The sequence below is a fragment of the Nonomuraea sp. NPDC004186 genome, from assembly GCF_053603495.1.
In genome coordinates this window covers 1-57,301 of record NZ_JBSGFQ010000056.1, presented here as the reverse complement: position 1 = coordinate 57,301, position 57,301 = coordinate 1, and the positions used below count along the sequence as shown (strand labels likewise).

51 protein-coding genes (1 of these 51 cut by a window edge) are annotated in these 57,301 nt (G+C 70.3%); 40 read left to right on the top strand and 11 right to left on the bottom strand.

Annotation, left to right across the window (positions count from 1 at the left end):
* A protein-coding gene (locus ACWEPL_RS36905; protein WP_363962773.1) for an ABC transporter permease crosses the window boundary here: on the top strand, positions 1-1,325 show its 3' portion. The gene continues 943 nt to the left of window position 1, outside the view; the window shows 1,325 of its 2,268 coding nt (coding positions 944-2,268); its start codon lies beyond the left edge, outside the window; it ends in the stop codon at positions 1,323-1,325.
* On the opposite strand, the gene treS is transcribed toward ACWEPL_RS36905, so the two are convergent.
* Both treS and ACWEPL_RS36895 read right to left on the bottom strand, forming a co-directional pair.
* Complete coding sequence (gene treS, locus ACWEPL_RS36900; RefSeq protein ID WP_355191382.1) at positions 1,312-3,027, bottom strand: maltose alpha-D-glucosyltransferase; 1,716 nt, start codon at positions 3,025-3,027, stop codon at positions 1,312-1,314. The genes ACWEPL_RS36905 and treS overlap by 14 nt on opposite strands.
* Before the next feature lie 264 nt (positions 3,028-3,291).
* Complete coding sequence (locus ACWEPL_RS36895) at positions 3,292-4,926, bottom strand: asparagine synthetase B family protein (RefSeq protein WP_363962774.1); 1,635 nt, start codon at positions 4,924-4,926, stop codon at positions 3,292-3,294.
* A gap of 139 nt (positions 4,927-5,065) precedes the next feature.
* On the opposite strand from ACWEPL_RS36895, the gene ACWEPL_RS36890 reads away from it, so the two are divergent.
* The 4 genes from ACWEPL_RS36890 (at position 5,066) to ACWEPL_RS36875 (ending at position 10,349) form a co-directional block, all read left to right on the top strand.
* Positions 5,066-6,910 carry a hypothetical protein gene (locus ACWEPL_RS36890; RefSeq protein ID WP_452438913.1) on the top strand — a complete coding sequence of 615 codons (1,845 nt, stop codon included), beginning with the start codon at positions 5,066-5,068 and terminating at the stop codon, positions 6,908-6,910.
* Positions 6,911-6,932: 22 nt separating this feature from the next.
* Entirely contained in the window at positions 6,933-7,556 is a 624-nt protein-coding gene (locus tag ACWEPL_RS36885; protein ID WP_452438912.1) for an anticodon-binding protein, read from the top strand.
* A 124-nt stretch (positions 7,557-7,680) separates the two neighbouring features.
* The gene (gene lysA, locus ACWEPL_RS36880) at positions 7,681-9,063 is read left to right on the top strand and encodes a diaminopimelate decarboxylase (protein ID WP_350729989.1); all 1,383 of its coding nucleotides are present in this window, start codon (positions 7,681-7,683) and stop codon (positions 9,061-9,063) included.
* The gene (locus ACWEPL_RS36875; protein WP_363962777.1) at positions 9,060-10,349 is read left to right on the top strand and encodes a homoserine dehydrogenase; all 1,290 of its coding nucleotides are present in this window, start codon (positions 9,060-9,062) and stop codon (positions 10,347-10,349) included. Before lysA ends, ACWEPL_RS36875 begins: the two co-directional genes overlap by 4 nt.
* Here the strand turns inward: ACWEPL_RS36875 and ACWEPL_RS36870 are convergent.
* The 4 genes from ACWEPL_RS36870 to ACWEPL_RS36855 are packed head-to-tail and all read right to left on the bottom strand — an operon-like array spanning position 10,346 to position 15,979.
* Positions 10,346-12,037, bottom strand: coding sequence for a glycosyltransferase (locus ACWEPL_RS36870; RefSeq protein ID WP_452438911.1), 1,692 nt, complete (start codon positions 12,035-12,037; stop codon positions 10,346-10,348). The two genes, ACWEPL_RS36875 and ACWEPL_RS36870, sit on opposite strands and share 4 nt — an antisense overlap.
* Positions 12,034-14,049 carry a glycosyltransferase gene (locus ACWEPL_RS36865; RefSeq protein WP_452438910.1) on the bottom strand — a complete coding sequence of 672 codons (2,016 nt, stop codon included), beginning with the start codon at positions 14,047-14,049 and terminating at the stop codon, positions 12,034-12,036. The genes ACWEPL_RS36870 and ACWEPL_RS36865 overlap by 4 nt, the downstream gene beginning before the upstream one ends.
* Positions 14,046-15,545 carry a glycosyltransferase gene (locus ACWEPL_RS36860; protein ID WP_452438909.1) on the bottom strand — a complete coding sequence of 500 codons (1,500 nt, stop codon included), beginning with the start codon at positions 15,543-15,545 and terminating at the stop codon, positions 14,046-14,048. Before ACWEPL_RS36860 ends, ACWEPL_RS36865 begins: the two co-directional genes overlap by 4 nt.
* Positions 15,542-15,979 (bottom strand): hypothetical protein, encoded by a 438-nt coding sequence (locus ACWEPL_RS36855; RefSeq protein ID WP_363962781.1) that lies wholly within the window; start codon positions 15,977-15,979, stop codon positions 15,542-15,544. Before ACWEPL_RS36855 ends, ACWEPL_RS36860 begins: the two co-directional genes overlap by 4 nt.
* Before the next feature lie 223 nt (positions 15,980-16,202).
* Here ACWEPL_RS36855 and ACWEPL_RS36850 point away from each other — a divergent pair, with 223 nt between their 5' ends.
* Both ACWEPL_RS36850 and ACWEPL_RS36845 read left to right on the top strand, forming a co-directional pair.
* Positions 16,203-17,300: a glycosyltransferase family 2 protein gene (locus tag ACWEPL_RS36850; RefSeq protein WP_452438908.1), complete on the top strand. Its 1,098-nt coding sequence runs from the start codon at positions 16,203-16,205 to the stop codon at positions 17,298-17,300.
* On the top strand, positions 17,297-18,943 hold the full coding sequence (locus ACWEPL_RS36845) for a glycosyltransferase (RefSeq protein WP_452438907.1): 1,647 nt from the start codon (positions 17,297-17,299) through the stop codon (positions 18,941-18,943). Before ACWEPL_RS36850 ends, ACWEPL_RS36845 begins: the two co-directional genes overlap by 4 nt.
* A gap of 29 nt (positions 18,944-18,972) precedes the next feature.
* On the opposite strand, the gene ACWEPL_RS36840 is transcribed toward ACWEPL_RS36845, so the two are convergent.
* The gene (locus tag ACWEPL_RS36840) at positions 18,973-20,481 is read right to left on the bottom strand and encodes a glycosyltransferase (RefSeq protein ID WP_452438906.1); all 1,509 of its coding nucleotides are present in this window, start codon (positions 20,479-20,481) and stop codon (positions 18,973-18,975) included.
* Positions 20,482-20,639: 158 nt separating this feature from the next.
* On the opposite strand from ACWEPL_RS36840, the gene thrC reads away from it, so the two are divergent.
* From thrC to ACWEPL_RS36715, 25 genes are all read left to right on the top strand, one after another.
* Positions 20,640-21,698 carry a threonine synthase gene (gene thrC / locus ACWEPL_RS36835; RefSeq protein ID WP_452438905.1) on the top strand — a complete coding sequence of 353 codons (1,059 nt, stop codon included), beginning with the start codon at positions 20,640-20,642 and terminating at the stop codon, positions 21,696-21,698.
* Positions 21,699-21,710: 12 nt separating this feature from the next.
* Complete coding sequence (gene thrB / locus ACWEPL_RS36830; RefSeq protein WP_452438904.1) at positions 21,711-22,637, top strand: homoserine kinase; 927 nt, start codon at positions 21,711-21,713, stop codon at positions 22,635-22,637.
* 456 nt (positions 22,638-23,093) lie between these two features.
* Entirely contained in the window at positions 23,094-25,178 is a 2,085-nt protein-coding gene (gene rho, locus ACWEPL_RS36825; protein WP_452438903.1) for a transcription termination factor Rho, read from the top strand.
* 141 nt (positions 25,179-25,319) lie between these two features.
* Complete coding sequence (locus ACWEPL_RS36820) at positions 25,320-26,585, top strand: sensor histidine kinase (RefSeq protein WP_452438902.1); 1,266 nt, start codon at positions 25,320-25,322, stop codon at positions 26,583-26,585.
* Between the two features lie 57 nt (positions 26,586-26,642).
* Complete coding sequence (locus tag ACWEPL_RS36815; protein ID WP_185071359.1) at positions 26,643-27,278, top strand: response regulator; 636 nt, start codon at positions 26,643-26,645, stop codon at positions 27,276-27,278.
* Between the two features lie 122 nt (positions 27,279-27,400).
* The gene (gene rpmE / locus ACWEPL_RS36810; RefSeq protein ID WP_106248153.1) at positions 27,401-27,619 is read left to right on the top strand and encodes a 50S ribosomal protein L31; all 219 of its coding nucleotides are present in this window, start codon (positions 27,401-27,403) and stop codon (positions 27,617-27,619) included.
* Between the two features lie 80 nt (positions 27,620-27,699).
* Entirely contained in the window at positions 27,700-28,752 is a 1,053-nt protein-coding gene (gene prfA, locus ACWEPL_RS36805) for a peptide chain release factor 1 (RefSeq protein WP_363962789.1), read from the top strand.
* The gene (gene prmC, locus ACWEPL_RS36800; protein WP_185071361.1) at positions 28,749-29,603 is read left to right on the top strand and encodes a peptide chain release factor N(5)-glutamine methyltransferase; all 855 of its coding nucleotides are present in this window, start codon (positions 28,749-28,751) and stop codon (positions 29,601-29,603) included. Before prfA ends, prmC begins: the two co-directional genes overlap by 4 nt.
* Before the next feature lie 28 nt (positions 29,604-29,631).
* A complete protein-coding gene (locus ACWEPL_RS36795) occupies positions 29,632-30,279 on the top strand; it encodes an L-threonylcarbamoyladenylate synthase (protein ID WP_355191410.1) in 648 nt (215 codons plus the stop codon).
* Positions 30,280-30,369: 90 nt separating this feature from the next.
* A complete protein-coding gene (locus ACWEPL_RS36790) occupies positions 30,370-30,627 on the top strand; it encodes a hypothetical protein (RefSeq protein WP_452438901.1) in 258 nt (85 codons plus the stop codon).
* A 19-nt stretch (positions 30,628-30,646) separates the two neighbouring features.
* Positions 30,647-32,083 (top strand): hypothetical protein, encoded by a 1,437-nt coding sequence (locus ACWEPL_RS36785; RefSeq protein WP_452438900.1) that lies wholly within the window; start codon positions 30,647-30,649, stop codon positions 32,081-32,083.
* Complete coding sequence (locus ACWEPL_RS36780) at positions 32,083-32,457, top strand: hypothetical protein (RefSeq protein ID WP_350730010.1); 375 nt, start codon at positions 32,083-32,085, stop codon at positions 32,455-32,457. The genes ACWEPL_RS36785 and ACWEPL_RS36780 overlap by 1 nt, the downstream gene beginning before the upstream one ends.
* A gap of 551 nt (positions 32,458-33,008) precedes the next feature.
* On the top strand, positions 33,009-34,274 hold the full coding sequence (locus ACWEPL_RS36775) for a serine hydroxymethyltransferase (protein WP_363962791.1): 1,266 nt from the start codon (positions 33,009-33,011) through the stop codon (positions 34,272-34,274).
* Positions 34,275-34,331: 57 nt separating this feature from the next.
* Positions 34,332-35,612 (top strand): glycosyltransferase family 4 protein, encoded by a 1,281-nt coding sequence (locus ACWEPL_RS36770; RefSeq protein ID WP_350730014.1) that lies wholly within the window; start codon positions 34,332-34,334, stop codon positions 35,610-35,612.
* A 130-nt stretch (positions 35,613-35,742) separates the two neighbouring features.
* Positions 35,743-36,165, top strand: coding sequence for a hypothetical protein (locus ACWEPL_RS36765; protein ID WP_355191415.1), 423 nt, complete (start codon positions 35,743-35,745; stop codon positions 36,163-36,165).
* A gap of 121 nt (positions 36,166-36,286) precedes the next feature.
* On the top strand, positions 36,287-36,448 hold the full coding sequence (locus tag ACWEPL_RS36760; RefSeq protein WP_364244820.1) for an AtpZ/AtpI family protein: 162 nt from the start codon (positions 36,287-36,289) through the stop codon (positions 36,446-36,448).
* Positions 36,449-36,521: 73 nt separating this feature from the next.
* Positions 36,522-37,322, top strand: a complete 801-nt coding sequence (gene atpB, locus ACWEPL_RS36755; protein ID WP_350730018.1) for a F0F1 ATP synthase subunit A — start codon at positions 36,522-36,524, stop codon at positions 37,320-37,322.
* Between the two features lie 71 nt (positions 37,323-37,393).
* On the top strand, positions 37,394-37,624 hold the full coding sequence (gene atpE / locus ACWEPL_RS36750) for an ATP synthase F0 subunit C (RefSeq protein ID WP_344876161.1): 231 nt from the start codon (positions 37,394-37,396) through the stop codon (positions 37,622-37,624).
* Positions 37,625-37,658: 34 nt separating this feature from the next.
* Positions 37,659-38,207 carry a F0F1 ATP synthase subunit B gene (locus ACWEPL_RS36745; RefSeq protein WP_355191416.1) on the top strand — a complete coding sequence of 183 codons (549 nt, stop codon included), beginning with the start codon at positions 37,659-37,661 and terminating at the stop codon, positions 38,205-38,207.
* On the top strand, positions 38,207-39,016 hold the full coding sequence (locus tag ACWEPL_RS36740) for a F0F1 ATP synthase subunit delta (protein ID WP_452438899.1): 810 nt from the start codon (positions 38,207-38,209) through the stop codon (positions 39,014-39,016). The genes ACWEPL_RS36745 and ACWEPL_RS36740 overlap by 1 nt, the downstream gene beginning before the upstream one ends.
* A gap of 23 nt (positions 39,017-39,039) precedes the next feature.
* Positions 39,040-40,689, top strand: a complete 1,650-nt coding sequence (gene atpA, locus ACWEPL_RS36735) for a F0F1 ATP synthase subunit alpha (RefSeq protein ID WP_355191420.1) — start codon at positions 39,040-39,042, stop codon at positions 40,687-40,689.
* Positions 40,690-40,692: 3 nt separating this feature from the next.
* Positions 40,693-41,595: a F0F1 ATP synthase subunit gamma gene (locus ACWEPL_RS36730; RefSeq protein ID WP_350730025.1), complete on the top strand. Its 903-nt coding sequence runs from the start codon at positions 40,693-40,695 to the stop codon at positions 41,593-41,595.
* Between the two features lies 1 nt (position 41,596).
* Positions 41,597-43,045, top strand: coding sequence for a F0F1 ATP synthase subunit beta (gene atpD, locus ACWEPL_RS36725; RefSeq protein WP_319717043.1), 1,449 nt, complete (start codon positions 41,597-41,599; stop codon positions 43,043-43,045).
* Positions 43,046-43,146: 101 nt separating this feature from the next.
* Positions 43,147-43,548, top strand: a complete 402-nt coding sequence (locus tag ACWEPL_RS36720) for a F0F1 ATP synthase subunit epsilon (protein WP_350730028.1) — start codon at positions 43,147-43,149, stop codon at positions 43,546-43,548.
* Between the two features lie 51 nt (positions 43,549-43,599).
* On the top strand, positions 43,600-43,950 hold the full coding sequence (locus ACWEPL_RS36715) for a DUF2550 domain-containing protein (protein ID WP_452438898.1): 351 nt from the start codon (positions 43,600-43,602) through the stop codon (positions 43,948-43,950).
* A 25-nt stretch (positions 43,951-43,975) separates the two neighbouring features.
* Here the strand turns inward: ACWEPL_RS36715 and ACWEPL_RS36710 are convergent, their stop codons facing one another.
* Positions 43,976-44,566, bottom strand: coding sequence for a cob(I)yrinic acid a,c-diamide adenosyltransferase (locus ACWEPL_RS36710; protein ID WP_357727568.1), 591 nt, complete (start codon positions 44,564-44,566; stop codon positions 43,976-43,978).
* Positions 44,567-44,693: 127 nt separating this feature from the next.
* Between ACWEPL_RS36710 and ACWEPL_RS36705 the strand changes: the two genes are divergently transcribed.
* The 4 genes from ACWEPL_RS36705 (at position 44,694) to ACWEPL_RS36690 (ending at position 48,258) form a co-directional block, all read left to right on the top strand.
* Positions 44,694-45,590 (top strand): ABC transporter ATP-binding protein, encoded by an 897-nt coding sequence (locus ACWEPL_RS36705; protein ID WP_452438897.1) that lies wholly within the window; start codon positions 44,694-44,696, stop codon positions 45,588-45,590.
* Entirely contained in the window at positions 45,587-46,696 is a 1,110-nt protein-coding gene (locus ACWEPL_RS36700) for an ABC transporter permease (RefSeq protein ID WP_363962796.1), read from the top strand. The genes ACWEPL_RS36705 and ACWEPL_RS36700 overlap by 4 nt, the downstream gene beginning before the upstream one ends.
* Positions 46,697-47,863, top strand: coding sequence for a sensor histidine kinase (locus ACWEPL_RS36695; protein ID WP_452438896.1), 1,167 nt, complete (start codon positions 46,697-46,699; stop codon positions 47,861-47,863).
* Between the two features lie 77 nt (positions 47,864-47,940).
* Positions 47,941-48,258 (top strand): STAS domain-containing protein, encoded by a 318-nt coding sequence (locus tag ACWEPL_RS36690; RefSeq protein WP_350730039.1) that lies wholly within the window; start codon positions 47,941-47,943, stop codon positions 48,256-48,258.
* Between the two features lie 104 nt (positions 48,259-48,362).
* On the opposite strand, the gene ACWEPL_RS36685 is transcribed toward ACWEPL_RS36690, so the two are convergent.
* The 3 genes from ACWEPL_RS36685 to nucS all read right to left on the bottom strand — a co-directional run bounded on the left by ACWEPL_RS36685 (position 48,363) and on the right by nucS (position 51,530).
* The gene (locus ACWEPL_RS36685) at positions 48,363-48,905 is read right to left on the bottom strand and encodes a TetR/AcrR family transcriptional regulator (RefSeq protein ID WP_363962798.1); all 543 of its coding nucleotides are present in this window, start codon (positions 48,903-48,905) and stop codon (positions 48,363-48,365) included.
* 144 nt (positions 48,906-49,049) lie between these two features.
* Positions 49,050-50,522, bottom strand: coding sequence for an aldehyde dehydrogenase family protein (locus tag ACWEPL_RS36680; RefSeq protein WP_452438895.1), 1,473 nt, complete (start codon positions 50,520-50,522; stop codon positions 49,050-49,052).
* 345 nt (positions 50,523-50,867) lie between these two features.
* Positions 50,868-51,530, bottom strand: coding sequence for an endonuclease NucS (gene nucS, locus ACWEPL_RS36675; protein ID WP_350730045.1), 663 nt, complete (start codon positions 51,528-51,530; stop codon positions 50,868-50,870).
* A 36-nt stretch (positions 51,531-51,566) separates the two neighbouring features.
* On the opposite strand from nucS, the gene ACWEPL_RS36670 reads away from it, so the two are divergent.
* The 4 genes from ACWEPL_RS36670 to ACWEPL_RS36655 all read left to right on the top strand — a co-directional run.
* The gene (locus ACWEPL_RS36670) at positions 51,567-53,012 is read left to right on the top strand and encodes a 3-hydroxyacyl-CoA dehydrogenase (protein ID WP_363962800.1); all 1,446 of its coding nucleotides are present in this window, start codon (positions 51,567-51,569) and stop codon (positions 53,010-53,012) included.
* Positions 53,009-53,299 (top strand): ATP/GTP-binding protein, encoded by a 291-nt coding sequence (locus tag ACWEPL_RS36665; RefSeq protein WP_319720101.1) that lies wholly within the window; start codon positions 53,009-53,011, stop codon positions 53,297-53,299. Before ACWEPL_RS36670 ends, ACWEPL_RS36665 begins: the two co-directional genes overlap by 4 nt.
* A gap of 14 nt (positions 53,300-53,313) precedes the next feature.
* Positions 53,314-54,018: an alpha/beta hydrolase gene (locus tag ACWEPL_RS36660; RefSeq protein WP_350730048.1), complete on the top strand. Its 705-nt coding sequence runs from the start codon at positions 53,314-53,316 to the stop codon at positions 54,016-54,018.
* Between the two features lie 235 nt (positions 54,019-54,253).
* A partial coding sequence (locus ACWEPL_RS36655; protein WP_452438894.1) for a LamG-like jellyroll fold domain-containing protein occupies positions 54,254-57,301 on the top strand: 3,048 nt, incomplete at its 3' end.

Genomic DNA, 57,301 nt, shown 5'->3' with positions numbered 1-57,301 from the left:
TCGCGATCGGCGCCGTGGTGGGCTGGGGCGTGATGGCGGCGATGCTCGGCGCGACGTCCGTGGCGCCGATCCCCGTGCTGGCCATCGTCGCGGGGACGGCCCTGGTGGTGCTGGCCGCCGTGGGGCTGCCCGCGTGGCGCGGGGGCCGCACGCCGCCGATCCCCGACGCGCCCGCCCTGCCGCCGCGCGGCCGCCTGTCCAGGCTGGCCCGGCTGGCCCTCCTCGTACGCCTCCCGCCCGCCCTCGTCCTCGGCACCAGGGACGCCTTCACCAGGCGCGTGCCGGCGTTCCTGACGGCGTTCGGGCTGGCCGTGCCGATGATGATGGTCACCATCGGGCTGGGCGTCTGGGCGACGCTCGACAACTTCGCCGACCACCCCGAGCAGGTCGGCCAGCACGCGAGCCTGTACGTCAGGCCGGGCAAGGCGGAGCCGGCCGAGGCCGAGCGCGTCGCCAAGCTGGACGAGGGCGTGGAGACGGTCTATCCGGGCACCGACGTGGACGCCCTGGCGCCCGGAATGGCCCGTTCGGTCCGCGTGCGGGCCATCGGCAGCTCGACGGAGCCGTACCCGTTCCCGGTGGTCGAGGGGCGCATGTACGGCCGTCAGGGGGAGGCGGTGGCCGGGCAGGGCCTGCTCGACCTGCTGGGCATCAAGATCGGCGACCGGGTGCGGCTGACCGTGGGCGGCACGCCGCTGATCGTCAGGATCGTCGGCAGGACTGTCGAGCCCGACCTCGACGGCGAGGTGATCTCCGTGGGGCTCGACAGCCTGGCGGCCAAGGACTCGGTGCCGCCGGAGTACTACGCGCTCGCCCTCAAGAGGGGCGCGGACCCCGCCGAGGTGCGCGGGCGGCTGCTGTCGGAGTCGGCCGAGAGCCTCGACGTGCAGGCCGCGGTCAACCCGGCGGACCGGCTGTCGATCATCCGGGTGGTGATCGTGGCGCTGATCGCCGTGCTGATGCTGATCGGCCTGGCCAACCTGCTCACCGCCAGCGCGCTCGGGCTGCGCGACCACGCGTTCGACCTGGCCGTGCTCAAGGCCATGGGGCTGACGCCGCGCCAGGTCATGGCCACGCTGGTGACGGGCACCGGGCTGCTGGTCGTGCTCGGCGTCGGCGTGGGCGCCGCGGCGGGCATGTCCGTGGTGACCGGGCTGATCGACCTGCAGGGTCACACGAGCGGCGTCGGCGCGGGCATCGGGCGCGCGCCCTCCGCCCTGACGCTGGCCGTCGCCGTCGTGGGAGCCGTGGGCACGGCCCTCGCGGTGGCGCTCATTCCCGCCCGCCGCGCGGCCCGTGCCCAGGTGCCGGTCACGTCGCGCTGAGAGCGGCCTTTTCCTTCTTCTTCAGCGCGAACCAGTAGAAGCCGTGCCCCGGCAGCGTCAGCAGGTACGGCAGCTCGCCGACCGGCGGGAACTCCACCCCGCCCCGCGCCTCGACCGGGACCATCCCCTCGAACCTGCGCAGGTCCAGCTCGACCGGCTGCGGGAATTTCGACAGGTTGTTCACGCAGAGCATGATGTCGTCGCGGTCCTCGCGGACGAAGGTGAGCACGGAGGGGTTCGACGACCACATTTCCGTGTACGCCCCCACGCCGAACACCGGGTGGTTGCGCCGGATCTCCAGCATCTTGCGGGTGAAGTGGAGCAGCGAGCCCTCATGGCGCTGCTGGGCCTCCACGTTGACCGCCTGGTAGCCGTAGATCGGGTCCATGACCGCGGGCAGGTAGAGCCGTCCGGGGTCGGCGGAGGAGAACCCGGCGTTGCGGTCGGGGCTCCACTGCATCGGCGTGCGGACCGAGTCGCGGTCCTCCAGCCAGATGTTGTCGCCCATGCCGATCTCGTCGCCGTAGTACATGACCGGCGAACCCGGCAGGCTCAGCAGCAGGGCCGTGAACAGCTCGATCCGGTCCCTGTCGTTCTCGAGCAGCGGGGCCAGACGCCGGCGGATGCCCAGGTAGGCCCGCATGCGCGGGTCCTTGGCGTACTCCTTGTGCATGTAGTCGCGCTCTTCCTCGCTCACCGTCTCGAGCGTGAGCTCGTCGTGGTTGCGAAGGAAGATGCCCCACTGCGCCTTGTCGGGCAGTTTGGGCGTGCGCGACATGATCTCGGAGATCGGCTCGCGGGTCTCCTTCTTGACCGCCATGTAGATGCGCGGCATGAGCGGGAAGTGGAAGGCCATGTGGCACTCGTCGCCCCCGGTGGTGGGGTCGCCGAAGTATTCGACCACGTCCTCGGGCCAGCCGTTGGCCTCGGCCAGCAGCACCCGGTCGGGGTAGAGGCGGTCCACCTCGGCCCGGACCTTCTTCAGGTACGCGTGCGTCTCCGGCAAGCCCGAGCACGCGGTGCCCTCACGCTCGAACAGGTACGGCACCGCGTCCAGCCGGAAACCGTCGATGCCCAGGTCCAGCCAGAACCGCAGGACCTCCAGCATGGCCTCCTGCACCGCCGGGTTGTCATAGTTCAGGTCCGGCTGGTGGTGGAAGAAACGGTGCCAGTAGTACTGCTTGCGCACCGGGTCGTAGGTCCAGTTGGACTCCTCGGCGCCGATGAAGATGATCGGCGCGTCGGGATAGCCACCAGGGTGGTCCGACCACACGTAGAAGTCGCCGTACGGACCCTCGGGGTCGTGCCGGGACGCCTGGAACCAGGGGTGGCGATCGCTGGTGTGGTTCATCACGAGGTCGGTGATGATCCGCAGGCCACGTTCGTGAGCCTTCTCGATCAGCTGCACGAAGTCACCCAGGTCCCCAAAGTCCGGGAGGATCTTCATGTAGTCCGAGATGTCATATCCGCCGTCGCGCAGGGGCGACTCGTACAGCGGCAGCAACCACAGGCAGTCCACGCCGAGCCACTCGAGGTAGCCCAGCTTCTCGATGAGACCGCGAAGGTCGCCGGTGCCGTCGCCGTTGGAGTCCTTGAACCCCCGGACGAGAATCTCGTAGAACACCGCCCGCTTGTACCAGGCAGGATCCTCCGAGACGAACGCCTCGGAGATCGGCTCCGGCAATGGGGATGCGTTGATCATAATGTCGCTCACAGGAAGAGATGTGGGCAGGACGAAGTCACCGGTTACCCCGGCGTTACTATCTGGTGACCGCGCCGCGTGGAGTCGTCATCCCTGCGAACTCCACTGCCCTGAAACGAGACCGGATTTGTGATCTGGTGCCCGTTTGTGCGGCGCTTACGGGCCGAACACTACCAGCCCGTTGGCTTTCCGGAACCCGCTTCTGCTGTACGAGGGTTAATACCCGTGAGATCCGTACGTAATCGCCCTGTTACCGAGAGTTCACTAAAAAGGTGGCGCGAGGTCCGAGAGGTCGTTCTCGAAGTCGCTCAGCCACAGCCCGAAGAGCACCAACCCCCGCACCCAGAACCGATCGTTCCAGCCGTTGAACCTGGTCAGAGCGTCGGGACCGCCTGAGACCACCTCGTGCAGCTCGTCCGACAGCAGTCCCGGCACGCTTCTCACCACAGTCTCCAGCATGCGGTGCGAATAATTTCGGGCGGGGGCGGCCGTCGAACGCAGCGGCACCCTTTGGAGCGGCTGCTTGACCACATTCGTCGAGGGGAGTGCGGCCACCCGTGGATTGGCCGCGTGGAGCACTTCGCGGTAGAAACGGCCCTTGTCCTTGCGGGCCACGCCGACCGACAACGCGGCGTCGAAGAAGCGCGGGTCGATGAACGGCGCCGCGAACGACGCCTCGGGCCCCACCAGGTTCACCGCGGAGCGCGCGATGCCGCGCACGGTCCTGGTGTGCAGCACCGACAGCGGCAGCTCGGCGCGGTGCCCGTGGAGCATGGAGGTGGCGGCCAGGAACTGCTCGCGCACGGTCTCCTCCATCCACTGGGCGGCGGCCTTGGACAGGAACGGCTGCGAGGGAGCCCCCAGCGACAGAGAGCCGAGCACGGCCGCCGAGCGCTCGGCCTGCGTCGTGGCCTCCAGCGCGGCCCCGCTGACCATGAAGTTCTTCAGCAGCGGCCCGCCGGCCAGGCCGTCGACCAGGACCCGGCCCGCCTTGTGCACCTCCTTGGCGAAGGGCGCGTACCAGGCGTGGTGCGGCGTCAGGTATTCGAGCCTGCGGGCCACCTCCACGACGTCGTCCGGGTAGTCGGCGGCGTCCTGGGTGATCACCCGGTGGGCGATGCCCAGCTCCCTGGTGATCGACCTGGCGAACGCGATGTCGGTGTCGGTGCCGTCGTCCGGGCTGGTCGTCCAGGACTCGACGTCCATCCCGCGGGCCTTGGCCACGCTCGCCAGCAGCCGGGAGTCGTAGCCGCCGCTGACCGGCACGAGCAGCTTGCGGCCGTCGTAGTCCTGGTAGACCTCGTCGAGCAGCTCGACGATCTCGCGCGGGCTGATCCACCGCTCGTACGGCTCCGAACGCAGCCAGCGCGGCAGCCTGCGCTCGGTCGCGAGCCTGCCGTGCCGCCACACCAGGGCGCTGGAGCCGGGCAGCCGCTTGACGCCCGCGTACGGCGTCGCCTCGCCCAGCGGGAACGTCACCTGCAGGATCGACGCCCACGCCGACCAGTCGATCTCGACCGGCACCAGGCTGAGCAGCGGCTGGATCTGCGACGAGAAGTAGACCGCGTCGCCGAGGCGGACGTAGTAGACGTCCACGAGGCCCAGGGCGCCCGTGTGGAGCGTGACACTGTCGGCGTCGCCGATCAGCCCGGGGGTCTCGAACGTCTCCGCGACCGTCATCCAGTCGTCGTCGCCGGACGGCTTGCGCTCGCCCCAGGAGAACGCGTACGCGTGCCCCAGGCGGTGGTAGGGCGGCAGCGGCGCCGAGCTGAACAGCGCCGCGTCGGCCGACTGGAGCGCGGGCAGGAGTCTCGGGCCCGCCGCGGTCAGTTTGCCGAGTATGGCGGGGTCGATCCGGCCGAGAGCGCCGCAGACGTAGGGCCGCACGTTGAACTGCACCGGATCTCATCCCTTCGAGACGCTTCAGGCAAAAAGAGTATCCTTTGCCGGGCTGAGGGAGCGGAGGTCGCGTGAGCGAGCGCAGCGAGGGAACAATCGGATACAGCGTCTTGGTCACCGGGCCGACGAAGGAGGCCCGGTGACTACTGAGCTTGAAAGCACACGCCGGGCGTTGCGGGATGCCGTCGCGCAGGCCGAGCGCGCCGCCGAGCTGGCCAGGCTGCTGGACGCCGCCGAGGCCAAGCTGGCCGCCGCCGAGCAGAGCGCCGCGGAGGCCAGGTCGCTGGCCGAGCGGCTGAGCGAGGCCGAGGATCGGCTGGAGGTCGAGCAGGCGGCCGCCGACAAGCTGCGCAGGGAGCTGGCCGAGCAGCGCTTCCAGGCCGAGGTGGCCAACTGGAAGCTGTCCTCGATCAAGGTCGCACGCTGGAACCGCCTCGGTGACGCGATCAAGAGCGGCAAGAGCAACCCGGTCAGGCTGGCCAAGGGGCTCAGGGGCGCGGCCAAGCCCGTCAAGCGGCCCATCGCGCCCAAGCGCAAGCCCCCCACGGCCGCCAAGGCCAAGGACGAGCGCCCCGGGGCGGCGTTCCAGGCCACCACCACGACCAGGACGCTCGGGGGCGCCTCCTTCAAGCTCAAGCCCTTCCGGGTGCCGACGGGACCCAACACCAGGCCGCACCTGACTGCCGCGGTCATCGCCGACCCGCACGCCGAGGCGCTGCTGCGGTACGAGTGGCGGCAGACGACCGGCTTCACGCCGCGCGACTTCGCCAGGGTGCTCCCGCTGGAGGTGCCGCACCTGCTGGTGGTCGAGTCCGTCGAGCACGGCCCGTGGGCCGAGGAGATCACCGGCGAGCCGGGCGAAGGGCTCAAGGCGCTGCTGGCCTGGTGCGCCGAGCGCGGCATCCGCACGGTCTTCTGGCACACGCGGGGCGACGTGGCCGCGTACGCGGCGGCGGCCGAGCTGTTCGAGCACCGGTTCACGACCGATCTCACGGTGGCCTGGCCGCGGTTGCAGTTCGGGGTGCAGCCGCGGGTGCACAACCCGCTGCCGCTCTCCGGCGGGCGCATCGACCGGCTCCTCACGCTGGACCAGCTCCTGCCCGGGCACCTGACGTACCCCGACGTGCTGACCTCCTACCGCTGGCCGGCCGCGGTGGACTGCCCGCCGGGCACGCCCCAGTGGCGGTTGGCCGAGCTCGCCGCCTGCGGCACGCCCATCGGCACCGAGGCCGACACGCGGCGGGCGCACGTGGCGCTGCGGCGGGCGTACCAGATGGGCACGATGACCGAGCGGGTCGACGAGCTCCTCGACGCGATCGGCCTGCCCAGCGCCCGCGCCACGCTCAACACCTCGGTGCTGCTGCCGATCATGGACCCGTACCTGATGGAGCACGCGCTGGCGCAGGTCGCCAAGCAGTCGGGGGTCGACCAGCTCATCGTCATCGGGCCGCCGGAGTCGGAGCTGCGGGCCCGCGACGTGCTGCCGGACGTGGAGGTCGTCTACCGCCGCCCGCACCCGGCGATGACCGAGGGCGCGATGCTCGACGCCGGCATCGACCTGTGCGAGGCCGACCTGGTGGCGGTCATGGACCCGCGCGACGTCTACGGCCCGCACTACCTGTCGGACCTGCGGCGGGCGTTCCTCTTCAGCACCGCCGACATCGTCGGCAAGGCGGCCTTCTACGCCCACCTCCGCAAGCCGCAGGCCACGCTGCTCAAGCAGCCCGAGGCCGAGTACGCCTACCTCCCCGAGATCGCCGGGGCGACCCTCCTGGCCCGCCGCAACACCCTGCGTGAGATCGGTTTCGCCGACCTCACGGACGGGTGGGACGAGGTGCTCATGCGGCAGTGCCGGACGGACGGGATCAAGGTGTTCTCGGCCGACCGGTTCGGCTACGTGCGGGTACGCGACGAGGACCGCTGGCTGCTCGGGGCGGCCCACCTGGTCGAGTACGGCTCCGCCGAGCCGCACGCGCTCATCTGAGCCCCCGGGCTAGGGTTCGACCATGACACCCGCGGAACTGGCCGAGGTGCTGGGGGAGCCGCCGGTGCCCGAGGGGACGTGGGAGGGGGAGGCCGTCTACGTCTCCGCCGCGGCGCTGCGCCGGAAGGTCCCCGCCGAGTCGCTCGCCGGGCGGGTGCGGGAGCTGGACGGGGTGTCCCTGGTGGAGGTCCGGCGGGACGGGTTCCTGCGGATCGTCGTCGGCGAGCCGGGGGAGCTGCTGGCGGGCGTCGAGCCGCTCGACATCCCGGAGCCCCCGTGGCCGGACTTCCCGCGGACCTGGGACAACCCGGGGTTCGTGGTGCGGTACGGGCACGCCCGGGCCCGCGCGGTGCTCAGGTGGGCGCGGGAACTGGGGGTGCCGTCGGAGGGGTTCAGGGGGGAGCTGCTAGACGGCCCGTACGACCGGCGGGTGCTGCGGGTGCTGGCCGAGCTGCCCGGCCGGAAGGTCAGCAGGGAGCCGGGATGGGAGACGTACCTCGTGCGGCTGGCTCTGGCCTATCACGACGCGCACGAGCACGCGCCCGCCGTCCCGGTCGGCGACGAGGCGCCGGGGCCGGTGCACACGGCGCGGGTGCGGCTGGCCGAGACTGTGACTGGTGTGCTTCCTGGGCCGGAACGGATGTAGCGGGTCGCAAAATATTCGGCCAAACGGCGAAAAATCGTAAAAATATCCCTTCTGGGGCTTGATCGCGTCTCGATACGTGGGCAGAGGGTCATGGCTTAGTTGCGGTTCCGATAGCCTCGATCAGGTGAGTCGATTCGTCCATCCCGCCGGGGACCGGCACGCCGAGATGCTGCCCCACGAGCGCCCTCCGCTGGCGCCCGCCGACCTCAACCGGATCAACCCAGCGATCTGGCCGCGAACGTCGACCCGGACCGATGGCACGCTCACTGTCGGCGGCGTCGACGTGCGCGAGCTGGCTCGCGAGCACGGCACGCCGCTCTACGTCCTCGACGAGGACGACGTACGCTCGCGCATGCGCGACTACGCCACGGCCTTCGCCGGCTCCGAGGTCCACTACGCGGGCAAGGCGTTCCTGTGCAAGGAGATCGTCCGCTGGCTCGACGACGAGGGCCTTGGGCTCGACGTGGCCAGCGGCGGCGAGCTGGCGGTGGCGCTCAGCGTCGGGTTCCCGCCCGAGCGCATCACCATGCACGGCAACAACAAGTCCGTCTCCGAGCTGACCAGGGCGCTGGAGGTCGGGGTCGGCCACGTCGTGGTCGACTCGTACGAGGAGATCGCCCGGCTCGGCCACCTCGCCCAGCAGCTGGGCAAGCGGCCCAAGGTGATGATCCGGGTGACCACCGGGGTCGAGGCGCACACGCACGAGTTCATCGCGACGGCGCACGACGACCAGAAGTTCGGGCTGTCGCTCAACACCGGGGCGGCCGCGGAGGCCGTACGCCGGATCCTCGCCCTGCCGCAGCTCGAGCTCGTCGGGCTCCACTCGCACATCGGCTCCCAGATCGTCGACACGGCCGGGTTCGAGGTGGCGGCCAGGCGCCTGACCGCGCTGCTCGTGCAGATCAAGGAAGAGCACGGCGTCGTGCTGCCCGAGCTCGACCTGGGCGGCGGCTACGGCATCGCCTACGTCGAGGGCGACGAGGCGCCCGACATCAAGGAGCTGGCCGACGGGCTGCGCGAGATCGTCACCAAGGTGTGCACGGACGCGGGCCTGCCCGTGCCCAGGCTGACCGTGGAGCCGGGGCGCACCATCGTCGGGCCCGGCGGCATCACCCTCTACTCGGTCGGCACCGTCAAGGACGTCGAGGGCCTGCGCACGTACGTGAGCATCGACGGCGGCATGAGCGACAACGTGCGCACCGCCCTCTACGGCGCCGAATACACCGCGGCGCTGGTCAGCCGCGAGAGCACCGCCGAGCCCATGCTCAGCCGCCTGGTCGGCAAGCACTGCGAGAGCGGCGACATCATCGTGCGCGACTTCCACCTGCCCGCGGACCTCGCCCCCGGCGACCTGATCGCGGTGGCGGCCACCGGCGCCTACTGCCGGTCGCTGGCCAGCAACTACAACTACCTGCCCAAGCCCGCCGTGGTCGCCGTCTCCGGCGGCAAGTCGCGCGTGATCGTGCAGGGCGAGACCGAGGACGACCTGTTGAGGGGGCAGCTGTGAAACCGCTGAAAGTGGCGCTGCTGGGCTGTGGCGTCGTCGGCTCGCAGGTCATCAGGCTCATGCACGAGCAGGCCGCCGACCTGGCCGCGCGCATCGGCGCCCCGCTGGAGCTGGCCGGGGTCGCCGTACGCCGGCTCGGCCGCAAGCGCGACGTCGAGGTGGACCCCTCGCTGCTCACCACCGACGCCGAGGCGCTGGTCACGCGCGACGACGTCGACATCGTCATCGAGGTCATCGGCGGCATCGAGCCCGCCCGCGCGCTGATCGTCGCGGCCCTGTCCAAGGGCAAGTCCGTGGTCACCGCCAACAAGGCGCTGCTGGCCGAGGACGGCGGCACCCTGCACGAGGCCGCCAGGCAGGGCAACGGCGACCTCTACTTCGAGGCCAGCGTGGCCGGCGCCATCCCGCTGCTGCGTCCCCTGCGCGAGTCGCTGGCGGGCGACCACGTCAAGCGCGTGCTCGGCATCGTCAACGGCACCACCAACTACATCCTCGACAAGATGGACACCACGGGCGCGTCCTTCACCGACGCCCTGGAGGAGGCCCAGACGCTCGGCTATGCGGAGGCCGACCCGACGGCCGACGTCGAGGGCTTCGACGCCGCCGCCAAGGCCGCCATCCTGGCCGGGCTCGCCTTCCACAGCCGCGTGACGGCCGCCGAGGTGCACCGCGAGGGCATCACCGAGATCACCGCCACCGACGTGGCCTCGGCCAAGGCCATGGGCTACGTCATCAAGCTGCTGGCCATCTGCGCCCGTTCCGACGACGGCCGCTCGTTCGGGGTGCGGGTGCACCCCGCGATGATCCCGCGCTCGCATCCGCTGGCCGGGGTGCGGGAGGCGTACAACGCGGTCTTCGTGGAGGCGGAGTCGGCGGGGCAGCTGATGTTCTACGGCAAGGGGGCGGGCGGGGCGCCGACGGCCTCCGCGGTCCTCGGCGACCTGGTGGCCGTCGCCCGCAACCGCCTGGCGGGCACGCGCGGGCCGGAGGAGTCGACGTACGCGGACCTGGTGGCCCATCCCATGGGCGACACGGTCACGCGCTGCCACGTGGCGCTCGACGTGGCCGACAAGCCGGGCGTGCTGGCGCGGGTGGCGGAGCTGTTCGCCAAGCACGACGTGTCGATCCAGACGGTGCGCCAGGAGGGGCACGGCGACGATGCCCAGCTCGTCATCGTCACCCACCGCGCCACGGACGCCGCGCTGTCGGCGACCATGGAGGGGCTGCGCGAGCTGGACATCGTCCGCGCCGTCGCCGGCGTCATGCGCGTGGAGGGCGACGACTAGCCTTCGCGCGCGGGGGAGTCGTCGGGGAAGGCCAGGGCGCGGACCTTGCGGACGGCTCGCTTGAGCACCGTGCGGTTCTGGGCGCGGGCGAGGCGGACCGCCTCCCTGCGCCAGGCCTCGGCCTTCTCTCGCCAGCGCGCCGCGTCCCTGGCGTTCTTGCCCGTCTCCCGCCGCAGTTGCGCGAGCTCCGCGCGGAGGGCGGCGGTGCGCTTGCGGTAGAGGGCGATCTTCTTCTCGTGCTCGGCGCTGAGCCGGTCGAGCTCCGGGACGGGCCTCTTGCGCGGCGGGTAGACGGCGGGGCGGCGCTTGAATCCCCAGCTCTCCCCGTCCAGCCACTCCAGGCCGAAGAGGGCGTCGATCAGGTCGTCCCACTCGTCGTCAGGGGCGGCCACCAGGGCGGCTCTCGACTCGGCGGCCGTGCGGTCCAGCCTGGCCATCGTGACGCCGTGCGCCGTCTCGTCCAGGGCCAGGCAGAGGGAGCCCAGGTCGTACTGCTCCATGTGGTCCACCAGGCGTTCCACCGTGTCCTCCGACGGGACCCAGCCGGGCGGCACCGAGAGCCGGAACGGGGCCGTCCCCTCCAGGGGGCTGGTCAGGTGGACGCGGGGGTCGCCGGCGAAGTTGGCCTGGATGAGGCGGAGGTCGAGGTGCGGGTCGGCGAGCGGGGAGCGGCGTCCGGCGGTCAGGGACTCCCAGGGGCCGGGGACGGTGACCCTGACGTCCGGGATCGTGCCGGCCAGGAGGCCGTCCACCGTCGCCCGCACGTCCTCGTACGGGCCCGCCGGCACCGTCGCGTCCACGTACGGCACCAGCCACTGGCGGCCCGGATCCGTGCGGAGATAGCGGCGGTAGGGGACCCGGTCGGCGACGAAAGGGTCGTTGTAGCGCTTGAGCGCCGCGAAGTCGCGCATCGCCGTCGGCAGCCCGACGTGCCAGGCGCGGGACTCCGGGTCCGGGACGAACACCACGCCCGCCTGGGTGAGCCGGTAGCCCAGCTCGGTGTCCTCGGCCAGCACCAGGGACGTGTCCAGGCCGCCGATCGAGCGCAGGAGCTCGGCCGGGTACGACGCCGTGGCGCCCACGTGGATGCGGGTGGCCAGGGAGCTGGGGGCGGTGCGCAGGCCGTCGTGGTCGTGGATGATCTGCTCGGCCCAGTCGTGGCGGTGCGGTGACAGCGGGAAGAGCTCGCCCTCCTCGTCCGACTCCAGCGCCTGGCGTACCCGCTCCTGCGTCGGGAGGTCGGTCGCGGCGGTGAAGTCGATCCAGCCCAGGACCACCACGTACGGGGCCAGGTGGTGCCAGCGCAGCTGGGCCTCCACGTGGCGCCGGTGCGGGACCATGTCGGCGTCCAGGACGAGGACGACCTCGCCGGTCGCCGTGTCCAGACCCGCCTGAACGGCCCACGCCCGGCCCCAGCCGCCCGGCGGGCTGGAGATCAGCTTGGTCCTGGCCGGGACGAGCTCCGGGAGGTGGATCGGGGTGGCGCTGCCGTCGTCCACCACGATGACGTCGAGCAGGTGCTCGGGGTAGCTCTGGGCGGACAGGGCCGCCAGGGTGAGGTCCAGCGTCTCCTGGCGGTCGTGGGCCGGGATGACGATGGTGACGGTGAGCGTGGGCGTCCAGGCGCCCAGAGCGGGCGGCGCGAGGACGCCGAAGTCGTTGCGGCGGATACGGGGGATGCCGGTCATGGGAGAGGGCTCCCGTCCAGGGCCATGAGTGCGTTCGGGCGGAAGCCGCGCCACTGCTGTCTGTTGCGCTGAAGGAACGTCCCGATCGGCTCCTGCCAGGTGTGGTTGGCCGCCGGGCCCCTGCGCAGGATGTAGCCGAGCCCGTGCGTACGGTAGATCTGGCCCCCGGCCGCCTGCAGGGCCTCCTGGAACTGGGTGTCCACCGAGCGCCGCAACGGCCGGAACCCGCCCACCGCCTGGAAGGCCGAGCGCTCCACCAGGATCGTCCCGCCGGCGACGAAGCTGGTGATCTGCTCGGTGACCTGCCTGCGGTGCACGGTGACGTCGATGGAGGTCAGGTACACGAACTCCGGCACCGTGCCCACCACCTGGGCGCCCGAGTACGAGTGCGCCAGCAGCAGGTCGGACAGGAAGTCGGGGCCGTACCAGTCGTCGTCGTCCATCTTCAGCAGGAACGAACCCGAGGCCATGGCGGCAGCGTGGTTCAGCACCTCGCCGAACACGTCCTGGCGATCCGCCTCGAACACGGTCAGCTGGCCCTCGAACGCCTCGATCGCCTTGGCCACGTCCGGGTGGCCCTTCGGGACGCCGTGCAGCGCGAGGATCACCTCGAGCTCGGCGCCGCGCTGGCGGGCGACCTGGTCGAGCGCGAACGACACCATGTCGGTGCGGCGCGTGGCCAGCAGGACCGAGGTGAGCGGGGGCGCGGGGGCGGGCGCGCCGAGCTGCTCCCACCTCGCGGCGACGCCGTGCGTACGGAGCGCGGCGCGGCGCAGGCGGATGCTGTGCTCCTCGCGCCGGAGGTCGTCCGAGAGGTCCGGGCAGTGCTCGACGAGCTCGACGATCTCCTCGCCGAGCGCGCCCGCCCAGCGCGGCACGGCCTGCGCGCGCAGCGGCACCCCGGCGGCGGCCAGGCCGGTCAGCACCCGTACGGCGGCCAGGGGACCGCTGTGCGCGTGCCGCCAGTCCACGTCGACGCCGCGGATCTGCCGGAGCCTGGCCACGTCGGCGTCGGTGACCCCGCCGGACTCGGCGAACGACGTCACGACCTTGTCGTCCAGCACCACCGACCACCGGCCGTCCCGCTCCACCAGGGAGGCCAGGCCGCGGGAGGGGGTGGTGACGAAACCCTGGGGGTTCACGAGGCGTTCGTCCACGGGCGGGACCATGGAGGGCTCGCCCAGCACGTCGGGATCGGCCAGCGGGGAGTCGGCCATGCCCGGCCGTCCGAGGTGCTCCCAGGTCACCGCCCGCAACGTCGGCCGCTCGATGGGCGTCTGGTCCCCTGCCCACTCCACGGTTTCGGCGTCGTCATCGCCCGATGCCACGGCGTCCTGAATGGCGCTCGCACTCTCCATCGACGGGTGGCCGAGGGTGCGCAGGACCACGTCGCTGCCCGGCGCGCCGACCCGTTCGGGCACCGGGCCTGTCACCTCGGCGGGGGTCGCGTTGGGGTCGCCGGGGCGCCAGTCGGCCGCCCCGACGCCCGCGATCGCCGCCGCCGGGGCCGCGATCACGTCGAGGCGGTGGCCCGCGAACGCCCGCGCCGTCGCGGTCACGGTACGGCCCGCGGGCGTGACGGAGGAGAACCGGGCGTCGACCACCCAGACTCGGTTTTTGGGCTGGTAGACCCGCAGATCCGTCAAGGACCGCCACCGGTGCGCGGGGGTGGGGGTGGGGACCGGCGCGGGATGGGCGGCGGGCGTGTCGAGCACGGCCACGACCACCCGCTCGGCCTGTGGCAGCAGCTTGTGCAGCGTCGCGATCCTTCGCAGGTCGGCCGGTGTCCTGGCGAGCACGAGGACCTCGCCCACCTGCTCGGCCTCGTGGGGCGGCTCCAGCAGGTCCCGATCGAGGTCCACGACCTGCCGGGCCTCGCAGGACGTTCCCGAGGAGCGCCGGCGGGCGGTCGCGCCCACCCCGGCGGGTGTGGCGTAGAGGGGGGCGACGTCGTCGATCCCGGCGAAGAAGACCCGCGCTCCGGGCAGCTCCGCCAGCAGTTGACGGATCATCCGGCGCTCCGCAGGTGCCTGATCAGCGAGCTCAGCCCGCCCCGTCCCGCGGCCTCGTCGGCGGGCGGCTCGGCGGACAGCCGTTCGACCTCGGCCGCGAGCCGCTCCACCTCCGTCCGCAGCTCCTTGACCTCCCGCTGCCGCTCCCCGGCCAGCGCCCGCCATTTCGCGGGCTCGCCGGCCAGCGGCTCGGCCTCCTCCGCCGGCGCGAACCCGTACTCGCCCCCGCTGACCCACTCCGACCCGAACATCTCGTCCACCAGGTCGTCGGCCCGGCCCTCGTGGAGCGCGGCGCGGGAGAAGGCGGCCGTGCGCTCCAGGCGGGCGGCCGCGACCCCGGAGGCGTCCTCCGACAGCGCGACGCTGACCAGGCCGAGCAGGTCGCCGTCCGCGTGGCTCACCAGCCTGGAAAGCGTGTCGGCGCCCAGCGTCCACCCGGTGGGAACGCGGAGCAGGAAGGGGGCGGGCGCGGCGGAGGCGGGTACGCTCTCCGCGAACATGACCCGGGGCTCGTGCGCGTAGAGATTGTGCAGCAGGCGCAGGTCGAGGAGGGGGTCGTCGAGGCTGGAGCGGCGTTCGCCGGTCAGCTTGGCCCAGGGGCCGACGAGGGTGACGGCCGCGTCGGCGAGGGTGCCCGCGAGGGCCGAGTCCACGCTCGCCCGCGTCTGCTCGTAGGTGGTCGCCGTCACGACGACCTGGACGTACGGCACCCGCCAGTGACGCCGGGGATGGCTGCGCAGCCAGCGCAGATCGGGGATGAGATCGCCCAGGAAGGACCAGTTGTGCCGGTGCACCTCCTTCTCCCGCAGCATCACGGTGGAGGCGCCGACGTGCCAGGCCCTGGCCTGCGCGTCGGGGACGAACACCGCCCCCGCCTGCGCCAGCCGGTATCCGAGCTCGGTGTCCTCCGCCATGTTCAGGGAGGTGTCCACGCCGCCCGCCGCGCGCAGCAGCTCGGCCCGTACGGACGTGGACGCGCCCGTGTGCAGCAGGTACGCGCTGGCGCCCGCGTCCTTGAGCCACCGGGTCGACTCCAAGGTCTTCCTCGTGTACTCGGACTGGACGCCCTCCTCGCCCGGCTCCTCGACGAACCGGACGTCCCCGATCACCACCGCGTGGTCGATCAGGTGGTGCCAGCGCATATGAGCCTCGATGTGGTCGTCCGCGAGGAGCATGTCGGAGTCGAGCCAGTGGATCACGTCCCCGGTGGCCGCGAGCTGCCCGGCCTGCCGGGCCGCGCCGCGTCCCCACCCGTCGGCCACGCGTACCACCCGCGCGCCCGCCACCTCCAGCGGCGGCTCGCTGCCGTCGTCCGCGACCACGACCTCGACCAGCTCGGCCGGGTACGTCTGCCGCGCCAGCGCCGGGACCGTGCGCTCCAGCGCCTCCGCGCAGTCGTAGGCCGGGATGACCACGGAGACCCGCAGCGTGGGCTCCCACGCCCCCACCGCCGGCGGCCGCAGCGCCCCGTAGTCGTTGTGCCTGACCCGCGTCATACGGAGTCCCTGGCCAGCGCGCGAACCTCCGCGCGCAGCTCCTCCACCTCTCGCGCCCGCGCCATGGCGTTGACCCGGTCCTCCCCGAGCGAGGCCAGGATGGCGCCGAGGTCGTCGGCCCGCCGTCCGGCGGAGTCCTCGACGGCCTGCACCAGCAGGTCCAGCCTGGTCTCGATGTTCTTGAGTGCGGTCGTGGTCCTCGCCAGCTCGGCCTCGTACTTCTTGATCCGCAGATCGATGCGGTGCGCCTTGCCGTCGAGGCGGCGCACGGTGAGCACGAGGAAGGCGAGGGCCGCCAGGGTGACCAGGAAGGCCACCGTGACCGCTGCCGCGCCGAAAGTGATCAGGCCGGCGAGGAGGAGCAGGGCGAGCACGCCGGCGGTGAGAGCTGCGAGGAGTGCGGCGGTCGCTGCCAGTCGGCGGGGCGAGAGCATCCGCGCATACCTTTCGTTTGGAACATCAGAGGCGTCGAGGACATCACGGGATTATTGACACCTTAATAAACAACAGGCACCTACCGTGCCACACCTTCCTGGAGGAAAACTGAGAATCACCTCCACTCCACCTGCGGCGTAGGGCCTGCCGAATGTGGCGGCCGCGTCTACCAGTGAGTAAAACGGGCGTAAGGTAGGCGCCGACCAAGTCCCAAGGAGGCCCATGTCCATCACCCCTTGTGGCTTCGCTCGTACGCCGGAGAAGGGGCTGGCCCGCCTGCACTGGACGCACGACGGCTGGGCGGTGGAGGGCCAGCGCCCCGATGTGCCCGCGCTGCGCCCGCTGCGCGGTCTGGAGATCGAGTGGCCCGCCGCCGAGGTGCCCTTGGAGGGATTGCTGCGGCTGGCCGCCGCCGGGGTCCCGCTGACCGCCGGCCGCGCCGCGCCGTGGGTGCCCGGCGACCTCGCCGCGCTGCTCACCGACCGCGGCTGGCTCGGCCACGCGGCCGACGGGACCGCGCGTTCGCTGGCCGACCTGCGGCGGGAGGAGCACAGCGTACGCCTGCGCCGCCTGGGGCACCGCGTCTCCAGGCCCCCGGTCAGCCCTTCGGTGAGCCCTTCGGTGAGCATTGTGATGTCGAGCAAGCGGCCGGGGATGGTGGGGGCGGCGCTGGCCCAGATGGGCCGGCAGCGGGACGTCGAGGTCGAGGTGCTGCTCGGGCTGCACGGGGTGGGCTTCGAGGAGGTGCGGGAGGCGGTCGAGTCGTGTTCGCTGCCCGTGAAATGGATCGAGGTCTCTCAGGACGTTCCGTTCGGAGAGGTGCTCAACCGGTTGGCGGCCCTGGCGCGCGGCGACTACCTGGTGAAATGGGATGACGACGACTGGTACGGGCCGCGCCACCTGGGGGATCTGCTCATGGCGCTGGCGTACTCGGGGGCCGACGTGGTGGGGACGACGGCCGAGTTCTTCTACCTGGAGCCGCTGCGGGCCACGGTGCGGCGGACGACTTTCGCGAGTGGGGCGGCGTATCCGAGCGAGGTGTGGGCCGATCATGTGGCCGGAGGGACGATCTTGATTTCCCGGGCGAAATTTCAAGAAATTGGGGGATTTCCTAGGCTATCGCGGGCGGTTGATCTCGAGTTTCTCAAAGCAGCGCAAAAGGCTGGAGCGCGTGTCTACCGTACCCACGGGCTGGGCTACGTCCTGCGCCGGGGGCTCGGCGACGAGCACACCTGGCAGCTGCCCCTCGCCCACTTCCTCAAGGTGGCCGCCAACCAGTGGCGCGGCTTCCGCCCGAGCCTGCTGATGGAAGCCGCATGACCACCGATGTCACCGGTGCGGCCAGGGTGCGCGGCAACGACTACCGGACCCTCGAACCCCTCCAGGAAGACCTCACCCCGGAGCTCACGGTCAGCGTGGTCATCCCGGCCTACGGCGGGCAGGACAAGCTCGACCTGGTGCTCGCTGGGCTGGCCGGGCAGACGTACCCGGCGGAGCTGACCGAGGTCATCGTCGTCGACAACGGCAGCGCGCCCCCGCTGCGCCTGCCCGCCGTCCGCCCGGAGCGGACGCGCCTGATCGTCTGCGCGGAGCCGGGCCGGGCCAGCGCCCGCAACGCCGGGCTGGCCGGGGCGACCGGCGACGTGATCCACTGGCTCGACTCCGACGTGGTGCTCACCCCGGGCGCGATCGCGGCCCACATGCGCTGGCACCACGCCGCCCCCTACCTGGTCGTCACCGGCTACATCCGCTTCACCGACGCCGAGGTGCCCCGCGAGCTCCCCGACGACCTGGAGAGGCACTTCGAACCCGCGGAGCCGCACGCCTGGATCGTCGATCTCGTCGAGCGCACCGACGGCCTCACCGACAACCCCCAGCGCCCGTTCAGCCTGCACGTAGGGGGCGCGACCTCGGTCAACGCCCGGCTGATCGAGGCCGCCGGACCCATGGACGACGAGCTGATCCTGGGCCAGGACACCGAGATGGGTTACCGGCTCGGCCAGGCGGGCGCCGTCTTCGTGCCGGAGCCGTCGGCCCGCGCCTACCACCTCGGGCCCACCATGCGGATGCGCGGCAAACAGCCGATCGACCGGGTGAGCCACGCGTTCGTGGCCGACCGCATCCCGGCCTACCGGTGGCTGCGCGGGCATCCCGGGCGGCAGTGGAAGGTGCCGTACGTCACCGTGGTGGTGGACGGCACGGCGGGCTACGACTCGGTGCGCGCGACGGTGGACGCGCTGCTCGCCGGCACGTTACCCGACCTGTCCGTGCTCGTCCTCGGGCCCTGGGACACCCTCGACCGCGACCGTCGCTCCCCCCTGCAAGATCCCGACCTCGACCTGGTGCTGGTCCAGGGCCACTATCGCCACGAAGGCCGGGTACGCCTGTCCGCCACGGACTCCGTCGACCCCGCCGTGCCCTTCGTGCTGCGCCTGCCGTCCGGCTGGGTCCCCGGCGAGGACTCGCTCGCCCGCCTGCTCGACCTGGCCCGCGACGAGGGGCTCGGCCTGGTGAACGTGCTGCTCCGCGAGTCGTCCCAGGGGGTCCTCGCGGCCCGCCTGGAACGCGCGTCAGCCTTCGCCCGGGCCCGCATCGTGGTGACGCCGGGGGAGGACCTGGACGACGCGGTGGACTCGGTGTCGGGCGTCACCTGGGTGGAGGCGGAGACGTACGGCTTCACGACCGAGCCGGGGGCGATCCTCGGGCGGCGGGGGGCGTACCGGGCACGCCTGGAGGCGCAGGCCGAGACGGCCCGGCTGGCCAAGGAGGCGGAGCGGCTGCGGGCGCAGGTGGCCAAGTGGCGGGACGAGGCGGGGCGCTGGCGCAAGTCGACCGTGGAGCTGCGGCGCGAGGTCGGCACGCTGCGCCGCCAGCTGGCCGCGGCCGGCCGCGCCCAGCAGAGCCTGCGGGTCCTGGTGTCGACGACCATGAAACGCGCCTTGCGCAAACGCCTGCGCGGCTGACCCGCCCGCCCCTTCGCGTGCCCGGGGGGTCAGCTGGGGCGGAGGGCGGACTTGAGGCGGCGCAGCAGCGTGTTCTCCGGCGTGTTCTCCGGCGGCACCGAGACGGTCACCGGGGCGGCGGCCGAAGTCGGGGCGGGGATGGTGACCGGTTCGGGTCGCGCGGGAGCCGGCGCGGGCCAGTAGCGGTCCGGCGGCTCGTGGCGTACCCCGTGGGTGGTGGCGATGAGGTCGTCCACGTCGGCGGTCCCCGGGTCGGTGAGCAGGACGGCGCGGCCGAGGGCGGAGGTGCGCTCCAGCCGGGCCGTGCGTCCGTCGGGCAGGTCGACGATCAGCACGCCGGTGAGGTCCTTCTGCACCGACTCGATCATGCGCTCCAACGTCGCCCGGTGCAGCGGCACGTCGACCGGCCCCCGGTAGCGGAACGGCGTGGGCGCGGGCGTTGGGGCGGCCTCGTCGATCAGGCGGATGCGATCGTCGTGCGCGAACAGGTCACGCATCAGCCGCAGCTCGAAGCACGGGTCCGACAGGACGGACCGGCGCCCGGAGTTCAGCCGTGACCACGGCCCCACCAGCGTCACCACCACGTCCTGCAGCTTGCCGTCCAGCGCCGCCGCCACCGCCTGCCGCACCACCGACTCGGAGGTGTCCGTGACGTCGAGCACGATCTCCACGTACGGCACCAGCCACCGCCGCCCCCGGTCCTTGCGCAGGTCCCTGCGCAGCGGGATCCGGTGCGCCAGGTACGGCTCCACGGCCCGCACGGCGCGTTCCCTGTCGCGGTGCTGCGCGGGCAGCCCCAGGTGCACGGCCTGCGCGTCCATGTCAGGGACGAACACCACGCCGTGCATGGCCAGCCGGTAGGAGAACTCGGTGTCCTCGCCCCGCGCCACGTTCGGGTCGAGACCGCCCACTGCGTGGAAGACCTCCCGGGGCAGGGCGAAGGTCGGCCCCGTGCACACGTGGTACGGGTTGCGGCTCTTGCGCAGCCCGTCGGTCTTGGCGATCGTCGCCTCGGTGGAGCTGGACACGGCCCCGGCCAGGTCGAACAGCTCTCCCAGGTGCCCCGCCCTGAAGACCTGGCGCGGCGTGACCGGCGGCGCGTCCACGAACTTCTTCATCCCGATTGTGACGAGATAGTCCGTCACGTGGTGCCAGCGGGCCAGGGCCTCGATGTGCTCGCGGCAGGCCACCATGTCGGCGTCGAGACGCTGGATGATCTCGCCGTCGGCGGCCTTGGCGCCGGTGTTGACGGCGTTGGAGATGCCCCAGCCGTCGCGCACCCGTACGACGCGGGTGTTGGCGGGCCGGATCTCGGGCAGCAGGATGGGAGGCTCGCTGCCGTCGTCGACGATGAGGACCTCCATGAGATGGTCCGGGTACGTCTGCGCCGCCAGCGCCGCGAGTGTCAGGTCGAGCCGGTCCTGCCCGCCGTGAGCGGGTATCACCACGCTCACGGAAAGGGCGGGTGACCAGGTGCCGAGCTCCGGCGCCGCGATCGGCGAATAGTCGTTCTGCGTCAAAGCAGGACGCGCGTCCATGGTGGTGACCCCCTGGCCCGAGACCTTATCGGGAGATGCTGAGAATTTCCTGAATAGTGCCCCTGTCCAATGGATGTGTCCGGCCGGTGGACGCGGATCCGCGGCGGCCTGCCGCACCCCGTACACTCTGTGCCCAACACCGCAGGTAGGGAGTCATCATGAGCAGGTCGTGGCGTGGCCTCATCGAGGAATACCGCGAGCGTCTTCCTGTCACTCCGAAGACGCCTGTCATCACGCTGCTCGAGGGTGGCACGCCGCTGGTCCCCGCGAACCGTCTGTCGGCGCTGACGGGGTGCGAGGTCTACCTGAAGGTCGAGGGAGCCAACCCGACGGGCAGCTTCAAGGACCGCGGCATGACCATGGCCATCAGCAAGGCGGTTGAGGAGGGGGCCAAGGCGGTCATCTGCGCCTCCACCGGCAACACCTCGGCGTCGGCGGCGGCCTACGCCGTACGCGCCGGGCTGACCTGCGCCGTGCTGGTGCCACGGGGGAAGATCGCCATGGGCAAGCTGGCCCAGGCGCTCGTGCACGGCGCCACGCTGCTGCAGGTCGAGGGGTCGTTCGACGACTGTCTCGAGATGACCCGCAAGCTGTCGTCCAGCTACCCGATCGCGCTGGTCAACTCGGTCAACCCGTTTCGGCTGCAGGGCCAGAAGACGGCGGCGTTCGAGATCGTCGACACGCTGGGTGACGCCCCGGACATCCACTGCATCCCGGTGGGCAACGCGGGCAACATCTCGGCGTACTGGATGGGCTACCAGGAGTACGCGGCCGACGGGGTGTCGACCAGGCGGCCACGCATGTTCGGCTTCCAGGCCAGCGGGGCGGCGCCGATCGTCCAGGGCGCTCCCGTGTCCCATCCGCACACGATCGCCACCGCCATCCGCATCGGCAATCCGGCCTCCTGGTCGCTGGCCACCGCGGCGCGCGACGAGTCGGGCGGCGTCATCCAGGCGGTGACCGACCGGCAGATCGCGGCGGCGTACAAGCTGCTGGCGCAGGAGGAGGGCGTGTTCGTGGAGCTGGCCTCGGCCGCCAGCGTCGCGGGGCTTCTCCAGGCCCACGCGCAGGGGCTCGTCGACCCGGGCCGGCGCATCGTCTGCACGGTCACCGGCAACGGGCTGAAGGACCCCGACTGGGCGATCTCGGGCGCGCCCGCGCCCGTCGTCATCCCCATCGACGTCCACGCCGCCGCGGCGGCGCTCAACCTCGCCTGACAGGGAGTTCATGTGCGGACCGTTGAGATTCGCGTGCCCGCCACCTCGGCGAACCTGGGTCCCGGGTTCGACGCGCTCGGGCTGGCGCTGAGCCTGTACGACGACGTCGAGGCCGCGCTCACCGACGAGGCCGGGGCTCGCGTCACCGTCGAGGGCGAGGGCGCGGGTGAGCTGGATCTCGGAGAAGGTCACCTGGTCGTCAAGGCGATGCGGGCCACCTTCGACCGCATGGGGATCACGCAGCCCAGCGGGATCCGCCTGCACTGCCGTAACAGGATTCCGCACGCGCGCGGGCTGGGCTCCTCGTCGGCCGCCCTTTGCGCGGGCATCCTGGCGGCCCGCGCTTTGGCTGAGGGCGAACAACTTTCTGAGCGCGGGCGATTTTCGGACGACGACGTTTTCGCGCTGGCCACGGAGATCGAGGGCCATCCCGACAACGTGGCCCCCTGTCTGGCCGGCGGACTGACCGTGGCCTGGTACGACCACTCCGGGGCGCCGCATATGGTGAAACTGGCTCCTGACGAGCGCATCCGCCCGGTCGTGGTCGTTCCTGTCACCCGGCTGGCCACGGAGACCGCACGGGGGCTGCTGCCGAAGGACGTGCCCCACAAGGACGCATCGTTCAACGCCGGCAGGGCTGCGCTGCTGATCGCGGCGCTGACCCGGCAACCGGAGCCCGAGCTGCTGCTCGCCGCCACCGAAGATCGACTCCATCAGCATTACCGCGCGCCTGCGATGCAGGACACCGCGAATCTGGTAGAACGTCTCCGTGCAGTGGGCGTGCCCGCCGTCGTTTCGGGAGCGGGTCCCACGGTCCTTGCGTTTTCGACATCGGATACGCAGGATTTGATCGCGCCAGAAGTGGGTAATGACTGGCACATCCAGCAAATGGACGTCGACCCGGTTGGTGCGAACGTTCAGTTCCCCGAGACACGCTGATGCCTCTTTAGACCTTCAGGGAATAGCCGTGTGCGCTGGTGATGTTAGGCTGGTAGCCGCACCAGATGCCCCCTTGGTGGGTGCGTGCTTGTCAGCCACACATCGCTGCATCATGTTTCACGTCGCGAGGCGTGAGCAGCGCGGCTGTCTCCCCGGACTCCGTTGCCTCCGGTTGGCCCACACCCGGTTGGCTCGAAACGAGGCGGCGACGACGGGGACCTGCGCGTTCGATCACATCGACATCTGGTTGGCGACAGCAATCTGGGGGGTGTCAGCCACGCGCCACGGCCCTGTGGCGGCTTGGACGAGCCTCTCCCCAAGAGTGGCGGCCGTCCACAGCGACAGCCGAAGATCACAGCGTGCACCCCGACCCGGTCTGTCCCGCCGGATCGCAAGCACCTCCGGGACGCCCGGCAGAACGAAACCGGCGCCCGACCCCTGGGAAGGACCTTTTAGTTGAGCGACACCACCGAACTCCTCTCCGACGCATCAGGCGCAGAGCCGGCGTCCGGCGACACCCCCACCCGCGCACCGGCGAAGGCCACCCGTGCGCGTCGCTCCGGCACCGGCCTGTCCGCCAAGGTGCTGCCCGAGCTGCAGAAGATGGCAGCGGAGCTGGGCATCAGCGGGACCGGGCGCATGCGGAAGAGCCAGCTGATCGCGGCCATCCAGGAGAAGCAGGGTGGCGGCTCCGGCGAGGCGGCTCCGGCTCCCGCCGCGGCCACCGAGGCGCCCGCCGCCGCCGCGGCTGACGCCGCCCCGGCCGCTGAGCGGCCCACCCGTACGCGCAGGGAACGTTCCCGCGCCAAGACCACCGAGGAGCCCGCGGCCCAGCCCGTCGCGCAGCCGGCGGAGCCCGTCGCCGTGGCCCCCGAGCCCGTCGCGGCCGCCGCGCCGGCCGAGCCGGTCGCGGAGCCGCAGGCCCAGGCCGTGGAGAGCGGCCAGAGCGACACGCGCGCCGAGCGCGGCGAGAGCCGTCGCGAGCGCCGCAGCCGCGGTGAGCGCCGCGAGCGGGGCGACCGCTCCGGCAGCGACCGCGGTGAGGGCGGTCGTGTCGAGAGCAGCCGCGACGGCGGCCGTGACGGCCGTGACGGCCGTGACAGCCGTGACGGCGGGCGCGACAGTGGCCGTGACCTCGGCCGTGACGGCGGGCGCGACAGCGGTCGTGACCTCGGCCGCGACGGTGGACGTGACGGTGGACGTGACGGTGGACGTGACGGTGGCCGCGGTGAGCAGCGCGAGCGCGCCGCCGACGCGGGCCGGAGCGACCAGCGTGGCGACCAGCGCGGCGGTGGCAGCGACGACGACGATCGCGGGCGCGGTCGCCGGGGCCGCTTCAGGGAGCGCAACCGCGGCCGTGGCCGTGACCGCTTCGAGGGCAGCGAGCCCGTCGTCGGTGAAGACGACGTGCTCATCCCGATCGCCGGCATCCTCGACATCCTCGACAACTACGCGTTCGTCAGGACCAGCGGCTACCTGCCGGGCAGCAACGACGTCTACGTCTCGCTCGCCCAGATCCGCCGCAACGGCCTGCGCAAGGGCGACGTCATCACCGGCGCCGTCAGGCAGCCCCGCGACGGCGAGCGGCGCGAGAAGTTCAACGCCCTGGTCCGCCTCGACACCGTCAACGGCATGGACCCGGACCAGGCCCGCAACCGGCCTGACTTCAACAAGCTGACGCCGCTCTACCCGCAGGAGCGCCTGCGCCTCGAGACCGAGCCGAACATCCTCACCACGCGGATCATCGACCTCGTCTCGCCGATCGGCAAGGGCCAGCGCGGCCTCATCGTCTCGCCGCCCAAGGCCGGTAAGACGATGGTGCTGCAGTCCATCGCCAACGCGATCACCCGCAACAACCCCGAGTGCCACCTGATGGTCGTGCTCGTGGACGAGCGGCCCGAAGAGGTCACCGACATGCAGCGGTCGGTCAAGGGCGAGGTCATCCACTCGACCTTCGACCGTCCGGCCGAAGACCACACCACGGTCGCCGAGCTCGCCATCGAGCGGGCCAAGCGCCTGGTGGAGCTGGGCCACGACGTGGTCGTCCTGCTCGACTCGATCACCCGCCTCGGCCGCGCCTACAACCTGGCGGCCCCGGCGTCCGGGCGCATCCTGTCGGGTGGTGTCGACTCCACGGCGCTCTACCCGCCCAAGCGCTTCTTCGGCGCCGCCCGCAACATCGAGAACGGCGGCTCGCTGACGATCCTCGCCACGGCCCTGGTCGAGACCGGGTCCAAGATGGACGAGGTCATCTTCGAGGAGTTCAAGGGCACCGGCAACGCCGAGCTCAAGCTCAACCGCTCCCTGGCCGACAAGCGCATCTTCCCCGCGGTGGACGTGGACGCGTCCGGCACGCGTAAGGAAGAGATCCTCATGGGCAAGGACGAGCTCCAGATCGTCTGGAAGCTGCGCCGGGTGCTGCACGCGCTCGACATGCAGCAGGCGCTCGAGCTGCTCCTGGAGAAGATGAAGGAGACCAAGTCCAACGCGGAGTTCCTCCTGCAGGTCCAGAAGACCACGGTGAGCAACGACCGCGACTAGCGGCTCCCTGAGAGGGGCGGCATGGGGTTCGGCCCCGTGCCGCCCCTTTCGCGCGCCGGCCCGGTAGGTGGGGGTAGCCCTACCCCTACGCCGGTTGCCATCCGGATTCACGGCGGCCTCTCGCGCGTGCAGGCTGAAGGCATGCGATCAGCCGCGTTGAAGGATCGGGTGCCGTTCGGGGCCAAGGGGCCGCTGGGGGTCGTGGTGGACCCCATGACGTGGCGGGCGGCGCCGTACCTGCTGATCACGGGAGTGACCGGGATCAGCTGGTTCGTCGCGCTGTCCGTCGCCGTGCCCACGTCGCTCACGCTCACCGTCGTCTGGGTCGGCGTGCCGCTGGTGATGGCCACGGTGCTGATGTGGCGCGGCGGGGCGATGCTGGAGAGGCGGCTGATGTACGTGGCGTTCGGCGTGAAGATCGCCGACCCGTACCGGGCCAGGCCCGAACGCGGGCTGGGCGCGCATCTCCGCTGGCTGCTGGGGGACGCGGCCACCTGGCAGGACCTGGGTTATCTGCTGATGCTGCTCCCGCTCGGTCTGGTCGAGACCGCCGTGTCGGTCGTGCTGTGGTTCACGGCGGTGGTGCTGATCATCCAGCCCGTCCTGATGGCGCTGTGGGCGGTGGCGGACGTCTACACGGAGCTGACCATCGACAGCTGGCCGGGAGCCGTCGTCGCCATGGTCTTCGGGATGCTGGTGTTCGTGCTCGCGGCGTACCTCGTACGCGGGATGGCCTGGCTGCACGGGACGCTGGCGACGGTGCTGCTCGGCGGCAGCCAGGAGGAGCGGCTGAGAGCCAGCAGGGCCAGGGGGATCGACGCGGCCGAGGCGGAGCGGCGCCGGATCGAGCGCGACCTGCACGACGGCGCGCAGCAGCGGCTGCTGTCGGTGGCGGTGGACCTGGGACGGGCGCAGTCGAAGTTCGACAGCGAGCCCGAGGAGGCCAGGATGCTCATCGCGCAGGCCCACGCGGGCACCAAGGCCGCCATCGCCGAGCTGCGCAACCTGGCCAGGGGGATCCACCCGGCCATCCTGAGCGACCGCGGCCTGGACGCGGCGCTGTCGGGGCTGGCCGCGCGGGCGCCCATCCGCGTGGACGTCTCCGTCGAGCTGCGGGAGCGGCCGCCCGCAGCGGTCGAGAGCATCGCGTACTTCATCGTGGCCGAGAGCCTGACCAACATGGCCAAGCACTCCGGCGCCACCGAGGCGTCGGTGACGGTGCTCAGGGACCATCGAGGCGTGGTCGTGGACGTCTGGGACGACGGCATCGGCGGGGCCGTCGTCTGCCCGGGCGGCGGCCTGTCGGGGCTGGCCGACCGGGCGGCCACCATCGACGGCGTGCTCGTCCTGCACAGCCCCGTGGGCGGGCCCACTCTCGTGCGTGCGGAGCTGCCCTGCGAGTGGTAGGCGCATACCGCGGCCTGCAGTGGACAGCTGAACGCTGTCCACTGTAGTCATGTGGCCATGCGCGTGGTCATCGCCGAGGACTCCGTACTCCTGCGCGAGGGGCTCGCGCGCCTGCTCGCCGACGGCGGCATCGAGACCGTCGCGGCCGTCTCCGACGGGCCCGCGCTGGTGTCCGCGGTCCTGGAGCACGAGCCCGACCTGGCCATCGTCGACGTACGCATGCCGCCGACGCACACCGACGAGGGCCTGCGGGCGGCGCTGCAGGTGCGCGTGGCCAGGCCGGACTTCCCGATCCTGGTCCTGTCGCAGTACGTCGAGGAGCGCTATGCCGGCGACCTCATCGGCAGGGCCGTCGGCTACCTGCTGAAGGAGCGGGTGGCGGACGTGGCCGAGTTCCTGGAGACGGTGCGGCAGGTGGCGGCGGGCGGCACGGTCATCGATCCCGAGGTCGTCGTGCAGCTGCTGAGCCGCCAGCGCCGGGGCGCCCCGCTCGACTCCTTGTCCCCCCGCGAGCGCGAGGTGCTGGCCCTGATGGCCGAGGGCCGCTCCAACACCGCCATCGCCGCCCGGCTGGTCGTCACGGAAGGCGCGGTGGAGAAGCATATTTCCGGTATCTTCGCCAAGCTGGCCCTGGGGCCGGCGCCCGAGGATCATCGCCGTGTGCTGGCCGTACTCACCTATCTGGGGCGCTGACGGGAATGCGCGATGGCCTGGGATGGTTGGACGATCTGGCACACTGGTAGCTGACCATTTAGCGGTTCCGGTTCACGCCGTGCGTGAAGGCGACCCGGCGGCCGCACCCCGAAAGGACAGCGATGAAGCGCGACATCCACCCTGACTACAACGTGACGCAGGTGAGCTGCTCCTGCGGTAACACGTTCACCACCCGTAGCACCGCCAAGAACGGCGTCATCCACGCCGACGTGTGCTCGGCCTGCCACCCGTTCTACACGGGCAAGCAGAAGATCCTCGACACCGGCGGCCGGGTGGCCCGCTTCGAGAAGCGCTTCGGCAAGAAGGCCACGGGCAAGTAGCTTCACCGACGCCGGCCCGGACGCACGCGCGTGCGCTGGGCCGGCGTTGCTGGTGTAAGCCCCAAGACTAAGGACACACGGTGAACCTCGACGAGTTGCTCAAGGAGTATTCCGAGCTGGAGTTGCAGCTCGCCGATCCCGCCGTGCACGCTGACCAGAACAAGGCCCGCACCCTCGGCAGGCGTTATTCGCAGCTCACGCCGATCGTCACGACGTACCGCGAGCTCGACTCGACGCGCGACGACCTGACCGCCGCCAAGGAGCTGGCCGGTGAGGACGAGGCGTTCGCGGCCGAGGCGGTCGAGCTGGAGGAGCGCATCCCCCAGCTCGAGGAGAAGCTCAGGCACCTGCTCATCCCGCGCGATCCCAACGATGACAAGGACATCATCATGGAGATCAAGGCGGGCGAGGGCGGCGAGGAGTCCGCGCTGTTCGCGGGCGACCTGCTGCGGATGTACCTGAGATACGCCGAGCGGCTCGGCTGGAAGACCGAGGTCATCGACAGCCAGCCCTCCGACCTGGGCGGCTACAAGGACGTCACGGTCGGCATCAAGGCCAAGGGCGACGAGGGCGTGTGGTCCAGGCTCAAGTACGAGGGCGGCGTCCACCGCGTGCAGCGGGTGCCCGTCACCGAGTCGCAGGGCCGCATCCACACCAGCGCCGCGGGCGTGCTCGTCTACCCCGAGGCCGAGGACGTCGACGTCCAGATCGACCCCAACGACCTGCGCATCGACGTCTACCGCTCCAGCGGCCCCGGCGGCCAGAGCGTCAACACCACCGACTCGGCGGTCCGCATCACCCACCTGCCCACCGGCGTGGTCGTCTCGTGCCAGAACGAGAAGAGCCAGCTCCAGAACAAGGAGTCGGCCCTGCGCATCCTGCGTGCCCGGCTGCTGGCCATCGCCCAGGAGCAGGCCGAGGCCGCCGCGCAGGCCGAGCGCAAGTCGCAGGTCCGCACGGTCGACCGCTCCGAGCGCGTACGCACCTACAACTTCCCGGAAAACCGGATCTCCGACCACCGGGTCGGCTTCAAGGCGTATAACCTCGACCAGGTTCTCGACGGTGAGCTCACCGCCGTCACCCAGGCCCTCATCGACGCCGAAATGGCGGAGAAGCTCGCACAACACTCATGACATTTCTGCTGGACGAGATCGCCCTCGCCACCGCCCGGCTGGCCGAGGCAGGTGTTCCCTCACCGCGCACCGACGCTGAGGAGATCGCGGCATTCGTCCACGGCGTGCGCAGGAGCGAGCTCCACACGGTCAAGGACTCCGACTTCGACGCGCTGTTCTGGGAGGGCGTGGCCAGGCGCGAGGCCCGCGAGCCGCTGCAGCACATCACCGGCCACGCCTACTTCCGCTACCTCGAGCTGTCGGTCGGCCCCGGCGTGTTCGTGCCGCGGCCCGAGACCGAGGTGGTGGCGGGCTGGGCCATCGAGACGCTGCGCGCGATGGACGTGACCGCCCCGCTCGTCGTCGATCTCGGCACCGGCTCGGGCGCGATCGCGCTGTCGATCGCCCAGGAGGTGGCCTTGGCCGAGGTCCACGCCGTGGAGGTCGACCCCGGGGCGTACACGTGGGCCAAGCGCAACATCTCCGAGCTCGGCCAGGGCCGCACCCACCTGCACCCCGAAGACCTGGCCGAGGCGCTGCCCGAGCTCAACGGCAAGGTCGACCTGGTCATCTCCAACCCGCCCTACATCCCGCCAGGCGCGATCCCGCGCGACCCCGAGGTGCGCGACTACGATCCCACCAGGGCGCTGTACGGCTCCGGCGAGGACGGGCTCGGCGAGGTGCGCGCGGTCGAGCGCACGGCCCGCCGCCTGCTGCGGCCCGGCGGCTGGGTGGTCGTCGAGCACGCCGACCAGCAGGGCAGGGCGGTCTATCTGACGTTCCCCGAGGACAACGGCTGGCGCGACGTGCGCCTTCGCCAGGACCTCACCAGAAGGGACCGCTTCGTCACGGCCCGGCTGGGCCAGGACTAGGATCCATGCGAGCGAGGTGACAGGACCGATGGCCAGACGCTTTGACTGCTCCGACCTGGAGCAGCGGACCGTGGGCGTGATGGAGGCCGCGGCCGCCGTGCGGCGCGGCGAGCTCGTGGTGCTGCCGACCGACACCGTCTACGGCATCGGCGCCGACGCGTTCACGCCGGCGGCGGTCACGGCACTGCTCGACGCCAAGGGCCGGGGCCGCGAGATGCCGCCGCCCGTGCTCGTGGGCACCGTCAGAGCCGCCACAGCGCTCATAGACGACCTCGGGCCGTACGGGCAGGACCTGATAGACGCCTTCTGGCCCGGGCCGCTCACGCTCGTCTGCAAGGCCAACAGGGCCCTTTCCTGGGACCTGGGGGAGACCAAGGGGACGGTGGCCGTCCGCATGCCGCTCCACCCGGTCGCGCTCGACCTGCTCAAGGAGACCGGGCCCATGGCCGTCTCCAGCGCCAACCGCTCCGGCGCCCCCGCCGCCACCACGGCGGAGGAGGCCCAGGAGCAGCTCGGCGACTCGATCGAGGTCTATCTCGACGGCGGCAAGACCACCGACAACACACCCTCCACCATCATCGACCTCACCACCGCCGTGCCCCGGCTGCTGCGGCGCGGGGCGATCCCGGTGGAGAAGCTGCGCGGCATCATCGGATACGTCGCCACCGACGACTGACGCCATACCGTCTGCTTATCCCGGCTGCGATCGCGCTCCGGCCGACACTACGGTGAGGCCCGGAGCGGCGATTACGTCCGGGAGTGGCCCATGGGCAAGTTCGACGGCATGGATCCCAAGCTGGTCCGTGACCTGCTGACCGAGGTGAAACACGCGGCCACGCAGATGCGTACGGTCGAGGACCAGGTCAGGGCCGCCATGCACCGCGCCGGGCTGTCGGCCCAGACCACCCACCGCCCGGCGCAGGTCGCGGAGGCCGTCGACGGGATGGTCAAGGACGTCAACGTCCGGCTCGGGGTGCTGGAGAAGCGCGTCGAACCGCCCCGGATGGGGGGCGGGGGCTACTGAGGACGACGATCCCAAGCAGGTGCGGGGGGATCGGGACAAGTACGACAACCCACGCGCCGACGAGCCTCCGTCGAAGGACGACGACGCGAAGTCGGATTCGGACGGCAAGACGGGTGCCGATGGGAAGTCGGATTCGGACGGCAAGACGGGCGCCGACGGGAAGTCGGACTCCGATGCCGATGGGAAGACATGCGACGGTGCCAAGGACACTGGGACGGGCCAGGACACCGGAGGCGACGGTAAGACCGGCGATCAGCCCGTAGACCAGCCCAAGGACGACGATGTGGGCAGCAGGCGCGACCGCGGCGCCGAGGCGGACGGCGGTGCGGTCAACACTCCGGCCAAGGACCAGCAGGACCCGACCAAGCCGCACATCGTGGAAGTGGACGGCGTAAAGGTCCTGCAGATACCCATCGACCCGCCCACGGCCGAGCAGTTGGAAGACCTCCTCGAGAACGCCGACAAGGTGCAACCGGCGGACATGCCGAAGGTTTCCGCCGACAGCACCACCGCCGCGAACGTCAACGCCTGGGCGAACGACGGCAGCGACGTGGTTTCCGTCGACACCAATCCGCCCAACCTGGACGCGCTGAAGACGGTGGTGGGACACCACCGGGAAATTCCGCCACTGGACATGCCGGGATTAGCGGACACCTCCGGCTACGACACCACCCCCACGGACGGCACCACCCCCACGGACCGCACCAACGCCACGGACGGCACCAACGCCACGAATGGCACCGCTCCCACTGCAGGCGCGAACGACGCCTGCACGTCCGGCGGCACGGACACCACACCCGGCGCCACGGATACGACGCCTGGAGGCACGGACAACAGGCACGGCGGTTCGCACACCACACCTGGAGGCACGGACACCACACCGGGCGCCAAGGACACGGTGCCGGGTGCCAAGGACACGGTGCCAGGTGCCAAGGACACGACGCCGGATCAGCCCTCAGGCGGTGACGCGGGTCAGCGGACGGGTGACCGAGGGACCGGCGACCAAGGCCGAGGAACGGGCGACCAGGGAACCTACGGCCAGGGTGGCCAGGGTGGTCTAGAGGCGGGGGAGCAGGGAGGGCTGGGGAGAGGCGATAGCCCGGCGAACGGTGATCAGGGGACACGGGGCCAAGGGGCGCCCGTCGCGATCCCGCCGACCAGTCCCTCGGTCCAGGTGCAGATCGCGTACGGGGCAGAAGCCGCTCCCCCCGCCGCATCAGACATCAACGTTTGGGCGAACGACGGCAGCGACGTCGTCTCCGTGGACGTCTCCCCACCCAGCCTGGACGCCCTGCGGACGGTCATGGATCACCACCGCGAGATCCAGCCCCTCGAGATGCCCTCCGTAGAGGTTCCGCCCGGCGAGTACGGCAAGGGCGAGTGGGCGCCCAGGGACATCCGGCCCGACGGCCCGCCCGGCGACATCGACCCCGGTACGCCGGAAAGGAGCGCGTGATGTACGTCGACCCGCCGGCGCCCAGGCCCAGGGAGCGCGACGAGACCCCGCCCGCCTCTCCCTCAGGAGCCCTGGACAGCCCTCAGAGGGCCTGGGAGTTCAACCCCGACTACCAGCGCCTCGTCCTGGCCTGGAACACCGTCCTGCCCCAACTGGAGACGCTCAGAACGGCGCTGGACAAGGCGTACGGCCTGGCCAAGAGTCCTCAGACGTGGGACGCGCCGGTGGGCGAGCGCTATGTCCAGGACATCCGCGAATGGCGCACCCGGCTGGCCGTCTACCGCCACTCCGTGCTGACCGCCATCAGCGACGAGGCGGCGGACACGCCCAGGTGGATCCCCACGACGGCCAACGCGCCGCATGCGTTCCAGTAGCCCGCCGCCCGGCTGAGGTCCTTTCGAGGGAGGTGCCCGGGAGGTCCCTTGAGGGGGAAGCGGCCCGCCGTGTCCTTTGCGGGAAACGGCCGAGTGTCCCCTTTGGGGAGGCAGCTCAGAGTGTCGTTTGAGGGGGCAGGGGAAAGGCCGCTTGTGGCGCGGTGGCGCGAACCCGCTTGAGGGACAGCCGGGAAAAGTGCGGCTTGAGGGAAATAGCGGGGGTCGCTCCAGAGGAGGACGGGCCGGGGGAGCGGCTTGAGGGCGCGGGCCGGGGGAGCGGCTTGAGGGCGCGGGCCGGGGGAGCGGCTTGAGGGCGCGGGCCGGGGGAGCGGCTTGAGGGCGCGGGCTGAGGAAAGAGCTTGGGCGGCAGGCTGAGGAAGGGTTTGGGGCCGCGGCCTGAGGGAGCAGCTTTTGGGGTGCCGGGCTGAGGGAGCCGCTTTAGGGGAGCGGGCTGCGGGAGCGGCTTGCGGGGCGGCTCGGTGGGTTGCCGGTGAGGGGTGGGGGAGGGGGCGTGCCTGGGAGAAACGGACATTAGGTCGTACAGTGGGGAAATGGGTGGGGAACCCTATTACGGTCCCGACTTCGGGTTGCTGCAGAGGCAGGACCCGGAGCTCGCACAGGTGCTGCTCGACGAGCTGGAGCGAGTGCGCGGCGGGATCCAGCTGATCGCGAGTGAGAACTTCACCTCGCCCGCCGTCCTCGCGGCACTCGGTTCCACCCTCACCAACAAGTACGCCGAGGGCTACCCCGGACGGCGCTATTACGGCGGGTGCGAGGTGGTGGACCGGGCCGAACGGCTGGCGATCGAGCGGGCGCGCGAGCTGTTCGGGGCGGAGCACGCCAACGTGCAGCCCCACTCAGGCGCCTCCGCGAACCTGGCCGCATACGCCGCGCTCCTGCAACCCGGCGACACCATGCTGGCCATGGCGCTCTCGCACGGCGGCCATCTCACCCACGGCTCCAAGGTGAATTTCTCGGGAAGATGGTTCGACGTCGTGTCGTACGGCGTGCGGCGTGACACCGAACTCATCGACTATGACGAGGTCCGGGATCTGGCCCTGCGGCATCAGCCGAAGCTCATCGTGTGCGGCGCCACGGCGTACCCCAGGCTGATCGACTTCTCGGTCTTCCGCGGCATCGCGGACGAGGTGGGCGCGTGGCTGATGGCCGATGTGGCGCACCCGATCGGGTTGATGGCCGGCGGCGCGATCCCGTCGGCGGTGCCGTACGCGGACGTCGTGACATTCACCACTCACAAGGCGCTGCGCGGGCCGCGCGGCGGGGCCATCCTGTGCACGGAGGAGCTGGCCGGGAAGATCGACCGGGCGGTGTTCCCGTTCATCCAGGGCGGGCCGTTGATGCACGTGGTGGCCGCCAAGGCGGTGGCGTTCGCGGAGGCGATGCGCCCGGAGTTCGCCGATTACGCCAGGCAGGTGGTCGCGAACGCGCGGGCGCTGACGGAGGCGCTGGCCGGGCAGGGGATGCGGCCCGTGTCGGGCGGTACGGACACCCATCTGGCGCTGATCGACCTGCGGGATCTCAACGTGTCGGGCGCCGAGGCCGAGCGCAGGTGCGCGGCGGCCGGCATCACGCTCAACCGGAACGTGATCCCGTACGATCCCGAGCCCCCGTCGATCACGTCGGGGATCCGCGTCGGCACGCCGTGCGTGACCACCCAGGGCATGGGGCCCCAGGAATTGAAGGAGGTCGGGACGTTGGTGACCCGGGCGGTGCGACATCCGGCCGACGCTGGGGAGGTTCGGGAGAGAGTTTCGGCGCTTCTGGCCATCCATCAGCCATATCTCAGCGAATATTAAGCTGGTCTGTGTCGTTTTCCGGTCCCAGCGGGCCGGAGGATCCGGGAAACTAGGTCCGTGCGCGAATACCTGTTCATGGCGCTCATCGCCGCGGCGGTGACCTATCTGCTGGTCCCGTTGGTGCGCCGCTTCGCCATCCGCATCGGCGCCATGCCGGAGATTCGCGATCGCGACGTGCACACCACGCCGACGCCCAGGCTGGGCGGCCTGGCCATGTACGGCGGCCTGGTCGTGGGGCTGCTGCTGGCCGGTCAGCTGACCCATTCGGGCGAGGCCCTGGCCGGTACGGGCGCCAATCCGGTGCCCGCGCTGATCATCGCGGGCGGGCTCATCACGTTCACCGGGTTCCTCGACGACTGGTGGGGGATGGACGCCCTCATCAAGCTCGCCGGCCAGATCGCGGCGGCCGGGGTGCTGGTCTTCTTCGACATGCGGCTGACCTCGATCCCGCTGCCGGAGAGCTGGGGCGGCTCGACCAGCCTCGACTACACGCTCAGCACGATCATCACCATCCTGGTCGTGGTCGTGACCATCAACGCGGTCAACTTCGTCGACGGGCTCGACGGCCTGGCCGCCGGGATCGTGTGCATCGCGGGCATGGCCACCTGGGCCTACTCGATCATCATCAGCCAGGACATCACCGGCAGCAACATCACCGCGACGGCCGCCATCGCCGCCGTCCTCATCGGCGCCTGCCTGGGCTTCCTGCCGCACAACTTCCACCCGGCGAAAATCTTCATGGGCGACACGGGCGCCATGCTGATCGGGCTCGTGCTCGCATCCTCCATCGTCACGGTGACGCCGGTGGACACGTCGGCCATCGTGGAGATGAACAAGTTCCCCGTGCTGCTGCCGCTGCTCGTCCCCGCGGCGGTGCTGGTGCTGCCGCTCATCGACCTGATCACCGCCGTCGTGCGGCGCACGTCGCAGGGCCTGTCGCCGTTCGCGCCCGACCGCGGTCACCTGCACCACCGGCTGATGGACATCGGCCACTCGCACCGGCGTTCGGTGCTCATCATGTACGCCTGGACGTTCCTGTTCTCGTTCGGCATCGTCGGCATGTCCAGGGTCGGCGTGCCCGTCCTGCTCTTCCCCGCGGTCATCGTGCTCGCCCTGGCCGTCCTGGTGCTGATGGCCCTGCCGCGCTGGCGGGGCAGGGGCGGGGCGCACGCGGCGCCACGCGACGACAACCCCGACGATGACGGGCCTCCCACGGGGCCGATGCCGCCGATCCTGCCCGAGGACCCCCAGGTCAGGAGACAGGCGCCGCCTTCGGACGGCGCTCGCGCGAGCGCCGAGGGTAAACCGGTCATTCCTGCCTTTCCGAGCCGTTCTTGATCGGGAACTAGAAACGGCAGGTAAAAGCGGTCTTCCGTGAGCTTGTGATATCTTTCACGAGCAGGGACTCCAGACCCACCGGTTCTGGAGGTAGCAAACGCTCGCTTGATAACTTGTTGATGGAGCACCGATGCAGGCCAACGACGTGCGCGTACTCAAGAGCGCCGCGATTCCGACCTTCGCGGTTGGGGTGGTCGCCGTGGCTGTGTCGCTCCTGACGATTGGCGGCAAGGGAGCGCTGGGCGCCGCGATCGGCACTTTGCTCGTCGGGGTTTTCTTCAGCATCAGCGTGGTAGCGGTGTCCTATGCCGCTCGGGTCTCCCCCCAGATGATGGCGATCGCGGCGATGGTCAGCTACCTCGTCAAGGTCGTCGCCATCATGGTGGTGCTGGCCTCGTTCCGCGACACCACGGCCTGGAACACCCAGGCGTTCGCCTGGACCGTCGTGGTCTGCACCCTTGTCTGGACCGGTTTCGAAGTACGTGCCTTCATGAAGACCAAGATCCTCTATGTCGACCCCGAAGCCGGGGTCCCGGGGAAGGGCGATTCATGACGGCAGGTAAAACGGGCGGGGTCCGATATGACTAGTCCGCTACTTGCCTGCTATCGTCAAGGCCGCGATGAGCGCACAGGAACGCCGACCCGAAAAGGACGGTCGCGACTTCGCCGATGCCATGTGGTCAGTCCCGAGCTACTTGATCGCCGGGATGGCTATCTACGGAGGCGCCGGCTGGTTGCTGGACCGGTGGTTGGACATGTCCGCGTTCTTCCCCATAGGCATCGTCCTGGGGCTGGTGCTCGGTGGCTACCTGGCATACCGGAAGTTCGGTCGCTAGCCCATACGGCAGTAGATCGCTTCGCTGAGGAAAACCCTTGTGATCCACACTACGACGTTGAAGGGAACGCCGCGTGATTGCGCTGACGGTCCTCGCTCCTCCTGAAGACCAGTTCCGGGCCCCAACGCCTGACGAGCTGTTCAACTCCTTTACCCCGATCATTCCCGGGGTCGACTGGTTCACCAAGCCGGTTCTCCTCGCCATCCTCAGCGCGGTCCTGGTGATCGGCTTCTGCTGGGCCGCCTTCGCCAACCCCAAGATCGTCCCGAGGGGTGTGCAGAACGTCGCCGAGTACGGCTACATGTTCGTCCGCGACCAGGTCGCCCGGCCCTTCCTGGGCAAGGACGCCGACCGGTGGATGGGCCTGCTGCTGACGCTGTTCTTCCTGGTCTTCATCTGGAACATCATGGGCGTCATCCCGATTCTCCAGTTCCCGGTGGCCTCGCACATCGCCTTCCCGATCGTCCTCGCGGGCTCGATCTACGTGCTCAAGGTCTACCTGGGCATGAAGCACCAGGGCCCGATCGGCTACTTCAAGAACCTGATGTTCCCGCCGGGACTGCCCAAGCCGATCTACCTGCTGCTCTCGCCGATCGAGTTCCTGTCGAACCTGATCATCGCGCCGTTCACGCACGCGGTCCGACTCTTCGCGAACATGTTCGCCGGTCACATGCTGCTGGCGTTCTTCAGCATGGTCGGCTTCTGGTTCCTGTTCGAGAAGCTGACGCCGCTCGGCGCCGGGGTGGGCGTGATCGGCGTGGTCATGACCATCATCTTCACGGCCTTCGAGATGTTCATCCAGTTCCTGCAGGCGTTCCTCTTCGCGATGCTGGCCTCGATGTACATCGGCGGCTCCCTGCACGCAGAGCACTGAGATCCACGTACCGGAATATCCATGACCGGTGAGACTCCGCTTCACCGGCCGTCCAGTAAAGGAATACAGCAATGAGCGTTCTCGCTGAGGTCTCCGGCAACGTCACCGCCATCGGTTACGGTCTCGCCGCCATCGGCCCCGGCATCGGCGTCGGCATCATCTTCGGTCAGGGCGTGCAGGCCATCGCGCGTCAGCCCGAGGCTTACGGCCTGATTCGCCAGAACATGCTCCTCGGCTTCGTTCTCACCGAGGCCCTCGCCCTGCTCGGTCTGGTCGCGCCGTTCATCTTCGCGAACATCTAAGGCCAGAAGAAACCCCTGACGAAAGGCTGCAACCATGACTAAGGCAGCTACGCTCCTCGCGGCGGAAGAGGGCGCTAACCCGCTCATCCCGCACACTTTCGAGCTCGTCGTCGGCATCTTCTCGTTCCTCGTCGTCCTCGTCGTCGTCGGCAAGATCCTCGTCCCGCGTATCCAGAAGACGCTGGGCGAGCGCGCCGACGCCATCGAGGGTGGCATCAAGAGAGCCGAGGAGGCCCAGGCCGAGGCGCAGGCACTGCAGCAGCAGTACCGCGACCAGCTGGCCGAGGCCAGGCACGAGGCGGCCCGGCTGCGCGAGGAAGCTCGCGAGCAGGCCGCGCAGATCAAGGCCGAGCTCCGCGAGGAGGCGCAGGCCGAGGCCCGCCGTCTCGTCGAGGCCGCGCACGCGCAGATCGAGGCGGACCGCCAGGCGGCCTTCGCCCAGCTCCGCACCGAGATCGGCCGTCTGTCGACCGATCTGGCCGGCCGCATCGTCGGCGAGTCCCTCGAGGACGAGGTCCGGCAGAGCCGCATCGTCGACCGGTTCCTCGACGAGCTCGAGTCCACGCCGCAGGCGGTGCGCTAATGCGAGGTCTGAGCAGGACGTCGCTGGCAGAGGTCGAGGAGCGGTTCAACGCGGTGGCCGGCAGTGCCGACCTCGGGACGCTCTCCGACGAGCTGTTCGCGATCGCGGATCTGCTCGACCGCGAACACGGCCTGCGCCGGGCGCTGTCCGACCCGGCCAGGCCCGGCGAGCAGAAGGCGGCCACCGTGCGCGCGCTGCTCGCGGGCAAGGTCAGCGAGGCCGCGATCGCCACGACCGAGGCCGCGGTCTCGGTCCGGTGGTCGCGGGCCGGTGACCTGGCCGACGCGATCGAGCGGCTCGGCGTCGTCGCCGCGGCCGCGGAGGCGGAGAGCCAGTCCAGGCTCGACGACGTGGAGGACGAGCTCTTCCGCTTCGGCCGCATCGTCGCCGCCAACCCCGATCTGCGTCGCGCACTCGCCGACCAGGCCGCGCCGGAGGCGGGCAAGGTGCAGCTGCTCGGCGACCTGCTCGGCGGGAAGGTCGCTCCGACCAGCCTGCGCCTGCTCAGGCAGGTTGCGGTGCATCCGCGTGGGCGTAGCCTGGAGTCGGGCCTGGAGGAGTTCATCCAGCTCGTGGCCCAGCAGCGCCAGCGCCTCGTGGCGGTGGTACGTAGCGCGGTCGAGCTGACCGAGGCGCAGAAGCAGCGCCTCACGGCGTGGTTGAGCGCCTCCTACGGCCGTGACGTGCACCTGAACGTCGAGGTGGACAAGCGAGTGCTCGGTGGGTTCTCGGTCCGCATCGGCGACGAGATCATCGACACCACCATTGTGGGACGAATCGAAGAAGTCCGCCGCCGGTTGGCCGGCTAGGCGAATAGGGAGACAGAGTAGAGATGGCGGAGCTTACGATCCGGCCGGACGAGATCCGGGACGCGCTTGAGCGCTTCGTCCAGGCGTACGAACCGGAAGGCGCCGCGCGCGAGGAGATCGGGACCGTCGTCGACGCCGGCGACGGCATTGCCCATGTCTCCGGCCTTCCCTCGGCGATGGCGAACGAACTGCTCGAGTTCGAGGACGGCACGCGCGGCCTGGCGCTTAACCTCGACACCCGCGAGATCGGTGTCGTTATCCTGGGCGACTTCAGCAAGATCGAGGAAGGCCAGACGGTCCGCCGGACGGGCGAGGTCCTGTCCGTGCCCGTCGGCGACAACTTCCTCGGCCGCGTGGTCGACCCCCTGGGCATCCCGCTCGACGGCAAGGGCGCCATCGAGGCCGAGGCCGTTCGCGCCCTCGAGCTTCAGGCCCCCACCGTCGTCCAGCGGCAGCCCGTGAAGGAGTCGCTGGCGACCGGCATCAAGGCGATCGACGCCATGACCGCGATCGGCCGTGGTCAGCGCCAGCTGATCATCGGTGACCGTGGCACCGGCAAGACCGCGATCGCCGTCGACACCATCCTCAACCAGCGCGAAAACTGGGCCTCCGGTGACCCCACCAAGCAGGTCCGCTGCGTCTACGTCGCGGTCGGCCAGAAGGGCTCGACCATCGCGCAGGTGCGCGCTCGGCTGGAGGAGGCCGGCGCGATGGAGTACACCACCATCGTCGCCGCTCCCGCCTCCGACCCCGCTGGTTACAAGTACATCGCGCCCTACGCCGGCTCGGCGATCGGTCAGCACTGGATGTACCAGGGCAAGCACGTCCTGATCGTCTTCGACGACCTGACCAAGCAGGCGGACGCGTACCGCGCCGTCTCCCTGCTGCTGCGCCGCCCGCCGGGCCGTGAGGCATTCCCCGGCGACGTCTTCTACCTCCACTCCCGTCTGCTGGAGCGCTGCGCCAAGCTCTCCGACGACATGGGTGCCGGCTCCATGACCGGCCTGCCGGTCATCGAGACCAAGGGCAACGACGTCTCGGCGTTCATCCCGACCAACGTCATCTCCATCACCGACGGCCAGGTCTTCCTCGAGACCGACCTGTTCAACGCCGGTGTGCGGCCCGCCATCAACGTCGGCGTCTCGGTCTCCCGAGTCGGCGGCTCCGCGCAGGCCAAGGCCATGCGCAAGGTCGCGGGTACGCTGCGTCTGTCGCTGTCGCAGTACCGTGACCTGGAGGCCTTCGCGGCCTTCGCCTCCGACCTGGACGCCGCGTCCAAGGCTCAGCTGGAGCGCGGTCAGCGGCTGGTCGAGCTGCTCAAGCAGCCCCAGTACAGCCCGTTCTCGCTGGAGCGCGAGGTGGCCTCGATCTGGGCGGGCACCACGGGCGAGCTGGACGACGTGCCGATCGAGGACGTCCGTCGCTTCGAGTCGGAGTTCCTGGACTTCATCCAGGCCTCGCACAAGGGCATCTTCGACACCATCCGTGAGACCAGGGACCTGTCCGACGACACGGTGACCGCTCTGAAGGACGCTGTCACGGACTTCAAGAAGAGCTTCACCACCTCGTCGGGCGAGCTGCTGGTCAAGGACGAGCCGGTGGCGCCGCTGGGCGCCGAAGAGGTCGGCCAGGAGAAGATCAAGAAGGTCGTCCGTCCGGCGGAGAAGAAGTAGGACATGGGTGCCCAGCTAAGGCTGCTGCGGCGGCGGATCAGCTCGGTCAAGTCGACCGCGAAGATCACGCGCGCCCAGGAGCTCATCGCCTCCTCGCGGATCGTGAAGGCGCAGCTGCGGATGCAGGCGGCGCTGCCGTACGAGCGTGAGATCACTCGCGCCGTCACCGGCGTCGTCAGCAACGCGGCCAGCGTCGACCATCCGCTGACCGTGGCGAAGGAGAACCCCACCAAGGCGGGCGTCCTCATCGTCACCAGCGACAGCGGTTTCTGCGGCGGCTTCAACGCCAACGTGCTGCGCGAGGCCGAGGCCCTGCGCGGGCTGCTGGAGACCCGCGGCCTGACCGTGGTCCCGTTCGTCACCGGGCGCAAGGGTGTCACCTGGCACTCCTTCCGCGGCCGCGACATGGGCGGGCAGTGGGTCGGCTTCTCCAGGAACCCGTCCTACACCGACGCCAAGGGGATCGCGCAGACGCTGATCGACTCGTTCAAGGACGAGAACGGGATCGACGAGATCCACATCGTCTCGACCGAGTTCGTCTCGATGCTGACCCAGAATGTCGTGGTCAAGCGTGTTCTGCCGCTGGAGGTCGAGGAGACCGAGGCGACGGAGACGACCGCGATCCCGCCGTACTTCGAGTTCGAGCCGACCGCTGCCGACGTGCTGGAGTCGCTCCTGCCACGTTACGTGGAGTCGCGCATCTTCACGGCGTTGCTGCAGTCCGCGGCCTCCGAGGAGGCCGCGCGGCGGCGCGCGATGAAGTCCGCGACAGACAACGCCAACGAGCTGATGCGGGTGCTCACCCAGCAGATGAACCAGGCTCGCCAGGCCGAGATCACCCAGGAAATCAGCGAGATCGTCGGTGGCGCCAACGCGCTCGCTGACGCCGCAGCGGGGAAAGAGTGAAATGACTGCAGAGGCTGTTGAAACTGTAGAGGCCGCGGCGGCCGGCACAGGCCGCGTGGCACGTGTCACCGGCGCCGTCGTCGACGTGGAGTTCCCCGTCGAGGCGATGCCGGAGATCTATAACGCGCTCAAGGTCGAGGTGACCCTCGGCGAGGAGACCAAGACCCTGACCCTGGAGGTCGCCCAGCACCTGGGTGACAACCTGGTCCGGACCATCTCGATGCAGCCGACCGACGGCCTGGTCCGCGGCCAGGCGGTGCAGGACACCGGCGCCCCGATCTCGGTGCCGGTCGGCGACGTCGTCAAGGGCCACGTGTGGAACGCGCTGGGCGAGACGCTCGACGTGCCGACCGCGTCGCTCAAGATCGAGGAGCGGTGGGGCATCCACCGTCCGTCGCCGCCGTTCGACCAGCTCGAGTCCCGTACCGAGCTGCTCGTCACGGGCATCAAGGTCATCGACCTGCTCACCCCGTACGTGCAGGGTGGGAAGATCGGTCTGTTCGGCGGCGCCGGCGTGGGCAAGACCGTTCTGATCCAGGAGATGATCCGCCGCGTCGCCCGTAACTTCGGCGGCACCTCGTGCTTCGCCGGTGTCGGCGAGCGCACCCGTGAGGGCAACGACCTCTGGCTGGAGATGGAGGAGGCGGACGTCCTCAAGGACACCGCGCTCGTCTTCGGTCAGATGGACGAGCCGCCGGGCACCCGTCTGCGGGTCGCCCTGTCGGCGCTGACCATGGCGGAGTACTTCCGCGACGTGCAGAAGCAGGACGTGCTGCTCTTCATCGACAACATCTTCCGCTTCACGCAGGCCGGTTCCGAGGTCTCCACGCTCCTCGGCCGTATGCCGTCCGCCGTGGGTTACCAGCCCACGCTGGCCGACGAGATGGGTGTGCTCCAGGAGCGCATCACCTCGACGCGTGGTCACTCGATCACCTCCATGCAGGCGATCTACGTGCCCGCGGACGACATCACCGACCCGGCCCCGCACAACGCGTTCGCGCACCTCGACGCGCAGACCGTTCTCTCGCGGCCGATCTCGGAGAAGGGCATCTACCCCGCGGTGGACCCGCTCGACTCCACCTCCCGGATCCTCGACCCGCAGATCGTGGGCGAGGAGCACTACCGGGTGGCCCAGGAGACCAAGCGGATCCTGCAGAAGTACCGCGAGCTCCAGGACATCATCGCGATCCTCGGTATCGACGAGCTGTCCGAGGAGGACAAGGTCACCGTCCAGCGGGCCCGCCGCATCGAGCGCTTCCTGTCGCACCCGATGTACGCGGCCGAGGCCTTCACCGGCCAGCCGGGCGAGACCGTTCCGCTGGACGAGACCATCGCCTCCTTCAAGGGCCTGTGCGCGGGTGAGTACGACCACCTGCCCGAGCAGGCGTTCTTCATGGTCGGTGGCATCGAGCAGGCCGTGGCCAAGGCCAAGGAACTCGAGCGTAGTTAATCGCCCTGCAGCGGGTCGTCTTCGGCGGCCCGCTGCACCTACGGTGGTGCTTTGGGGTAGGAACGAGGCACCACCACCAGATCGGAAAGGAACCTACACAAGTGGCGAAGCTACGCGTAGGGGTTGTCTCACCCGAGCGTGAGATCTGGTCGGGCGAGGCCGACATGGTGATTGCCAAGACCGTGGACGGCGAGATCGGTATTATGCCGCAACACGCACCTGTGCTCGGCGTCCTCGTCGAGGGCGGCGTGCTTCGCGTGAAGCGGGAGGGCGAAGGCGACCTCGTGGCGGCCGTGCACGGCGGTTTCATCTCCGTGGCCGACGACGAGGTGTCGGTGCTCGCCGAGGTGGCCGAGCTCGGTTCCGAGGTCGACGTCGCGGCTGCCCGTGACGCTCTCGATCGGGCTCAGGCCTCGATCGAGGCCGACCAGGAAGACGCCGACGCGGCGATCGAGGCCAAGCGTGCCAGGGCCCGGCTCCGCGCGGCAGGCGAAGAGGTTTAACAGATCCAGGCTTGTGGGGGCGGCATGGTTACGACGGTTCTGATTCTCGTATTGTTTGCCGCCCTCATCGTCCTGCGCGGGGTCACGCTGGCCCGTTCCAGGGGAAGTGTGCCCTGTCGCCTGCGGGAGGGTGACCGGGGCTGGCAGAGCGGGGTAGCCCGCTACGCCGACGGGGAGCTCCACTGGATCCCGCTCCTGGGTGTGCGACTGAGGCCGCGCCACGCTATCGCGAGGCGCGGCCTCGTCGTTTCCGCCCGTCGCGAGATCGACGGCGGGCTTTTCGCGGTCGACTGCGGCGGCACCACCCGCGGGATCTCGCTCGCGATGAGCGCCGACGCGATGACGGGCTTCCTCGCGTGGCTGGAGTCCGCGCCGCCCAGCGCCTACCTGGACGTCGCCTAGCCCGATCGAGGGCAGGCCGCGCGTCTCAGCGGGTGCCGCCGGGCTTCCAGAGGATCTCCTCGCCCGCGTGGGCGACCCGGCAGGCGATGAAGAGCAGGTCCGACAGGCGGTTGAGGTATTTCGCGGTCAGCGCGTTCATGTCGTCGTGCGCCTGCAGGGCCGCCCACGTCGACCGCTCGGCCCTGCGGACGGTGACCCTGGCCACGTGGAGCGCGGCCGTCGCGGGGTCGCCGCCGGGCAGCACGAAGCTGCGCAGGGGCTTGAGGTCGGCGTTGAACCGGTCGCACTGCTCTTCCAACCAGTCGATGTACGACTGCTCCACCCGCAGCGGCGGGAACTCCGGATTCTCCACCACCGGCGTGGCCAGGTCCGCCCCCACGTCGAACAGCTCGTTCTGGACGCGGGCGAGCACCTCGACGAGGTCCGCGGGCAGCGTGCGGAACGAGAGCGCGAGCCCCAGGTGGGCGTTGGCCTCCTCCACGTCGGCGTAGGCGGCCAGCCGCGGATCGGTCTTGGACGCCCGGCTCATGTCGCTCAGCGAGGTGGTGCCGTCGTCGCCGGCCCGGGTGTAGATCCGGGAGAGAACGACAGGTTTGTCCTTGTCGGCGCGCGTCATGGCTTCAGATTAATGACAAATGTCATCCGGAAGGGACGCGGGATCCATGTCGGGCCGGTGATTTACACGACTAGCAGGGCGAACGCCTCCAAAGCCACGATTTACCCATGACGAAGGAGATGACCTGATGCTCGAGATCAGCGAGCTGCGCAAGCGCTTCGCGGGCGGCCCCGAGTCCCCCGGCGGGAAGGTCGCACTGGACGGCATCAGCTTCACCGTACGGCCTGGCGAGATGTTCGGCTTCGTGGGCGCGAACGGCGCCGGCAAGACGACGACCATGCGCATCGTGATGGGCGTGCTCCAGGCCGACTCGGGCTCGGTGAGCTGGCAGGGCAGGCCGCTCGGCTACGACGACCGGCGGCGCTTCGGCTACATGCCGGAGGAGCGGGGGCTGTACCAGAAGATGCGGGTCGCCGAGCAGATCGAGTATTTCGGCCGTCTGCACGGTCTGAGCGCGCCGGCCGCGAAGCAGGCCACCGACGACCTGCTGGAGCGGCTCGGGCTCACCGAGCGCAGGGGCGACGCGGTGCAGGCGCTCTCGCTGGGCAACCAGCAGCGCGTGCAGCTCGCGGTGGCGCTGGTGCACGACCCCGAGGTGCTGGTGCTGGACGAGCCGTTCTCGGGGCTGGACCCGATCGCGGTGGACGCGCTGGCCACGGCGCTGCAGGAGCGCTGCCGGGGCGGCGTGCCGGTGATCTTCTCCAGCCACCAGCTGGAGCTGGTCGAGCGGCTGTGCGACTCGGTGGGCATCGTCTCGGCCGGTCGCATGGTGGCCACCGGCACGGTGTCCGACCTGCGGGCGGCCGAGGGCGACACGCTGCGCGTGGTCGTCCGCGACCCGTCCCCCGGCTGGGCGGACGGCCTGCCGGGCACGGTCACCGTGAACGGCGACAGGCACGTCCTGCACACCACGGACGGCGACGACCAGGAGATCCTGCGCCGCGCGATGAAGGCGGGGCACGTCGAGCACTTCGGGGTCGAGCAGCCGACCCTCACCGAGATCTTCAAGGAGGCCGTGGCGTGAACGGACTGATGCTGGTCGCCCGGCGGGAGATCACCACGCAGGTGCGGACCAAGGCGTTCGCGATCGGCCTGCTCATCACGGCCGTGCTGGTGGCGGCGGTGACCTTCGCACCCAAGATCCTCGGCGGGCCGGACGAGTACACGCTCGGCACCGTCAACTCCCAGCAGCTCCCGCTGAAGGCCGCCGCGCCGGACGCGCAGGTCGAGTGGCGCAGCTTCCCCGACGAGGCCGCCGCCAAGAAGGCCGTGCTCGACGGGGACGTGGACGCGGTGCTGGTCGACGGCACCCGGGTGCTCACGGACGGCGAGATCGACAGCCAGCTCGGCGTGCTCCTGCAGAGCGTCAACCGCGAGGTGAAGCTGGGCGCCGCGGGCATGTCGATCCCGCCGCTGAAGATGGAGTCCGTCGGCGCCGACACCCGCTACGAGTCGGCCCGCGCCGGGATCGCCGTGGTTCTCGTCCTCGTGCTCTTCATGCTGCTCATGGGTCAGGTCATGATGGTGGCCATGGGCGTGGTGGAGGAGAAGGGCAGCAGGATCGTGGAGATCCTGCTCTCCACGATCCGGCCGTGGCAGCTGCTCGGCGGCAAGATCATCGGGCTGGGCGTGCTCGGCCTGATCAACCTGGTGACGATCCTGGCCGTCGGCCTGGCCGCGTCCGCGGCCTCCGGGATCGCCTCCGACTTCCCGCCCGGGCTCCCGGGGCTGGTGGTGGGCGTGCTGGTGTGGTTCGTGCTCGGGTACGCCTTCTTCGCCACGCTGGCGGCCGCCCTCGCCTCGCTGGTCTCGCGCCAGGAGGAGGTGAGCAGCGTGATGACGCCGCTGACCATGCTCATCATGGTCACGTACTTCGTGGCCTTCTACGCCACCAACGACCCGACGGGCACGCTGGCCACGGTCCTGTCGTACATACCGCCGTTCTCCGCCATGATCATGCCGGTGCGGATGGCGGCGACCGAGGTGCCGATGTGGCAGGTCGCGCTGTCGATGGGGGCCATGGCGCTGGCCGTGCTCGCGGTCCTGGGCTTCGGCGCCAAGATCTACGAGCGCGCCGTGCTCCGGACGGGGGCCCGGCTCAAGCTCGCCGACGTGCTGCGCGCGGGCTAGATGGACGCGATCAAGCGGGCGCGGCGCCTCACCTGGAAAGTGCTCCTCTCGAACTTCGTCGCGGTGTGGCTGCTGGTCATCATGGCCTCGGTGGTCGCCTTCGGGGAGGGGAGGCTCCAGTGGTGGCGGGCCGTGCCCGCTGTGATCGCCCTGATCTGTTTCACCTGGCTCTGCCCGCGCATCATCAGCGCGGCGCTGGACCGCCGTTACCCCACCCGTGAGGTGGTGCTGGCGGGGGTCTTCGCCGTGGTCGCGGCGGCGCTGGGCGGGGGCGAGCCGTTCGGCTGGGGCTTCGTGCTCGTCTGCTGGCTGGGCCTGGCCACGCTCCAGGTCCCCAGGCGCACGGTCTACCTGCTGGCCGCCGGCACGTGGGCGGCAGGCGTCGGGATCGGTGTGCCGGCCCTGGCGCTCGGGGCGGCCAGCATGGGCTCGGAGCTGAGCATCGGTCAGGCGCTGGTCATCTACATGGTCATGTACGCCATCTGGTGCGCGATCATGCCGCCGTCCAACCGGATGTGGATGTGGATCTGGTCGCTCGCCGTACAGGCTCACGAGGGCCGCGAGGCGCACACGCGGCTGGCGCTGGCCGAGGAGCGGTTGCGCTTCGCCAGGGACCTGCACGACCTGGTCGGCCACCAGCTGTCCGCCATCGCCGTCAAGACCGAGCTGGCCGTACGGCTGTCGGACGTGGACGCCGACGCGGCCAGGGCCGAGATGACCGAGGTCAACGCGCTGACCAGGAAGGCACTCAGGGAGCTGCGGCAGGCCGTGCGCGGCTACCGCGAGCTTGACCTGGCCGCCGAGCTGAACAGCGTGAAAAGCGTGCTCGAAGCGGCCGGGGTCCGCTGCGAGGTGCACCTGCCCTACCGGGAGCTGCCCGACGGAGTCGCGCCGGTGTTCGCGTACGCGGTCCGCGAGGCGGTGACCAACGTGCTCAAGCACAGCACCGCGACGTTCTGCGACATCTCGATCCGCTTCACGGCGCAGGAGGCGGAGCTGAGCGTCCGCAACGACGGGGTGCAGCGGCGGCGGGCCGCCGACCTCGGGAGCGGGCTGACGGGCATGGGGGAGCGCCTGGCCGCCGTGGGCGGGAAGCTGAGTGCCCATCCGACGGAAAGCGGAGAGTTCCTCCTGAACGCAGTCGTGTCACTTCCGCTGGGTGGGTAGGGGAGAGAACACGGGTTCACCTCTCTGAACGCTCCGCGTGCGGAGGTGACTACACCGTGTGTGATTGAGGAGGTGGCATGCGCGTCCGGGGCAATCCGAGTGCCCAGGTGGTGCGGATCGGCGCCAGACTCGACGCCGGCACGTCGGCCGGTGTGCGGGAGCGCCTGCACGAGGCTCTCGATTCCGGTGAAGGCGACCTGATCCTGGATCTCTCCCGGCTGGAGATGATCGACGCGACCGGCCTCGGAGTGCTGGTGGGCTCGCATCGGCGCGCGCTCAGCGTGCAGCGCCGCCTCGTTCTTCGGGGGGTGCCCCCGCGGATCATGCGGATACTCGCGGTGACCCGGCTGAATCGGGTGCTGCACATGGAGGTTCCCGCGGCCGCGGTGGCCTGATGTGACATATCGAGAGCGGGCAACGATCAGCCGTTGCCCGCTCTTTTATTGTGTGCCGCAAAATGGTGATTCCGGGCCGTCCATTATGAATGGCCGGCGAATGGTCACGGTGTGCCGAGGCTGCGGATGAAGATGTGCACGGCCACGTCGGCGAGTTCGTCGATCGGCGGCTGCTCGTCCGAGTGCAGCCACTCGATGAGTAACTCTTGTAGCGCTCCAATTACTCCGAGTGCCACCAGCCGCCGATTCAGCCCCGCAGCGTGGGGGAAATCGGCCGACGCCTCCTCGACCAGCCGCGCGAACGCGTCCACCGCGCGTTGACGTGACAGTGTCAGGACATCTCCTGATCGGCGAACCTCAACATGCATGATGCGGGCCCGCCGCCAGTCCGCCGTGGTGAACTCGATATAGGCGCGAATCCCCGCCTTGACTCGATCGTCAAGTGTCTTCGGCGCCTCCTGGACCGCTTTGGCCACCACGGCCAGGCTTTCTTCCACGCAGCGCTCGTGCAGCGCCTGGAGGAGTTCCTCGCGCCCACCGAAACATTCGTAGAAGGCGCGGTTGGAGATCCGCGCCTCCGAGCACAGCCTTTCGATGGTCGTCGCCGTGAACCCCGGCTTCGCGTATAGCGTGTAGGCGGCCGTCATCAGCCGCTCCCGTCTGTCTGCCAGCCTTTGCTCAGCTGACATTCCCCGGTAAGACCGGTTCACATTCCACCCGTCCAACATGATCGTGGCCCCCAGAGCACACAATTATGGACGGATGATCCGTTTTGGGAAAGGGTAAGAAGATTATCTTTTACGTCGCCCATGCAAGAAGGTCACGAGCCTGATCAGCCGCTCAAGCTCGGAGGGCCCTCGGGTGAACGAGGTCAGGTTCATCCCCGGCATCGCGAAGCGCTGGCGGGAGATCGCTTTGGGCCTGGCGAACTCGCGTAGACCGTCGGCCCCGTGGATCCGTCCGAACCCCGAGTCTCCCACTCCGCCGAAGGGCAGCGCAGGCACTCCGGCGAATGAGATGACCGAATTGATGGCGGTCATCCCGGAACGCATCCTGCGGGCGAGCTCCATCGCCCTGCGCGTGTTCCCGGAGAAGACCGTCCCGCCCAGGCCGTACGCGGAGGCGTTGGCCAGCTCCAGGGCCTCCTGGGCGTCGCGGGTGCGGCGGACGGTGATCGTCGGGCCGAACGTCTCCTCGCGCACCGCGGGGGAGTCCTCCGGCACGTCCTCGACGATCACGGGCTCCACGTAGGGGGCGCGGACGGAGTCGGAGCCACCGGTCACGATTTTTCCGGACTTGGTGGCGTCGTCGATGTGGCGCCGGATGATGTCCACCTGGCCCGGCATCGTGATCGGGCCGTAGTCCTCGCCGGCCCTCACCTTTGTCACCCGGCCGGACAGCTCGCGCATGAAACTTTCATAGACGGCGTCGACGACGTAGACGCGTTCGACGCCCACGCAGGTCTGGCCGGCGTTGGACATCGCGCCCCACAGGCAGGCGTCGGCGGCCCTGGCGAGGTCGGCGTCGGCGTCCACGATGAACGCGTCCTTGCCGCCGCACTCGGCCACGATGGGCGTCAGGTTCTCGGCGCAGGCCGCCATGACCCGCTTGGCGGTGGCGGTCGAGCCGGTGAACGCCACCTTCCCGACCCTCGGATCGGCGGCCAGCCCGGCCCCGGTCTCGCCCAGCCCGGTCACGGCCTGGAACACCGGATGCTCGGGCACCGACTCGGCGAACAGCTCGGCCAGCCGCACGCCGATGCCCGGGGTGAGCTCGCTGGGCTTGAACACCACGGCGTTGCCCGCGGCGAGGGCGTAGGCGATGGAGCCCATGGGGGTGAAGACCGGGTAGTTCCACGGGCCGATCACCCCGACCACGCCGAGAGGGAGGTATTCGAGCGTGGCGGCCAGGTTGAGGCCGATCATGCCGGTGCTCACCCGGCGGCGGCCCAACACCTTGCGGGCGTTGCGGGCGGCCCAGTCGAGGTGGGTGATCGCCAGCACGATCTCCAGCGTCGCGTCGCCCACCGGCTTGCCGGTCTCCTCGTGCACGAGCCCGCTCAGCTCTCTCAGCTGCCGGGTGAGGACGGCCTTGTAGTCGAGCAGCCGCTGCCTGCGCGCGGCGTGGCCGAGCCCGGCCCACCAGGCCGCCGCCTCGGCCGCGCGGCCCACGGCCGTGTGTACGGCGTCGGGGCCCTGCCGGGGATGGGTGCCGACGACCTCACCGGTCGCCGGGTTGAGCGAGTCGAACGTGAGCGTCGTCATGACCTCACGATAGTCGGGTAAGCCATCGCTTACTAGGGAGCTCTCCGCAGCGGTGCGATCGCGCAGAGTGCTGTCTCGCCGCGGCGGGACGTGCGCCGGGGAATTGGCGGGCCGGGCCCCATTCGTGTGAATATGTGGCGCTATTCCAAAGCCCTCTATTTCAACCGTGGGGGGCTGCGCGGGTTCTGTTCACGACCTATGAGCTCCCGCGCCCGCAGCACGGCGTTGGCGGCCGCGGGCAGGTCCGGCTCGTCCGGCCGCCACACCCGGAAGCCGCGTCGTGCGGATCGTCCTCCAGCCAGGTGTAGCCGTGCTTGCGGAAGGCGCCGGGGGATGAGTTCGGCGCTAGAACAGGGTCGGATTTTCCGGCTCGATGCCGCGCAGCCCGTCGTAGTCGAGGGTGACGCAGTCGATGCCGCGGTCGGTGGCGAGCACGCGCGCCTGCGGCTTGATCTCCTGTGCCGCGAAGACGCCGCGCACGGGCGCCAGCAGCGGGTCGCGGTTGAGCAGCTCCAGATAGCGTGTGAGCTGCTCGACGCCGTCGATCTCCCCCCGCCGCTTGATCTCCACCGCCACGGTCGCCCCCAGGGCGTCCCGGCACAGGATGTCCACCGGCCCGATCGCCGTCATGTACTCGCGCCGGATCAGCGAGTAGCCGTCCCCCAGCGTCGTGATGTGCTCGGCGAGCAGCTCCTGCAGGTGAGCCTCCACGCCGTCCTTGATCAGCCCGGGATCGACGCCCAGCTCGTGGCTGGAGTCGTGGAGGATCTCCTCCATCGTCAGGACCAGCTTCTCGCCGGTCTTGCCGTGGGTGACGGTCCAGGTGCCGTCGTCCTCCTTGAGCTTGCACGGCGGGTTCATCCAGTTGAGCGGCTTGAAGGCGCGGTCGTCGGCGTGAATGCTCACGCTCCCGTCCGCCTTGATCAACACGAGTCGGGGCGCCATGGGGAGGTGCGCCGTGAGCCGTCCGATGTAATCCACGCTGCATCGCGCGATGACCAGCCGCATGACGCCCCACCTTAGCGGCTCTGGAAAACTGGACGCATGGCGTTCGAACGGGTGGGAGTGGTCGGGCTCGGCACGATGGGAGCCGGGATCGCCGAGGTGTTCGCGCGGGCCGGCCTGCGCGTGATCGGGGTCGAGGCCGACGCCGAGGCGCTGGCCAGGGGTCGCGGGCATCTCGAGCGCTCCACCGGCAAGGCTGTCGACAAGGGAAAGCTGCCCCCCGGGCAGCGCGACGAGATCCTCGGCCGCATCACGCTGACCACCTCGCGCGAGGACCTGCGGGACGTCGATCTGGTGGTGGAGGCGATCCCCGAGATCCTCGACTACAAGATCGCGCTGTTCAAGGACCTCGACCGGATCTGCGAGCCCGGGACCGTCCTGGCCACCAACTCCTCCTCGCTGTCCGTCACCGCCATCGCCGCCGCCACCGGTCGCCCGGGGCAGGTCGTGGGGATGCACTTCTTCAACCCGGCGCCGGTGATGAAGCTGGTCGAGGTCGTGGGGACGGTGGTGACCGCGCCCGGCCTCGTGGCGGACGTCGCGGCGCTGGCGGGCAGGCTGGGCAAGACGGCCGTGCCGGTGGGCGACCGGGCCGGGTTCGTGGTCAACCGGCTGCTCCTGCCCTACCTCAACCAGGCCGCGGTGCTCATGGAGCTTGGCGTGGCCGGGCGCGACGACATCGACGCCGCGATGAAGCTGGGTGTGGGGCTGCCGATGGGGCCGTTCACGCTGCTCGACCTGATCGGCCTCGACACCGCGTACGGGGTGATGGAGGTGCTGTTCGACGAGACGCGCGACCGGCGGCACGCGCCCGCGCCGCTGCTGCGCGAGCTGGTCACGGCCGGGCTGCTGGGCCGCAAGTCGGGCCGGGGCTTCTACGGCGACTCGCCGCAGGAGGAGCCGGCGAGGTCGAGGCCGGGCACGTTCGGCGTGGCCGGGGCCGGCGGCGACGGGCTGGCGGAGCGGCTGCGGGCGGCCGGGTTCAAGGAGTCCGAGGACCCCGACGTCGTGCTGCGCCTGGCCGACCGTCCCGTGATCGAGCACGCCGTACGCCTCCCCGACCCCGCCAGGATGGTCGGCGTGCACCTCGCCGGCGACCAGGTGGCCGAGCTCGCCTCCACGGTGCTGACCTCGGAGGAGGCCGCGAGCGCCGCCAGGGACCTGGTGAAGATCGCCGGGCTGACGCCGGTGCCGTGCAAGGACCGGGCGGGGTTCGTGGTCGACGCCCTGCTGTTCCCCTACCTCAACGACGCCGTGCGGATGCACGACTCCGGGTACGCCTCGATCGACGACATCGACGCGGCCATGCGCCTGGGCTGCGGCTATCCCGCCGGGCCGTTCGAGATGCTGGAGTCGCTGGGCCTGGCGAAGGTCCGCGACGGGCTGAGAGCCCTCTACGCCGAATACCGCGAGCCCGCCTTCGCGCCCGCCCCTCTGCTCGACCAGCTCGTCACCGCCGGCGTCAGCCGATTCCCGCGTCCATGAGCCCACGCCGCGCCCGCCGCAGGGAGTCCTCCCGTCCCTTCGGCTTCCCGACCGGGCTGGACAAAGTGGAGGAATGGCCCGACGGCGAGTGGAAGGTGCGCATGCTCACCGGTGCCTCCTCGACCAAGGACTACCGATGTCCTGGCTGCGACCAGGAGATCCGCAGCGGCCAGTCGCACCTCGTCGCCTGGCCCAACTGGCCGGGAGGCGACGAGGAGCGCCGTCACTGGCACACCGCCTGCTGGCGCAAGAGACTCGACCGCGGCCCCGGCCGCACCCGTTATTGAAGGGAACCCCCGAAGTGGAGATTCGCGCGGCCACCGTGCTGCCCGCCCGGCGCGAGCCGATCGAGCTGGAGACGGGCGACGGCCTGACCCTGGTCGGCGAGCTGGCACTGCCCCTCGACCGTCCCCCCGTCGCGACGCTGGTGACGCTGCACCCGCTGCCCACCCACGGCGGGTTCATGGACAGCCACGTCTACAAGAAGGCCGCCAACCGGCTGCCCGCCCTCGCCGACCTGGCCGTGCTGCGCTTCAACACCCGGGGCACGTCCTCCGAGCGCGGCACCTCGGAGGGGACGTTCGACGGGGGAGAGGGCGAGCGGTTCGACGTGGCGGCGGCGCTGGAGTACGCCGAGTACCACGACCTGCCCCAGGTGTGGGTGGTCGGCTGGTCGTTCGGCACGGAGCTGACGCTGAAGTGGGCGCACGACCCGCTGGTGGAGGGCGCGATCCTGCTCTCGCCCCCGCTGCACCGGGCCACCGACCACGACCTGGACGCATGGGCGCGGTTCGGCCGGCCCCTGACGGTGCTGGTGCCCGAGTTCGACGACTACCTGCGGCCCGAGGAGGCCCGCGCGAGGTTCGCGAGAGTGCCGCAGGCGGAGGTCATCGGGGTGGACGGGGCCAAGCACCTGTGGGTGGGGGAGCCGTACGTCCGCATCGTGCTGAACGAGATCGTCAAGCGGGTCAACCCGGCCGCGTCGCCGCTGCCCACGGACGTCTGATGTGCCATGACGGAAATTTCCGGACAAATCAGGTTTATGAAGGAAATTTGAGCAGAATGAGCAAAACTCTAGACCTCTCGTGTTGTCAGAGTGAAAATCCGATCGTCAACCGAAGATCGTGGAGACGCCGGGCGGGTATGCCTTCTCGCGCGTAACCCCTGCTCACCATGGGTGAGGACGTATGCGGGCAGTTCGTGGGTTGGTTGCGGCGGCGTTAGCTTTCACGATCTTGGCGGTGCCTGATCCGGTGCCCGCCGTTGCGGCGAAGACAGTGGAACCACCGCAGACCGTCCAACCACCCGAGGACTCCGCGCTCACCCTCGCCCGCAGCACCGGCAAGCCCGTCGAGGTGGAAACACAGCGCAGCGAGACCCGCCAGGTCTGGGCCAAGCCCGACGGCACGTTCACCCTGGAGCAGTACGTCCGCCCGGTCCGCGTGCGCAAGGCCGACGGCTGGGTCCCGGTGGACACCACCCTCCGCCTGCGCCCGGACGGCGCGGTCGAGCCGGTCGCCGCGGCGGCCGGCCTGACGTTCTCCGGCGGCGGCACCGGCCCGCTGGCCCGCCTGGCGCGCGGCGCCAAGACCCTGGAGCTGGGCTGGCAGGGCACCCTGCCCAAGCCCACGCTGAACGGCGACACCGCCACCTACCCCGAGGTCATGCCGGGCGTGGACCTCCAGGTCACCGCGGACGTGGACGGCTTCTCCCACATCCTGGTGGTCAAGTCCCGGGCCGCTGCTGCGGGCCTGACCGAGCTCTCCTACCCCCTCTCCGTCAACGGCTTGGCGCTGAAGTCGGACAAGGCGGGCAACCTGGAGGCCGTGGACGAGGGCGGCGGCACGATCTTCATCGCGCCCACCCCGACGATGTGGGACTCCCAGGGGATCACGAGCCCGCAGGCGCTCAAGGAGGGTCGCTCCCCGGAGGCCAAGCAGGCCAAGATGGGCGTGGCGCTGTCGGGCAGGAAGCTGCTGCTCAGGCCGGACCGGAAGATGATGGAGGACCCGAAGACCGAGTTCCCCGTCTACCTGGACCCGTACTTCTCGGCCGCCCGCGGCTCGTGGACGGCGGTCTGGAGCAACTGGCCCGACTCGAACTACCTCAACTCCAGCGACGTCGCCCGCGTCGGTCACATCAGCTCCACCCAGACGAACCGCTCGTTCTTCCAGATGGCCACCGGCGCGACCATCCACGGCAAGCAGATCATCAAGGCCACGCTGCGCACGTACGAGACGTGGTCGTACTCCTGCAGCGCCCGCAAGGTGGAGGCCTGGGGGACCGGCGCGATCAGCAAGAGCACCACCTGGAAGAACCCGCCGGCGAAGACCAGGTTGCTCTCCACGGTGAACGTGGCCAAGGGCTATGGCACAGGGTCCTGCGCGCCCGGCGGTGTGGAGTTCGACGTCACGTCGTGGGCCGCCGACGCCGCCGCCAAGAAGTGGAACACCATGACCATCGGTCTCTATGCCACCAGCGAGACCGACCTGTACGCCTGGAAGAAGTTCAAGAACAACCCGGTCGCCGTCATCGAGTACAACTCGATCCCGACCGACCCGGTGGCCGCCGACGCCTGGTCGGACCCGGGCGGCCCCTGCGTCTCCGGTGACGGGCGGCCGGTCATCAGCACGGCCACGCCCAAGCTGTGGGCCAAGCTCAAGGACACCGACAACTCGGTCAAGGGCCGCTTCGAGTGGTACAACGCCGCCGGGACGAAGACCGGCGAGTACGTCACCGCGACGGGTTCGTCCGGCTCCGCCTACTACGCGACGATCCCGGTCAGCCTGTACGCGGACGGCGCGCTGATCCGCTGGCGCGTCCGGGCCGAGGACGGCAAGGCCAACAGCGCCTGGAGCCCCTGGTGCGAGGCCACCGTGGACGCCACCGCGCCCGGCAGGGAGCCGGTCGTGACCTCGCCCCAGTACGCCGAGGAAGGCTGGAACGACGGCGTCGGCCTGGCCGGCACGTTCACGTTCGATCCCAACGGCGTCACCGACGTGGCCGCCTACGTCTACGGGCTGGACACCACGCCGAAGTCCGAGGTCGCGCCCGCCGCCGACGGCACGGCCACGATCGCGCTCACCCCGCGCCACGACGGCCCCAACGTCCTGTCGGTACGCAGCAAGGACCGCGCGGGCCAGCTCGGCCCGATCCGCACCTACGTCTTCAACGTCAACTCCGGCCGCGCGCCCAGCGGCCACTGGAAACTGGACGAAGGCCAGGGCACCGTGGCCGCCGACGCCGCGAACGCCCACCCCGCGACGCTGTACGGGGCCACGTGGACGACCGGTAAGACGGGCATGGGGCTGAAGCTGGCCAACGCCTACGCCCAGACCTCCGGCCCGATCACCGACACCGGCCGCAACTTCACCGTCACCGCCTGGGCCCGCCTGACCGGCAACGCCGCGACCGCCACCGTCGTCACCCAGGAAGGCGCCAGGACCGGCGGCTTCACGCTCCAGTACTCGAAGCCCGACGACCGCTGGGCGCTGGTCCGCGCGGGCTCCGACGCCGACGGCGCCGCGACGGTCAAGGCCCTGTCGGCCGCCGCACCCAGGCTGAACGAGTGGACCCACCTGACCGGCGTCTACGACTCCGCCGCGGGCCAGATCTCGCTCTACGTCAACGGCAAGCTGGAGTCCGAGGTCGCCTTCACCCAGCCGTGGAACGCCGCCGGGCCGCTCACCATCGGCCGCGGCAAGGTCAACGGCGCCGCGGCGGAGTCCTGGCCGGGCGACGTGGACGAGGTCCGCGTCTACGGCCGGGCCATGTTCGCCGACGAGATCGCCGACCTGGTCAACAGCGCCGCCACGCTGGTCGGCCACTGGAAGCTGGACGAGGAGTCGGGCACCTCCGCCGCGGAGTCCTCCGGCCGCTCCACGGCCGCGACGCTGGCCGGGGGCGCGTCGTGGACGTCCGGCTGGCTGGACGGCGCGCTCGCGCTCGACGGAGTCAACGGCTACGCCCAGACCACCGGCCCCGCCGTCGGCACCAGGTCGAGCTTCACCGTGGCCGCCTGGGTCCAGCTCGACTACCTGCCCACCACCGACACCGCCGCCGTGGCCCAGCCGGGCAGCCGGGCGGCCGGGTTCCAGCTCGGCTTCGACAAGGAGCAGCAGCGGTGGACCCTCGGCATGAGGGCCGCCGACACCGACACCGCCGCCCTCGTACGCACCCGCTCCGATGCCATCCCCAACCCGCTGGAGTGGACGCACGTCGCCGGCGTCTACGACGCGCTGGCCGGCGAGCTGCGCATCTACATCAACGGCCAGCTCTCGACCACCACC

Excerpts from the sequence above, each read along its gene's own strand:
- treS (WP_355191382.1), bottom strand. The coding sequence starts at position 3,027 with ATGATCAACGCATCCCCATTGCCGGAGCCGATCTCCGAGGCGTTCGTC.
- ACWEPL_RS36885 (WP_452438912.1), top strand. The coding sequence starts at position 6,933 with ATGACACCCGCGGAACTGGCCGAGGTGCTGGGGGAGCCGCCGGTGCCC.
- ACWEPL_RS36870 (WP_452438911.1), bottom strand. The coding sequence starts at position 12,037 with ATGACCGGCATCCCCCGTATCCGCCGCAACGACTTCGGCGTCCTCGCG.
- ACWEPL_RS36865 (WP_452438910.1), bottom strand. The coding sequence starts at position 14,049 with ATGATCCGTCAACTGCTGGCGGAGCTGCCCGGAGCGCGGGTCTTCTTC.
- ACWEPL_RS36860 (WP_452438909.1), bottom strand. The coding sequence starts at position 15,545 with ATGACGCGGGTCAGGCACAACGACTACGGGGCGCTGCGGCCGCCGGCG.
- ACWEPL_RS36855 (WP_363962781.1), bottom strand. The coding sequence starts at position 15,979 with ATGCTCTCGCCCCGCCGACTGGCAGCGACCGCCGCACTCCTCGCAGCT.
- ACWEPL_RS36850 (WP_452438908.1), top strand. The coding sequence starts at position 16,203 with ATGTCCATCACCCCTTGTGGCTTCGCTCGTACGCCGGAGAAGGGGCTG.
- ACWEPL_RS36845 (WP_452438907.1), top strand. The coding sequence starts at position 17,297 with ATGACCACCGATGTCACCGGTGCGGCCAGGGTGCGCGGCAACGACTAC.
- ACWEPL_RS36840 (WP_452438906.1), bottom strand. The coding sequence starts at position 20,481 with ATGGACGCGCGTCCTGCTTTGACGCAGAACGACTATTCGCCGATCGCG.
- thrC (WP_452438905.1), top strand. The coding sequence starts at position 20,640 with ATGAGCAGGTCGTGGCGTGGCCTCATCGAGGAATACCGCGAGCGTCTT.
- ACWEPL_RS36820 (WP_452438902.1), top strand. The coding sequence starts at position 25,320 with ATGCGATCAGCCGCGTTGAAGGATCGGGTGCCGTTCGGGGCCAAGGGG.
- ACWEPL_RS36815 (WP_185071359.1), top strand. The coding sequence starts at position 26,643 with ATGCGCGTGGTCATCGCCGAGGACTCCGTACTCCTGCGCGAGGGGCTC.
- rpmE (WP_106248153.1), top strand. The coding sequence starts at position 27,401 with ATGAAGCGCGACATCCACCCTGACTACAACGTGACGCAGGTGAGCTGC.
- prmC (WP_185071361.1), top strand. The coding sequence starts at position 28,749 with ATGACATTTCTGCTGGACGAGATCGCCCTCGCCACCGCCCGGCTGGCC.
- ACWEPL_RS36795 (WP_355191410.1), top strand. The coding sequence starts at position 29,632 with ATGGCCAGACGCTTTGACTGCTCCGACCTGGAGCAGCGGACCGTGGGC.
- ACWEPL_RS36790 (WP_452438901.1), top strand. The coding sequence starts at position 30,370 with ATGGGCAAGTTCGACGGCATGGATCCCAAGCTGGTCCGTGACCTGCTG.
- ACWEPL_RS36780 (WP_350730010.1), top strand. The coding sequence starts at position 32,083 with ATGTACGTCGACCCGCCGGCGCCCAGGCCCAGGGAGCGCGACGAGACC.
- ACWEPL_RS36775 (WP_363962791.1), top strand. The coding sequence starts at position 33,009 with ATGGGTGGGGAACCCTATTACGGTCCCGACTTCGGGTTGCTGCAGAGG.
- ACWEPL_RS36765 (WP_355191415.1), top strand. The coding sequence starts at position 35,743 with ATGCAGGCCAACGACGTGCGCGTACTCAAGAGCGCCGCGATTCCGACC.
- ACWEPL_RS36760 (WP_364244820.1), top strand. The coding sequence starts at position 36,287 with ATGTGGTCAGTCCCGAGCTACTTGATCGCCGGGATGGCTATCTACGGA.
- atpE (WP_344876161.1), top strand. The coding sequence starts at position 37,394 with ATGAGCGTTCTCGCTGAGGTCTCCGGCAACGTCACCGCCATCGGTTAC.
- ACWEPL_RS36745 (WP_355191416.1), top strand. The coding sequence starts at position 37,659 with ATGACTAAGGCAGCTACGCTCCTCGCGGCGGAAGAGGGCGCTAACCCG.
- ACWEPL_RS36740 (WP_452438899.1), top strand. The coding sequence starts at position 38,207 with ATGCGAGGTCTGAGCAGGACGTCGCTGGCAGAGGTCGAGGAGCGGTTC.
- atpA (WP_355191420.1), top strand. The coding sequence starts at position 39,040 with ATGGCGGAGCTTACGATCCGGCCGGACGAGATCCGGGACGCGCTTGAG.
- ACWEPL_RS36730 (WP_350730025.1), top strand. The coding sequence starts at position 40,693 with ATGGGTGCCCAGCTAAGGCTGCTGCGGCGGCGGATCAGCTCGGTCAAG.
- atpD (WP_319717043.1), top strand. The coding sequence starts at position 41,597 with ATGACTGCAGAGGCTGTTGAAACTGTAGAGGCCGCGGCGGCCGGCACA.
- ACWEPL_RS36710 (WP_357727568.1), bottom strand. The coding sequence starts at position 44,566 with ATGACGCGCGCCGACAAGGACAAACCTGTCGTTCTCTCCCGGATCTAC.
- ACWEPL_RS36705 (WP_452438897.1), top strand. The coding sequence starts at position 44,694 with ATGCTCGAGATCAGCGAGCTGCGCAAGCGCTTCGCGGGCGGCCCCGAG.
- ACWEPL_RS36695 (WP_452438896.1), top strand. The coding sequence starts at position 46,697 with ATGGACGCGATCAAGCGGGCGCGGCGCCTCACCTGGAAAGTGCTCCTC.
- ACWEPL_RS36690 (WP_350730039.1), top strand. The coding sequence starts at position 47,941 with ATGCGCGTCCGGGGCAATCCGAGTGCCCAGGTGGTGCGGATCGGCGCC.
- ACWEPL_RS36685 (WP_363962798.1), bottom strand. The coding sequence starts at position 48,905 with ATGACGGCCGCCTACACGCTATACGCGAAGCCGGGGTTCACGGCGACG.
- ACWEPL_RS36680 (WP_452438895.1), bottom strand. The coding sequence starts at position 50,522 with ATGACGACGCTCACGTTCGACTCGCTCAACCCGGCGACCGGTGAGGTC.
- nucS (WP_350730045.1), bottom strand. The coding sequence starts at position 51,530 with ATGCGGCTGGTCATCGCGCGATGCAGCGTGGATTACATCGGACGGCTC.
- ACWEPL_RS36670 (WP_363962800.1), top strand. The coding sequence starts at position 51,567 with ATGGCGTTCGAACGGGTGGGAGTGGTCGGGCTCGGCACGATGGGAGCC.
- ACWEPL_RS36665 (WP_319720101.1), top strand. The coding sequence starts at position 53,009 with ATGAGCCCACGCCGCGCCCGCCGCAGGGAGTCCTCCCGTCCCTTCGGC.